This window comes from Pseudomonas sp. NFACC13-1, from assembly GCF_900104425.1.
Lineage (GTDB): Bacteria > Pseudomonadota > Gammaproteobacteria > Pseudomonadales > Pseudomonadaceae > Aquipseudomonas > Aquipseudomonas fluorescens_AA.
In genome coordinates this window covers 1-55,282 of the sequence record NZ_FMXV01000030.1, presented here as the reverse complement: position 1 = coordinate 55,282, position 55,282 = coordinate 1, and the positions used below count along the sequence as shown (strand labels likewise).

Sequence of the window (55,282 nt, the reverse complement as noted above, 5' to 3'; positions counted from 1 at the left end):
TGATGCCGCAGATGTCAGTCGGTCTTTTTCTTCAACTTGGGGTTGGGGAAAAACTGCACCGCCTGGACCTTGGCATCCGGCACCTTGGGCGCCGGGGTGTTCACACGGGTGCCCAATTCCTTGGGCACCGACAGGCCTTGCTCGTTGAGGGTGTCGGAATAGCCGCAGGCCACGCATTCGCGGTGCGGCACGCCGTCTTCGTTCCACATCATCAACTTGTCCGGCTCACTGCACGCCGGGCAGACCGCCCCGGCGATGAAGCGTCGTTTGGTAATCACAGGCCCCTCGCTCATGCTGCCGCGTCCTCGGTCAGGCCGCTATGGCGCAAGAGTGCGTCAATCGATGGCTCACGGCCACGGAAGTCGACGAACAGCACCATCGGTTCCTGGGAGCCGCCACGGGCCAGGATCGCCTCGCGGAAGGCACGTCCGGTGGCGGCGTTGAGCACGCCGTCCTCTTCGAACTTGGAGAACGCATCGGCCGACAGCACTTCCGCCCACTTGTAGCTGTAGTAGCCCGCCGCATAACCGCCGGCGAAGATGTGGGCGAAGCTGTTGGGGAAGCGGTTGTAGGCCGGCGGACGCATGACCGACACCTCGTCGCGTACGCCTTCGAGCACTTGCAGCACGCTGCGGCCATCGCCATGGGTGGCATGCAGCTCGAAGTCGAACAGCGAGAACTCCAACTGACGGACCATCATCAGGCCGGACTGGAAGTTTTTCGCCGCGAGCATTTTTTCCAGCAGGTCCTGGGGCAGCGGTTCGCCGGTTTCGTAATGGCCGGAAATCAGCGCCAGGCCTTCGGGTTCCCAGCACCAGTTCTCCATGAACTGGCTCGGCAGCTCCACCGCATCCCAGGCCACGCCGTTGATGCCGGATACCCCAGCGTGTTCGACGCGGGTCAGCAGGTGATGCAGGCCATGGCCGAACTCGTGGAACAGGGTGGTGACTTCATCGTGGGTCAGCAGCGCCGGCTTGCCGCTATCGGCCGGGGTGAAGTTGCACACCAGGTTGGCCACCGGGCTTTGCAGGACGCCTTCGAAGGTGCGACGACGGTCGCGGGCGCCGTCCATCCAGGCGCCGCCACGCTTGTTGGCGCGGGCATAGAGGTCGAAGAAGAAGCGGCCGACATGCTGGCCGTTTTCCTTGATTTCGAACAGGCGCACGTCCGGGTGCCAGCTGTCGAAGCCTTTCAGTTCGGCGATCTCGATGCCGTAGAGACGCTGGACGATGGCGAACAGGCCGCTCAGGACCTTGTCGATCGGGAAGTAGGCGCGCAGGGCTTCCTGGGCCACGCTGTACCGCTGCTGGCGCAGTTTTTCACCGTAGAAACCGCTGTCCCAGCTTTGCAGGTCGGGGCAGCCCTGTTCGGCGGCATAGGCCTTGAGCTGTTCCAGGTCCTGGGCCGCGAACGGCTTGCTGCGCTTGGCCAGGTCACGCAGGAAACTGAGGACCTGGTCGCTGGATTCGGCCATCTTGGTCGCCAGGCTCAACTCGGCGAAGTTGGCGAAACCGAGCAATTGGGCCAGTTCCTGGCGCAGGTCGAGGATCTGTTCCATCACCGGGCCGTTGTCGTTCTGGCCGGCATTCGGGCCTTGGTCCGAGGCGCGGGTGCAGTAGGCGGCGTAGACCTCTTCGCGCAGGGCGCGGTCTTCGGCGTAGGTCATCACCGCGTAATAGCTGGGGAATTCCAGGTTGATCAGCCAGCCGTCCAGCTCCTTGGCCTGGGCAGCGGCGGCCATTTGCGCCTTGGCCGAGTCGGTCAGGCCGGCGAGGGCGGCTTCGTCGGTGACGTGCTTGGTCCAGGCCTGGGTCGCGTCCAGCAGTTGATTGGAGAAGCGGCTGCCCAGCTCGGACAGTTTGCTCTGCACCTCGGCGTAGCGCTTCTGCTGCTCGGGCGGCAGGTCGATGCCCGACAGGCGGAAATCACGCAGGGAATGTTCCAGAATGGTTTTCTGCGCCACGTCGAAACCGGCGGCTTCCGGGCTGTTCGCCAGGGCTTCGAAGGCCTGGAACAGTTCGCGGTTCTGGCCCAGTTCGGTGGAGTAGGCACTCAGCGCCGGCAGGCAGGCCTCGTAGGCTTCGCGCAGTTCCGGGCTGTTGCGCACGGCGTTCAAATGACTGACCGGGCTCCAGGCGGCGCCCAGGCGATCATTGAGCTCGTCCATCGCCAAAACCAGGCCGGCCCAGGTAGGCTGCTGGACTTGGGTCTTGAGGATTTCGGCAATGGCCGCACGGTTATCAGCCAGGATCTGCTCGATGGCCGGTTGCACGTGTTCGGCACGGATCGCCGAGAATGGCGGCAGGTCATAGGGCTGCAAAAGAGGGTTGTTCACGCTCACGGTCGACACCTTGGCTGGAAGAAACATCGGCCCATCTTAATTACAATCGGCGCTCACCGCAGCTAGCAGCGCCTATCACCGGACAAGAGAGAGCCTATCGTGACCCTTCGCACGTACCAGAACCACAGCCCGCGGCTAGCCCGTGGCGCTTTTGTCGACAGCACCGCGGTGGTGATCGGCGACGTCGAAATCGGCGAAGACAGCTCCGTCTGGCCGCTGACGGTCATTCGCGGCGACATGCACCGCATCCGTATCGGTGCGCGTACCAGTGTCCAGGATGGTTGTGTGTTGCACATCACCCACGCCGGGCCCTTCAACCCGGATGGCTTCCCGTTGCTGGTCGGCGACGACGTGACCATCGCCCACAAGGTCATGCTCCATGGTTGCTCGGTGGGCAGCCGTGTGCTGATCGGCATGGGCAGCATCGTGATGGATGGCGCGGTGGTCGAAGACGACGTGATCATCGGTGCCGGCAGCCTGGTACCGCCGGGCAAGCGCCTGGAAAGCGGCTTTTTGTACGTGGGCAGCCCGGTGAAACAGGTCCGGCCGCTGACAGACAAGGAGCGCGCGTTTTTCACCTACAGCGCGGCGAACTACGTGAAGCTCAAGGACCTGCATCTGGCCGAAGGCTACGACCAGGCCTGAATCGTCCCGCCATTGCCCAGGAAATTTCATGCATTACCAAACCGTACTCTTCGACCTCGACGGCACCCTCACCGACCCGCGCGAGGGCATCACCCGTTCGATCCAGTTCGCCCTGAGCAAATTGGGCATCGACGAGCCCGACCTCACCCGCCTCGAGCACTTCATCGGCCCGCCGCTGTTGCAGGCCTTCATGCAGTTCTATGACTTCGACGAAGCGAAGGCCTGGGAGGCGGTGAATTTCTATCGTGAGCGCTTCAAGGTCACCGGCCTTTATGAGAACCGTGTCTTCGACGGTGTGATGCCGCTGCTGGAAACCTTGGGCGGCCAAGGGCGCCAGTTGTACATCGCCACGTCCAAACCCTGGCTCTTCGCCCGGGAAATCGCCCGCCACTTCGACTTCGCCCGGCATTTCAAGGTGATCTACGGCAGCGAACTGGACGGCACCCGTACCAACAAGGTCGAGCTGATCGCCCACCTGCTGGCCGAAGAAGGCCTCGATCCGGCCAGCACCCTGATGATCGGCGACCGCAAACACGACCTGATCGGCGCCCACAGCAATGGCCTGGATGCGGCAGCGGTCGGGTATGGGTTTGGCAGCCACGCAGAACTGAGCACCGAGCGCCCGGCGTATCACTTCCAGACGGTGGAGGCGTTGCATCAGGCGTTTTTGCGGCGCTGACTGGGTCGTCATCGCGAGCAAGCTCGCTCCCACAGGGGTGGGGCTGCTCGCAACATTTGTGAACAGTGGCAATCCTCAGTGGGAGCGAGCTTGCTCGCGATGGCGGCAGCCCAGACACCCCCCCGGCCTCAAGGTGTAGCGGTGATTCAGGCCCTGAACTGGCTGGGCGCCACGCCGCTCCAGCGCACGAAGGCATGGCGGAAGCTGGCGGTTTCGCTGAAGCCCAGTCGTTCGGCGATTCGATAGATCGGCAATTGGTCCTCGCAGAGCATCTGCTTGGCCCGCTCGAAGCGCAGTTCGTCCAGCAGCTCCTGGTAGCTGCAGCCCAGGTCCTTGAGGTGGCGGCGCAAGGTGCGCGCCGAGCAGTTCATCTGTTCGGCCAGGCCCTCCAGGCCGGGGGCGGCGTCCAGTTGGGTGTCGAGCAACTGGCGGATCCGTCCCAGCCAGGCTTGGCGTCCGGTGAATTCGGTGTTCTGCCGGCGACAGCGTTCGGCCATGGCGTGATGGGTGATGGGGTCGGCCAGGGGCAAGGGTTGGTCGAGCCAGTGACGGTCGAAGGCGAAAGCGTTATCGGTGCTGTCGAAGCGCACCGGGCAGTCGAAGAGTGCGGTGTAGCGCGCCTGGTAGTCGGGCGCCGGGTGTTCGAAGCGCGCGGCGTGCAACGGCAATGCATGGCCGAGGAGGTCGTTGCAGATCACCTTTAGCGAAACCATGCAGAACTCGGCGTTGAACACCGCCAGGGCCGGGCTCTCCCGATAATCGTTGGCGCTGAACCAGATGTGCTCGCCATCGTCGTCCAGATTCAGCTCGAAGAGTGTTCCCAACAGCGCCGGGTAGCGCAGTGCCAGGCGCAAAGCGTCACCTAAGGTGGCACTGGTGAGCAGGGCATAGCCGAGCATGCCGTAGGACGAAACGTGCATGCGCAGGCCCAATTCCAGGCCGATGTCGCGCTTGAGGGCCACGGCATTGGCGCAGACCTGCATCTCCTGGTTGGTGGTGATGCGCGTATCGGCCCGGCTCAGGTCCGCCGCGCTGATGCCGCTGCCGGCCAACAAGGCATCGCTGGGCAAGCCTTCGCTTTTGAAGGTGCTCAGTACCAGCGAGACGGCGTTGAGGGTGGTGAGGTGGGAATGAAGCATGTCCGTTTCCAGCCTGGGGAAGCTGGAAACGGAGCAAGTTATATGCCGGATGAAAATCGGAAGCTCGACACAACACCCAATGTGGGAGCGAGCTTGCTCGCGATGGCGGTGTGTCAGTCGCCGCTGAAGTTGACTGTCAGCCCGCGATCGCGAGCAAGCTCGCTCCCACAGGGATTGCCGGGTATCAGATAAGCTCGCCGCACAGATCCAGCTCTACCAGCCGCCGAACCTCTTCCACCGGCAGGCCAGCGCCGATCAATGCCTGCAACTTGCCGAGCGCGGCCTCGCGGGTCATGCCGCCGCCGGACAGCACGCCGACACCGCGCAAGCGGCTACCGGCTTCATACACGTCCAGCTCGACGCCACCTTCGTGGCATTGGGTCACCGCCACGACCACCACGCCGCTGTCCCGCGCCCGCTCGAGGCTGGCGAGGAAGGCCGGGTTGTCGCTCGGCCCGGTGCCGCTGCCGTAGCATTCCAGCACCAGACCTTGGATACCGCTGCCCAGCAAGCCATCGAGGATCTGCGCACTGATGCCGGGAAACAGCGGCAGCGCCGCGATGTTCGCCAGTCGCCTGGGCTGGTTGTAGTTCAACTGCGCTGGCAGGGTCGGCGCCGGGGTGCCGCCGCCCTGGCGTTCCAGGCGCTTGAACGGGTGGCGACCGAAGCTGCGCACCTTCGCGCAACGGGTCGGTGCCAGCAGCTCACCGTGGAAGTACAAGTGCACGCCCGGCGCCAGGCCCTGGCCGAGGGCGACCAGGGCGCCGCTGAGGTTTTCCCAGGCGTCGCTGTCGGCCACGCCGGCGGGCAGCATCGAGCCGGTGAAGCAGACCCGCGCATGCAGGCCCAGCAGTTGGAAGCTCATCGCCGCCGCGCTGTAGGCCAGGGTGTCGGTGCCGTGCAAAATCAGTACGCTGTCGCAGCCCTGCACGTCCACGGCATCGACCACCGCTTCGCGCAGTTGCTGCCAATAGGCCGGGGTCATGTTGGCGCTGTCGATCAATGGCGACATCTCCCGGAAGCGCCATTGCGGCACGACGAGTTCGGGTTGGCTGTGCAGGTAATCGCACATCCGCGCTTCGAAGCCGGATGCCGGGGCCAGGCCGTGGGCGCTGGCCTGCATGCCGATGGTGCCGCCGGTGTAGAGCACCATGACGTGCTGGGCGGCAGGGTAGGTCGAGGAATTCATGGTTGTTCTCCGAGGACGAAAACGGCAGCTTTACTTCGCTGCCACAACATAGGGCCGAGCATGACGCCGACCCTACGCTGTGTCACGCCGGGCGCAGGGGATGCGCCCGGTTTTTTACAATCGGCCTGCCGATCAGCGTTGCGCTGCGGCCACGCCAGCAGTCGCGGCGTCAGGCTTGGCAACCGGTGCCGACGGGGTGGCTGGCCACGCCTTGCGGTCCAGGTCCAGGTCCGGGAACTTGCTGGAGTCGAACACCGGAACCTTGATGCCGGCCGAACGCTGGTCATCGTAGTCACGCAGGATGCGCATGCCGACCTTGAACAGCAGGAACAGCGCGATCAGGTTCACGAACGCCAGCAGGGTCATGGTGATGTCGGCGAACGCGAACACGGTGCCGAGGTTTTCGATGGCGCCCCAGAAAATCAGGACCAGGACCAGCGCGCGGTAGCCCATCAGGACCTTGCGATTGTCACCGATCATGAAGCGCAGGTTGTTCTCGCCCAGGTAGTAGTTGTAGAGGATCGAGGTGAACACGAACAACGACAGGGCCACGGAGATGAATATCCGGCCCCAGTCACCCACGACGGCTGCCAGGGAGTTCTGGGTCAGGGCAATGCCGTCGCCTTCGAAACCCGGGGTGTAGAAGCCCGACAGCAGGATCAGCAGCGCGGTGCAGGTGCAGATCACGAAGGTGTCCAGGAACACGCTGAATGCCTGGACCACGCCCTGGGCGACCGGGTGCTCGACCGACGCGACGGCGGCGACGTTAGGCGCACTGCCCAGGCCGGCTTCGTTGGCGAACACGCCACGCTTGACGCCCATGACGATGGCGCTGCCGATCAGGCCGCCGAACGCCTGGTCCAGACCGAAGGCGCTCTTGACGATGGTCGCCAGCATGCCCGGTACATGTTCGAACTGCAGCACGATCACGTAGAGGGTCACGGCGATATACGCCAGGGTCTTGACCGGTACCAGCAGGTCGGCAACCTTGGCGATGCGCTTGATGCCGCCGATGAATACCAGGCCCAGCAGCACCGCCAGGCCGAGGCCGGTGTAGGTGGTGTCAAAGCCGAAAGCGTTGTTCAGGGAGTGGGTCACGGCGTGGGCTTGCAGGCCGTTGAAGGCGAAGCCGAAGGTGACCAGCAGCAGGAATGCCATGATCATGCCCAACCAGCGTTTCTGCAGGCCGTGCTGGATGTAATAGGACGGGCCGCCACGGTACTGGCCTTCGGAGTCGCAGCGCTTGTAGAGCTGGCCGAGTGAGCACTCGAAGAAGCTGCTGGACATACCGACCAGGGCGGTTACCCACATCCAGAACACCGCACCAGGGCCGCCGAGGGTCACGGCGATGCCGACACCGGCGATGTTGCCCGCGCCGACACGGCCGGCCAGGCTGAGCATCAGGGCCTGGAAGGAACTGAGCTGGTCAGTGCTGCTTTTCAGGCTTTCACGGAACACCGTGAACATGTGGAAGAAGTGACGGAACTGGACGAAACGCGAGCGGATCGTGAAGTAGCCACCGAGCCCGACAATGAGCACGATCAGCACTTTCCCTGATAGGAAGTCGTTGATGACTTCGAGCATGAGTATTCCTCGCTGTTTTTTGTTTAAGCAAATGCTGGCCCTTTGGAAATATCGCGTTACACCGGTCGGCGCGCGGCCCGACAGATGAGGCGAAGTTTCGTCCCGGTCCATTTTCGCGGGTTTGTTATTAGTTCGGTTTTCGCATGTTTAAGGGTCTCGTTGCGGACGACCGCTCATGCGAAGAGGGGCGGCACTATACCTATCAGTGCGATGCCCGTCTGCACAGTTGTGGTGCGTCCGACGAAACGGACCCTTTGGAACACCTGGCCTTACGGTCAGGTTCTTGTGGGGGCGAGCCTGCTCGCGTTGGCTGGCGACACGGTTTACAACGGGCAGCGTGTCGTCGTTTATCGCGAGCAGGTTCCTTCCCACAGGTTCGGTCATCCCTGGCTGCTATCAATTAAAAAAAGGGCTTGGGGAAGATCCCCAAGCCCTCAAAAGGTGAGAGGTGTCTAGTCCCTCGACCTGGTGAGCGGTGGCCGTGTCGATCACGCTTTGAGCGGGACCAGACGCGGAGCAATCATGTTTTCCGGGCGCAGGATGTCGTCGAGCATGGCGTCGTCGAGCAAGCCTTCTTCGCGCACCAGTTCCAGCACGCCGCGGCCACTTTCCAGGGCAACACGGGCGATGCGGGTGGCGTTTTCATAGCCGATGTACGGGTTCAGGGCGGTGACCAGGCCGATCGAGTGCTCGACCAGTTCGCGGCAGCGCGCTTCGTTGGCGGTGATGCCGACGATGCAGTGCTCGCGCAGCATGTCCATGGCCCGTTGCAGCAGGCGGATCGAGTCGAAGATCTTGAAGGCGATCAGCGGCTCCATCACGTTCAGTTGCAGTTGGCCGCCTTCGGCCGCGATGGTCAGGGCCAGGTCGTTGCCGATGATTTGGAATGCCACTTGGTTGACCGCTTCCGGGATCACCGGGTTGACCTTGCCGGGCATGATCGAGCTGCCTGGCTGGCGGGCCGGCAGGTTGATTTCGTTGATGCCGGTGCGTGGGCCGCTGGACAGCAGGCGCAGGTCGTTACAGATCTTCGACAGCTTGACCGCGGTGCGCTTGAGCATGCCGGAGAACAGCACGAAGGCGCCCATGTCGGAGGTGGCTTCGATCAGGTCGGCGGCTGGCACCAGCGGCTGGCCGCTGATGGTCGCCAGGCGCTGCACGGCCAGGGCCTGGTAGCGCGGATCGGCGTTGATGCCGGTGCCGATGGCGGTGCCGCCCAGGTTCACTTCGGTGAGCAGTTCAGGCGCCAGGGTTTTCAGGCGTGCCAGGTCTTCGCTCAGGGTGGTGGCGAAGGCGCGGAATTCCTGGCCGAGGGTCATCGGCACGGCATCCTGCAGCTGGGTGCGGCCCATTTTCAGGACGTGGCTGAATTCTTCGCCCTTGGCCGCGAACGCCTGGATCAGGCTGTCGAGGCTGGCCAGCAACGCGTCGTGACCCAGCAGCAGACCCAGGCGGATCGCGGTCGGGTAGGCGTCGTTGGTGGACTGCGCCATGTTCACGTCGTTGTTGGGGTGCAGGTACTGGTACTCGCCTTTCTGGTGGCCCATGGCCTCCAGCGCGATGTTGGCGATGACTTCGTTGGCATTCATGTTGGTCGACGTGCCGGCGCCGCCCTGGATCATGTCCACCACGAATTCTTCGTGGAAGTCGCCGCGGATCAATCGTGCACAGGCTTCGCTGATGGCGGCGTGCTTGGCTTCGCTGAGCTGCCCCAGTTCGCGGTTGGCGTCAGCGGCGGCCTGTTTGACCATTGCCAGACCGACCACCAGCTTGGGGTAATGCGAGATCGGGACGCCGGAGAGACGGAAGTTGTTTACCGCTCGTAGGGTCTGGATGCCGTAATACGCTTGCGCTGGTACTTCGAGTACGCCAAGCAGGTCTTTTTCTGTGCGGAATGATGCAGCGGAGGACATGACGGAAATCATCTCGATAAGGACCCGGTCTGAGCCGGAACGCTGTGGATCCTAGGCTCTGGGAAAAAATACGGCCAATGCTGTTAAACACTGGCCTATGCATATTCGGCATAATGTCGGTGTGACGCCGACGGTGCGGCGAACGTGTGACCTGTTTTGGTGCGTGTAGGGGAGGACGTGATGAATCTTGAAAGCAAGTGGCTCGAGGACTTCAGTGCCCTGGCCGCGACCCGCAGTTTCTCCCAGGCGGCCGAGCGGCGTTTCGTGACGCAACCGGCATTCAGCCGGCGAATTCGCAGCCTTGAGGCTGCGCTGGGGCTGACCCTGGTCAACCGTTCCCGTACGCCCGTCGAGCTGACGGCGGCGGGGCAGTTGTTCTTGGTGACGGCGCGCACGGTGGTGGAGCAATTGGGCGAAGTGCTGCGCCATTTGCATCACCTGGAAGGCGGGCAGGGCGAAGTCATCCAGGTGGCCGCCGCCCACTCCCTGGCGCTGGGCTTCTTCCCACGCTGGATCGCGCAACTGCGCAACGAAGGGATGAACATCGCCACTCGGCTGGTGGCGACCAACGTCGGCGACGCCGTCCACGCCCTGCGTGAAGGTGGCTGCGATTTGATGCTGGCCTTCTACGATCCGGATTCGGCCATGCAGATGGACCCGGAGATCTTCCCGTCGCTGCACCTGGGCCAGACCGAAATGCTCCCGGTATGCGCCGCCGATGGCAATGGCAACCCGCTGTTCGATCTTGAGGGCGAGTCCAGCGTGCCGCTGCTGGCCTACAGCGCCGGGGCGTTCCTGGGGCGTTCGGTCAACCAGTTGTTGCGCCAGCGGGCGCTGCGGTTCACCACGATCTACGAGACGGCCATGGCCGACAGCCTGAAAAGCATGGCCCTGGAAGGCCTGGGCATCGCCTGGGTGCCGCACCTGAGCGTACGCGCCGAACTGGCCCGGGGCGAACTGGTGATCTGCGGTGGCACACAATGGCACGTGCCCCTGGAGATCCGCCTGTACCGCTGCGCCCTGGTGCGCAAGGCCAATGTGCGGTTGCTGTGGCGCAAGCTCGAGGGCGGTGCGGCGCAGGGTGTGGCCGCTCCCTGAGCATGACGAAGACCCTGTGGGAGCGAGCCTGCTCGCGATAGCGGTGGGTCAGTCGCCACCTACACGACTGACACTCCGCATTCGCGAGCAGGCTCGCTCCCACAGGGATTTGCGTTGTTGGTTCGCTGACCTTCGAGTCAATAAAACCGCCACTTCACCCCAAATGACAGATGGTCGGCGAAAGTGCGTTTAACGCACCATTTTCGGTATACTGCCCGGCCTTCGGTCGGTTCGCCCGGCCATAATTCGTACAACAAGCCACGCCGGTTTCCTGCGTGGCTTGTTGTTTTTTGACGCGCCTGCGGGCGCCCAGAGAGAAGAGGCACGACGATGAGTGCACTGGTTGGCGTGATCATGGGCTCCAAGTCCGATTGGTCCACCCTTAGCCACACCGCCGATATGCTGGAAAAGCTCGGCATCCCTTACGAGGTAAAAGTGGTCTCCGCCCACCGTACCCCGGACCTGCTGTTCCAGTACGCCGAAGAGGCCGAGGCACGTGGCATCGAGGTGATCATCGCCGGTGCCGGTGGCGCGGCCCACTTGCCGGGCATGTGCGCGGCCAAGACCCACCTGCCGGTGCTGGGCGTGCCGGTCCAGTCGTCGATGCTCTCGGGCGTCGACTCGTTGCTGTCGATCGTGCAGATGCCGGCCGGTATCCCGGTCGCGACCCTGGCCATCGGCAAGGCCGGCGCGATCAACGCGGCCCTGCTGTCGGCGAGCATTCTGGGCGCCAAGCATCCACAGTTTCATACCGTGCTGAAAAAATTCCGCGCTGAGCAGACAGACAGCGTCCTGGACAATCCAGACCCACGCATTGCCTGAGGTTGTTGACGAATGAAGATCGGTGTAATCGGTGGCGGCCAGTTGGGCCGCATGTTGGCCCTGGCAGGTACGCCGCTGGGGATGAACTTCGCTTTCCTGGACCCGGCGCCGGACGCCTGTGCCGCGGCGCTGGGTGAACACCTGCGGGCCGACTACGGCGACCAGGATCACCTGCGCCAATTGGCCGATGAAGTCGATCTGGTGACCTTCGAATTCGAAAGCGTCCCGGCCGAAACCGTGGCCTTCCTGTCCCAGTTCGTTCCGGTCTACCCGAGCGCCGAAGCCCTGCGGATCGCCCGTGACCGCTGGTTCGAAAAGAACATGTTCAAGGACCTGGGCATCCCCACGCCGGCCTTCGCCGACATTCAGTCCCAGGCCGACCTGGACGCCGCTGTCGCCGCCATCGGCCTGCCCGCCGTGCTCAAGACCCGTACCCTGGGTTACGACGGCAAGGGCCAGAAAGTCCTGCGCAAGCCTGAAGACGTGGTCGGTACGTTTGCCGAGCTTGGCAGCGTGGCCTGCCTGCTGGAAGGTTTCGTGCCGTTCACCGGGGAAGTCTCGCTGATCGCCGTGCGCGCCCGCGATGGTGAAATCCGCTTCTATCCGCTGGTGCACAACACCCACAAGGACGGCATCCTCAAGCTGTCCGTCGCCAGCACCGATCATCCGTTGCAGGCCCTGGCCGAGGACTACTCCAGCCGGGTGCTCAAGCAACTGGACTATGTCGGCGTGATGGCGTTCGAGTTCTTCGAAGTGGACGGCGGCCTCAAGGCCAACGAAATCGCACCACGGGTACACAACTCCGGGCACTGGACCACCGAAGGCGCCGAGTGCAGCCAGTTCGAAAACCACCTGCGGGCGGTGGCCGGGCTGCCACTGGGGTCGACCGCCAAGGTCGGTGAAAGCGCGATGCTCAATTTCATCGGCAAGGTTCCGGACAGTGACAAGGTCCTGGCGATTGCCGACTGCCATTTGCACCACTATGGCAAGGCGTTCAAGGTCGGGCGCAAGGTCGGTCACGCCAACCTGCGCTGCGCTGACCGGGCCACACTGGCCCAGCAGATCATCAAGGTCGAGGCGCTGATCGCCGAACAATAATCTGGAACGGCGGTGGAACCATTCGTCGGCTAATCTTTCTCATGGCTAAGTGCCAAGGCCTGACCGGGCTTTGGCTTAGCGACTCAATGAGAGGGGAAATGCCATGGGAATCATCGGAACCATCTTTATCGGCTTGATCGTTGGCCTGCTGGCGCGCTTCCTGAAACCGGGCGATGACAGCATGGGCTGGATCATGACCATCCTGCTCGGTATCGGCGGTTCGTTGGCGGCCACTTACGGCGGCCAGGCCCTGGGCATCTACCAGGCCGGCCAAGGCGCAGGTTTCATCGGTGCCCTGGTGGGCGCGATCGTGTTGCTGGTGATCTACGGCCTGATCAAAAGAAACTGATCCAAATGCAGCAAGGCCCTCTCCGCGTGGCGAGCAGAGGGGGCTAGAATGCTCGGCGTTTCACTTTCCATTCATTGCCGAGCCCTTTCATGCGCCGTCTAGTATTGACCCTTCTTCTGCTGGGCAGTGGCCTGGCCCATGCTGCCGAGCTGCCGGAAACCGACTGGCTCGAATTGATGCCCAAGTCGGACCAGAAAGCCCTCGAGGCCATGCCCGAGATCGACCACAACTCCCCGGAAGCCAACGGCACCTTCACTGAAAAAGGCGGCCTGAAGCAAAGCAAGGGCTTGCCGGCGGTGATGTATTCGACCAAGACCGTGGCGGCGATGAACGACAAGCACATCCGCATCGGCGGTTACCCGGTGCCGCTGGAAACCGACGCCAGGGGCCGCAGCACGCTGTTTTTCCTGGTGCCCTACCCAGGCGCCTGCATCCACGTCCCGCCACCGCCGCCTAACCAACTGGTGCTGGTGCGCTATCCCAAGGGCCTGAAGCTGGACGACATCTACACGCCGCTCTGGGTGACGGGCACGCTGAAGATCGAAAAGGTCGACAACGACCTGGCGAGCGCGGCGTATGCGCTGGACGCGGACAAGGTGAGGGTGGTGCAGGAGGCGGATTTGTAGGTGCCAGTAAATTTGGCGTAGATCCACTGTGGGAGCGAGCCTGCTCGCGATAGCGGACTGACAGTCAACATCTGCATTGACTGATAGACCGCTATCGCGAGCAGGCTCGCTCCCACAAGGGGATTTTTGGTGGGGCTTAGAGCGGCTTGCTGCAGATGCTCACGCCAAGGGTATGGCTGGCCTTGGGCAACAACGTCACCACGTCGTCCATCACATTCGCCGTCTCGATGCACAACATGCGCTGCCAGCCATCGTCGGCCATGTCGCTGAAGGCTTTGGCGCGTTCGGTCCAGGGGTTCCAGATCACCGCCGAGCGCGAACCGCTGCTGGTCAGTTCGATCCGTCGTTCCCAGTGCGGGTCGATGATGCTCAGCGTCGGCGGGGTATCGAGGTAGATGCGGTCGGTCTCGCTGGCAAATGTCAGGTCGCCGGCCTGGGTGTGGGTATTCCAGTCGTCCAGGGTCTCGATGTAGCTCAAGCCATCCACCCCTTCGACCCGCACGTTGCGCACGTCGCTCACGGCGAAGTAGCTGTGCAGCGCCTGGCTGAGGCTGACGGTTTCGCTGCCACGGTTATGGCTGGTGAGGCGGATGTGCAGTTGCTCGTCCATCACGATAGTCAGCGTCAGGTCTACCTGATGAGGCCAGCCCGAGAGGCCGTTTTCAGGGTAGGGCAGCACGAATTCCACCTTGAGGCTCTCGCCTTCGGTTTCGATGCCCTTCAATTCCCAATCCATCGCCCGCACCAGGCCGTGGGCCGTGGCCGGGTCGTTGCTCACGCGCATGGCCTGTACGCTGTCGGGGTTGCGCGTCAGGTTGCCGAACCACGGCCAGCACACCGGCACGCCCGCGCGGATGCTCTTGCCGGCCTTGAACGTGGCCTGGTCGTTGAGCCAGATCAGTGGCGGCTGGCCGTCCACTTGATAACTGAGGATGTGCGCGCCTTGCTGGGCCACCAGCAGCTCGGCCTGACCGTGACGGATGCGCCAGGCGTTCAGTTCATCCAGTTTGACCGCTTCGACGTTGGGCGTAGGCATGTTGCAAATCTCGCTCGGGAACAGGGACTGCAATGGACCGCAAAACGGCCGCCGTGTTTAACGGGCGCGCGGCGGAACCGAGCGGGTACGACCGCTGCCGTCGATGGCGACAAAGACAAAGACCGCCTCGGTCACCTTGCGCCATTCACTGGACAGCGGGTCGTCGCTCCAGACTTCGACCATCATCTGGATCGAGCTGCGGCCGATTTCCAGCGCCTGGGTATAAAAGGAAAGCTGCGCACCCACCGCCACCGGCACCAGGAACGCCATGCGATCGATCGCCACGGTGGCCACGCGTCCGCCGGCCACCTTGCTGGCCATGGCGGTGCCGGCCAGGTCCATCTGGGACACCAGCCAGCCACCGAAAATATCGCCGAAGCCGTTGGTCTCGCGAGGGAGTGCGGTGATTTGCAGGGCCAGGTCGCCTTGCGGGATTGGATCTTCTTGTTCGAGCTCTATCATGCCGGGGGGCCTCTGACCCGTAACGCTGTCTGGTACTTCAGGTGAATAGCCGTCTTTGAAAAAAACGATTCAGCCCGAACATACTGCGTTCGTCACGTTTTTCGTAAAGGCGTGCCAAAGGGAAACTCTGCGAAACCGGCTGGTTCTGGTACTACGCCACCAACGACGTTTTCGCACAGCAACCCCTTACAGAGTACTGCAAGGTTGCGAGTATATCGGGCGATAGACGTCGAGACGACCACTCGGTTCTGATTTCGACTATCAAATACGCGCCTCTATGTGCTTTTTCGAACAATTTGCTATCGTGCCGGACCTGCCCAGGCCCCAACCCGTATTGCCAGGGTTGCAGAATCGACTATAAGAGAAGCCCTTGCCATGACCACTGCGCCTTCGAGCACGGCGACGCCCGCACAACCAGCGCGTCCACTGACCCGCAACGATTACAAGACCCTGTCGCTCTCAGCTTTGGGCGGTGCGCTGGAGTTCTACGATTTCATCATCTTCGTGTTCTTTGCCACCGTGGTCGGCAAATTGTTCTTCCCTGCCGAAATGCCTGAGTGGCTGCGCCTGATGCAGACCTTCGGCATTTTTGCCGCCGGTTACCTGGCCCGGCCGCTGGGCGGGATCATCATGGCCCACTTCGGCGACCTGCTGGGGCGCAAGAAAATGTTCACCCTGAGCATTTTCATGATGGCTGTGCCGACCCTGATCATGGGCCTGTTGCCCACCTATGCGCAGATCGGCATGTGGGCGCCCATCCTGCTGTTGCTGATGCGAGTGATCCAGGGCGCGGCCATCGGCGGGGAAGTGCCGGGGGCCTGGGTATTCGTTTCCGAACACGTTCCGGCGCGCCACATCGGCTATGCCTGCGGCACCCTGACCTGCGGCCTGACGGCGGGGATTCTGTTGGGTTCGCTGGTCGCCACGGCCATCAACAGCCTTTATACGCCGGTGGAAGTGGCGGATTACGCCTGGCGGATCCCGTTCCTGCTGGGCGGTGTGTTCGGTCTGTTTTCGGTGTACCTGCGCCGCTGGCTCCACGAAACCCCGGTGTTCGCCGAGCTGCAACTGCGCAAGGCCCTGGCCGAGGAAATACCGCTGCGGGCCGTGCTGCGCGATCATCGCGGCGCCATCGCGATTTCGATGCTGCTGACCTGGCTGCTGTCGGCCGGCATCATTGTGATCATCCTGATGACCCCGACGGTGTTGCAGACCGTTTACCACTTCAGCCCGACCACCGCGTTGCAGGCCAACAGCCTGGCGATCGTGTTCCTGAGCTTTGGTTGCATCGGCTCCGGCGTGCTGGCCGACCGCTTCGGCGCCGGGCGGGTATTTGTCTTTGGTAGCGGGTTGCTGCTGATCACCTCTTGGACCTTTTATCACAGCCTGTTCGACCATCCCGACTGGCTATTCCCGCTCTATGCGCTGAGCGGCCTGCTGGTGGGCACCATCGGCGCGGTGCCTTACGTCATGGTCAAGGCGTTCCCGGCCGTGGTGCGCTTCAGCGGCCTGTCGTTCTCCTACAACCTGGCCTACGCGATCTTCGGCGGGTTGACGCCGATGATCGTGACCTTGCTGTTGAAAGAGAGCCCGATGGGACCGGCGTATTACGTGGCGATCATTTGCGGGATAGGGATTGTGGTGGGCGGTTATCTCTGGAAGAAGGGGCGCTAGGTCCGAATCTTTCGCTGACTGCACGGGCTTCATCGCGAGCAAGCTCGCTTCCACAGAGGGCTGCGTTCAGCGCAAATCCCCTGTGGGAGCGAGCTTGCTCGCGATTGGGGCGGCATGAATCATCCTGTAAAACTCAATGCTGGCCTTTCATCCAATTGTCATATTTCAGCCATAGAGTGTTCACACGGCTTACCAATACTTGGCCGACTTAACACACCTATCTGCTAGGAGTAAGGCATGAAACTGAAGCGTTTGATGGCGGCAATGACTTTTGTCGCTGCTGGCGTCGCGACTGCCAATGCGGTTGCCGCTGTTGACCCTGCGATCCCGAGCTACACCAAGACCACTGGTGTGTCGGGTAACCTCTCCAGCGTCGGCTCCGATACCCTGGCCAACCTGATGACCTTGTGGGCCGAGAACTACAAGAAAGAATACCCGAACGTAAACATCCAGATTCAGGCCGCCGGTTCCTCCACCGCGCCGCCCGCGCTCACCGAAGGCACCGCCAACCTGGGCCCGATGAGCCGCAAGATGAAGGACAACGAACTGCAGGCCTTCGAACAGAAGTACGGCTACAAGCCAACCGCTATTCCGGTTGCCGTGGACGCCCTGGCCGTATTCGTGCACAAGGACAACCCGATCCAGCACCTGACCATGGAACAGGTCGACGCGATCTTCTCGTCCACTCGTCTGTGCGGCGCCAAAGCCGATGTGAAAACCTGGGGTGACTTGGGTGTGACCGGTGACCTGGCCAACAAACCAGTGCAGTTGTTCGGTCGTAACTCGGTATCCGGCACCTACGGCTACTTCAAGGAAGAAGCCCTGTGCAAAGGCGACTACAAGCCAAACGTCAACGAACAACCAGGCTCGGCTTCGGTCGTGCAGTCGATCAGCTCTTCGCTGAACGGCATCGGTTACTCGGGCATCGGCTACAAGACCGCCAGCGTGAAGACCGTGGCCCTGGCCAAGAAGGGCAGCACTGACTTCATCGAGGACACCGAAGAAAACGCCCTGAACGGCAAGTACCCGCTGTCGCGTTTCCTCTACGTCTACGTCAACAAGGCGCCGAACAAGCCTCTGGCCCCGCTGGAAGCCGAGTTCGTGAAGCTGGTCCTGTCCAAGCAAGGCCAGGAAGTCGTGGTCAAGGACGGCTACATCCCGGTACCTGCCAAAGTCGCCGCCAAGGCACTGGCTGACCTGGGTCTGCAGGAAGGCGGCAACGTCGCCAAGCAGTAATACCTGAGCCCGGGCCAACGCCCGGGCTCTCTGTGGGGGCGGGCTTGCTCGCGAATGCGGTGGATCAGTCGGCATCCATGTCGAATGGGCTGGCCCCTTCGCGAGCAAGCCCGCTCCCACAGACACGAATTTTCCGTCCGCTGCCGCTTCTAGCTGGCGGCGGATTTGTTGCGTCACTTCACTGTCATCTTTCTGTCATACAGGATCGCTAGGGTGTGCGCATGAATGATCTGGCCAACTCCACAATGACTACGACTTCCCCTCCCAAGCGCATTGATTTCAATACGCCTGAGTTGCAACGCAAGCGTCGCATCCGCGCGCTCAAGGATCGCCTGACCCGCTGGTACGTGCTGGTCGGCGGCCTCGCCGTCCTGGCGGCCATTACGCTGATTTTCTTCTTCCTGGCCTACGTGGTGCTGCCCCTGTTCCAGGGCGCGGACCTGACCGCCAAGGACTCCATCACCCCGGCCTGGATGCAAGACGCCGGCAAACCGCTGATGATCTCCATCGAAGAACAGAACCAGGTCGCCATGCGGGTTTCCGACAAGGGCCAGGCGCTGTTTTTCGACGTCAGCAGTGGCGCCGAACTGCGCCGCGTCGACCTGCCGATCCCGGCCGGCGCCAGCGTGACCGCCATTGGCGAGGACCAGCCCGGCAGCCCATTGGTGGCGATCGGTCTGTCCAACGGCCAGGCCCTGGTGTTCCGCCACACTTATAAGGTCACCTACCCGGACGGCAAGAAAACCATCTCGCCCGCCGTCGAATACCCTTACGGCGAGACGCCGATCGCCTTGAACGAACAGGGCGCGGCCCTGGAGCATGTGAGCCTCAACGCTACGGATTCGACCCTGCTGTTGGCCGGCTCCAGCGGCGCCCAGCTGCAAGTGCTGTCGCTCACCAGCGAAGAAAACATGATGACCGGTGAAATCACCAGCGAGCGGACGCGTATCGACCTGCCGCAGATGACCGAGCCGGTGAAAAACATCTTCGTCGACCCGCGCCAGCAGTGGCTGTATGTGGTCAACGGACGTGCCCAGGCCGATGTGTTCAGCCTGCGGGACAAGAGCCTCAACGGCCGTTACAAACTGCTGGAAAACGCCGACGCCCAAGTCACCGCCGCCACCCAGTTGGTGGGCGGGATCTCGCTGATCATCGGCGACTCCAAGGGCGGCCTGGCCCAATGGTTCATGGCCCGGGATCCGGACGGTGAGCTGCGCTTCAAACAGATTCGAACCTTCCAGATGGGCAGCGCGCCTATCGTCGAGATCAGCGCCGAAGAACGCCGCAAAGGTTTCGTGGCGCTCGACGCCGCCGGCAAGCTGGGCGTGTTCCACAGCACCGCCCACCGCACCCTGCTGGTGGACCAGGTGGTTGACGGCCAGGGCCTGTTCGGCATGTCGCCACGGGCCAACCGCCTGATCGTCGAACAGGGCGGCAAGTTGCAACCGTTGACGCTGGACAACCCGCACCCGGAAGTGTCGTGGAGCGCGTTGTGGAGCAAGGTCTGGTACGAAAACTACGACGAACCTAAATATGTCTGGCAATCGACCGCCGCCAACACCGACTTCGAACCCAAGCTGAGCCTCTCGCCGCTGACCTTCGGTACCCTGAAGGCGGCGTTCTACGCGATGCTGCTGGCCGCGCCGCTGGCGGTCGCTGCAGCGATCTACACCGCCTACTTCATGGCCCCGGGCATGCGCCGCAAGGTCAAGCCGGTGATCGAGTTGATGGAGGCGATGCCGACGGTGATCCTCGGTTTCTTCGCCGGCCTGTTCCTGGCGCCGTATGTCGAAGGGCACCTGCCGGGTATCTTCAGCCTGTTGATGTTGCTGCCGATCGGCATCCTGGTCGCCGGTTTCGCCTTCAGCCGCCTGCCGGAATCCATTCGCTTGAAAGTGCCGGACGGCTGGGAAAGCGCCATGCTGATCCCGGTCATCCTGTTCGTAGGCTGGCTCTCGCTGTACATGAGCCCGTACATGGAAGCCTGGTTCTTCGGCGGCGACATGCGCATGTGGATCTCCCATGACCTGGGCATCACCTACGACCAGCGCAACGCCCTGGTGGTTGGCCTGGCGATGGGCTTCGCGGTGATCCCGAACATCTATTCCATCGCCGAAGACGCCGTGTTCAGCGTGCCGCGCGGCCTGACCCTGGGTTCCCTGGCGCTCGGTGCCACGCCTTGGCAGACCATGACCCGCGTGGTGATCCTCACCGCCAGCCCGGGCATCTTCTCGGCGCTGATGATCGGCATGGGCCGTGCGGTGGGCGAGACCATGATCGTGCTGATGGCCACCGGTAACACGCCGGTCATGGAAATGAACCTGTTCGAAGGCCTGCGCACCCTGGCGGCCAACGTGGCGGTGGAGATGCCCGAGTCGGAGGTCGGCGGCAGCCATTACCGCGTGCTGTTCCTGTCGGCCCTGGTGTTGCTGTTGTTCACCTTCGTCATGAACACCCTCGCCGAGCTGATCCGTCAGCGTCTGCGCAAGAAATATTCGTCGCTTTAAGAAAGGTAGAAGTCTGTGAAACAGAACTCCCTGAAAGGATGGTTCAAGAGCGGCGCCCCCGGCGTCTGGATCAGCGGTGGCGCGGTGTCCATCGCGGTCATCATGACCATTGGCCTGCTGGCGGTGATCGCTGTGCGCGGCCTGGGCCACTTCTGGCCGGCGGACCTGATCCACGCCAACTACAACGTGCCGGGCATGCCTGCGCACCTGGTGGTCGGCGAAGTGGTGCAGAAAGAAGAAGTGCCCCGCGAGCGCCTGAAAAGCGCCGGCCTGCCGGTGCCGGACGAAGGCCCCGAGTTCATGACCCGCGAACTGATCAAGGTCGGCAACCGAGACCTGAACGGCACTGACTTCACCTGGATCGTCGGCGATTGGCTGACCAACCAGACCACGCCGCCGGAACTGATGGCCATCGAGCGTCGTGAGTGGGGCAACTTCTACGGTTACCTGGTCAACGTCAAGGAAGGCGGCAAGGTCATCGCCGAGGGCGAAGCGGCCTGGCCGCAACTGCAGGCTCGCGTACAGCGGGTCAACCAGTTGGCCGCCGAGCTCAAGACCCTGGAAAAAGTCGACATCGGCGCCATCAACGCCGGTCTGGAGCGTATCCGCCTGCACGGTCGCAAGCTGGAGCTGGACGGCAAGCTCGACGCTTCGGCCCAGGCCGACCTGGAAAGCGAGCGTGCCGAACTCAACGCTCGCTACAAGGACATCGAAGTGCGCCTGGCCGACCTGCACGCGCAGTTCAACCGTGACAGCCTGACCGCCCGCGATGCCAACGGCAAGGAAGTGGAGATCGAAATCGGCAAAGTGGTGCACGCCTACCAGCCAAACGGCATGGGCACGTTCACCAAGCTGGGTTTCTACTTCAGCAAGGTCTGGGAATTCCTCAGCGACGACCCCCGTGAAGCCAACACCGAAGGCGGTATCTTCCCGGCGATTTTCGGCACCGTGATGATGACCCTGATCATGGCGATGATCGTGACGCCGTTCGGCGTGCTGGCGGCGGTCTACCTGCGTGAATACGCCCGCCAGGGCCCGATGACCCGCCTGATCCGCATCGCGGTGAACAACCTCGCGGGCGTTCCGGCCATTGTTTACGGCGTGTTCGGCCTGGGCTTCTTCGTCTATGTGCTAGGTGGTTCGGTCGACCGCTTGTTCTTCCCCGAGGCCTTGCCGGCGCCGACCTTCGGCACCCCGGGCCTGCTCTGGGCATCCCTGACCCTGGCGCTGCTGGCGGTGCCGGTGGTGATCGTGGCCACCGAAGAAGGCCTGGCGCGGATCCCGCGTACCGTGCGCGAAGGCTCCCTGGCCCTCGGCGCGACCAAGGCCGAGACCCTGTGGAAAATCGTCCTGCCCATGGCCAGCCCGGCGATGATGACCGGGATGATCCTCGCCGTGGCTCGTGCCGCCGGTGAAGTGGCACCGTTGATGCTGGTGGGCGTGGTGAAACTGGCCCCGTCGCTGCCGCTGGACGGTAACTACCCGTACCTGCACCTGGACCAGAAGATCATGCACCTGGGCTTCCACATCTATGACGTCGGTTTCCAGAGCCCGAACGTCGAAGCCGCGCGACCGCTGGTCTATGCCACGGCGCTGCTGCTGGTGCTGGTGATCGCTACGCTCAACCTGTCGGCCGTGTGGATCCGTAACCACCTGCGCGAGAAGTACAAGGCACTGGATAGTTGATGGTCTGTGGGAGCGAGCTTGCTCGCGAAGCTTCTGGCGGCCTCGAGGGCCCCTTCGCGAGCAAGCTCGCTCCCACACTGATCGGCGTTCACTGGAATTTCATGGGGCCGCCACACAGGCGTTCCGAACCGAATTTGTTAGCACAGGGAGCCTCCCATGCAACACGAAGCACATACACACGGCATCAACATGTCGGCCCTGGGCCGCGACAAGCAGAGCCTGGATTTGGCGCAGGAAACCGTCGCCATCGAAGTGCCCGGCCTGAGCCTGTTCTACGGCGAGAAGCAGGCCCTGTATGACGTCAGCCTGAATATCCCGAAACAGCGCGTCACCGCGTTCATCGGTCCGTCGGGCTGCGGCAAGTCAACCTTGCTGCGCACCTTCAACCGCATGAACGACCTGGTGGACGGCTGCCGCGTCGAAGGTGAAATCAACCTCTACGGCAACAACATCTACCGCAAGGGCGAAGACGTGGCCGAGCTGCGCCGTCGCGTCGGCATGGTGTTCCAGAAGCCGAACCCGTTCCCGAAAACCATCTACGAGAACGTGGTCTACGGCTTGCGCATCCAGGGTATCAACAAGAAGCGCATCCTCGACGAAGCCGTGGAATGGGCCCTCAAGGGCGCAGCGCTGTGGGACGAGGTCAAGGACCGTCTGCATGAATCGGCCCTCGGTCTGTCCGGTGGCCAGCAGCAACGTCTGGTGATCGCCCGCACCATCGCCGTGGAACCGGAAGTGCTGCTGCTCGACGAACCCTGCTCGGCCCTCGACCCGATCTCGACGCTGAAAGTCGAAGAGCTGATCTACGAGCTCAAGTCCAAGTTCACCATCGTCATCGTGACCCACAACATGCAACAGGCGGCGCGGGTTTCCGACTACACCGCGTTCATGTACATGGGCAAACTGGTGGAATTCGGCGATACCGATACGCTGTTCACCAATCCGGCGAAGAAACAGACCGAAGACTACATCACCGGTCGTTACGGCTAGTCGAGGCAACTGCATAGCCGCACTGCGCTATCAGGATCAACATTTAACTGCTTGAAGCTTGCAGCTTGAAGCTTGCAACTTTCGCGGAGCGAACAAGATGATTTCGAAGGAAGGCCTTACTCACCACATTTCCGCACAGTTCAACGCCGAGCTGGAGGAAGTGCGCAGTCACTTGCTGGCCATGGGCGGGCTGGTGGAAAAGCAGGTCAACGACGCGGTGACCGCACTGATCGAGGCCGACTCCGGCCTGGCCCAGCAGGTGCGCGAAATCGATGACCAGATCAACCAGATGGAACGCAACATCGACGAGGAGTGCCTGCGCATCCTGGCCCGTCGTCAGCCGGCTGCGTCCGACCTGCGCCTGATCATCAGCATCTCCAAGTCGGTGATCGATCTTGAGCGGATCGGCGACGAAGCCACCAAGATCGCCCGTCGTGCCATTCAGTTGTGCGAAGAAGGCGAGGCACCCCGCGGCTACGTCGAGGTTCGCCACATCGGCGACCAGGTGCGCAACATGGTCCGCGACGCACTGGACGCCTTCGCCCGCTTCGACGCCGACCTGGCGTTATCGGTGGCCCAGTACGACAAGATCATCGACCGCGAATACAAGACCGCCCTGCGCGAGCTGGCGACCTACATGATGGAAGACCCGCGTTCCATTTCCCGGGTGTTGAGCATTATCTGGGTGCTGCGTTCCCTGGAGCGTATCGGCGATCATGCGCGCAACATCTCGGAACTTGTCATCTATCTGGTGCGCGGTACCGACGTGCGCCATCTGGGGCTCAAGCGGATGAAGGAAGAAGTTCAGGGCACCCCGTCCGAAACCGCTAATGTTCCGGGCGAAACTGACGATAAGTAAGATTGCCAAGAAAAGCGCCCGGCCTTTTGGTCGGGCTTTTTTTTGGATTTTTTTTAATCCAAAGCAGCACCCCGCGAACGAAAAGTCCCGGCGTGACTGACGGTTTTTTTGGCAATATGCCATCAGTAAAAGCGGTATGCTTGCCGGGATTTTTTAGAGGTGTATCTGGATGAGTAAGGTCAGTGTGTTGGTCGTGGACGATGCTTCGTTCATTCGTGACCTGGTGAAGAAGTGCCTGCGCAACTACTTCCCGGGCGTGCGTATCGAAGACGCGGTGAACGGCAAGAAAGCCCAGGCCCTGCTGGCTCGCGAGGCATTCGATCTGGTGCTGTGCGATTGGGAAATGCCGGAAATGTCCGGCCTCGAACTGCTGACCTGGTGCCGCCAGCAGGACACCCTCAAGGGCATGCCGTTCGTGATGGTCACCAGCCGCGGCGACAAGGAAAACGTGGTCCAGGCGATCCAGGCCGGCGTTTCCGGCTACGTCAGCAAGCCGTTCACCAACGAACAGTTGCTGACCAAGGTCAAGCAGGCCCTGCACAAGGTCGGCAAGCTCGACACGCTGATGAACAGTGCCCCGACCAAGATGAACTCGGCATTCGGTAATGATTCCCTCAACGCCCTGACGGGCAATAAGGCGCCGGTAGCGGCTGTTGCTTCGGCGCCTGCGGCGAATCCGTTGGCCAAGCCGGCCGTCGCTCCCGCAGCCGCTGCTGCCCCGGCCCGTGGACTGCTCAACAGCCCACCGGTCAAGGCGCCGGTAGCCGCCGCTTCGACGACCAACCGTGGCCAAGGCCAGTTGCGCTTGTCCAGCGGCACCCAGCAATGCGTGATCAAGGCCCTGAGCCTCAAGGAAGCGCTGTTGGTGGTCAAGCGCACCGACACCCTGCCACAAGTGCTCGAAAGCGCAGTGCTGGACATGGAACAGGGCGACAACGCCGAAACTGCCCGTCTCAACGGCTATCTGCACGCCATCGTCGCCCATGAGCAGACCCCCGACAGCGAATGGCTGCAACTGACGTTCCGCTTCGTCGACAAAGACCCGCAGAAACTCGACTACATCTCCCGCCTGATCGCCCGCGGCACGGCGCAGAAACACTTCGTGCCGGGCGCCTGATTCGGCGGCGCCTTCGAGTCCGCTATCGCGAGCAAGCTCGCTCCCACAGGGGATCTTCAGTGTTCACTGGATCGAGTGTGGGAGCGGGCTTGCTCGCGATGGGGCCATAAGATCCAACACCGATCGCTGATCCAATTTTGAAACATCCGTCGACTACGCTGGTCCATCCCAGCTGCTAGGCTGCTGTGCAGGCCTTCATTTTCGACAGAACCTTTGCCCATGCTCGTGCCCCTGCTGTTTGCCTGTGGTCTTGTCCTGGCCTCCACCTCGGCCGTGGCCATGACGATCTACAAATCCACCGATGCCAATGGCGTGGTGTCCTATAGCGACCGCCCCAGCAAGGGCGCCCAGGTGTTCGTGTTCCGCGACCGCATGGTCGAACGCCTGGAGCGGCAGGTGTTTCTCGATATCAAGAAACAGAACGGCGCGGATGCGGTGTTCGTGCGCAACGACTTGTACGCGCCGGTGGAGATCGAGTTGAGTTTCGCCGGGCTGCGCAACGTCAGCGGGGCGCCGAGCCGGCCGATTCGTCGGGTGCTGCCGGCGCGCAGCAACCTGCGCCTGGCACTGCTCACGGCCACCCGGCCCGGCAGGCCGCTGGTGTATACCCCAAGGTTCGAATATTCCCTGGGCGACCCTGCAGGCGCCGCCGAGGCCTATCGGTACCCGTTGCCTTGGCGCGGCGGGCCGTTCCGGCTGAGCCAGGGGGTCAACGGCCAATACAGCCATTACGGCCCGAAGAACCGCTACGCCATGGACATCGCCATGCCTGTGGGCACGCCGATCATCGCCGCGCGGGGCGGCGTGGTCATCAAGACCGAAAACGAGCAGACCGGCCGCGGGGACGACCCCGCGGGCAACTTCGTGCGAGTGCTGCATGATGACGGCACCATGGGTGTCTACCTGCACCTGCAGAAGGGCTCGGTGAGTGTACGGGAAGGGCAGCGGGTCGGGGTGGGCACGCCGCTGGCGTTGTCGGGCAATACCGGCAACAGCTCAGGCCCGCACCTGCATTTCGTGGTGCAGCGCAATACCGGGTTGGGGCTGGTGTCGATTCCCTACCAGTTCAATCAACCGGTGGGCGACTTGCCCAATTTTGCGTTGGGCAAGCAGTAGCCTCTGCACAAGCGAAGGGGCTTTTGTGGCGAGGGAGCTTGCTCCCGCTCGGCTTTGTAGGAGCTGGCGAAGCCTGCGATCTTTTGATCTTTCGCTCCAGACTCAACGGGCAGTGGAAAGATCGCAGCCTCGCTTCGCTCGTCAACTCCTACAGACCCAGCGGGAGCAAGCTCCCTCGCCACAGAGGCTGGCTGCTCCAGGCCGAAATGCGATCCCCTGTGGGAGCGAGCTTGCTCGCGAAGGCAGCACCGCCGACCTTCAGTCAACGACTCAATCGAGCATCAACACCTTCGCCAGGATGATCTTCGGCCCTTTCATCTTCTTGATGATGATCCGCAGGCCTTCGACTTCCAGCACTTCTTCCTCTTCCGGCACGCGCTTGAGGGTTTCATAGACCAGGCCGGCCAGGGTTTCGGCTTCGATGTGGTCCAGGTCGATCCCCAGCAGGCGCTCGACCTTGAACAGCGGTGTGTCGCCGCGTACCAGCAGCTTGCCCGGCTGGTAGGCCAGGATGCCGCGTTCGGCCTTGCGGTGTTCGTCCTGGATGTCGCCCACCAGCACTTCCAGCACGTCTTCCATGGTCAGGTAGCCGATGATGTTGCCGTCGGCCTCCTCGACCAAGGCGAAGTGCGAGCCGCCCTTGCGGAACTGCTCCAGCAACTGCGACAGCGGCATGTGCCGCGACACCCGCTCCAGCGGCCGGGTCAGTTCGGCCAGGTTGAACGACTCGGGAATGTGATCCAGGGCCGCCAGTTCCAGCAGCAGGTCCTTGATGTGCAACAGGCCGACGAACTCCTGGCGCTCGCTGTCGTACACCGGGTAACGGCTGAACTTGTGGCGACGGAACATCGCCAGGATTTCCTTGAGCGGCGCGTTGAACTCCAGCGTCACCAGGTCTTCCCGGGAGTTGGCCCAGTCCACCACTTCCAGCTCGCCCATCTCCACGGCCGAGGCCAGCACGCGCATGCCCTGGTCGCTGGGGTCCTGGCCACGGCTGGAGTGCAGGATCAGTTTCAGCTCTTCGCGGCTGTAATGGTGTTCATGGTGCGGGCCGGGCTCGCCTTGGCCGGCGATGCGCAAGATGGCGTTGGCACTGGCGTTGAGCAGGTAGATCGCCGGGTACATGGCCCAGTAGAACAGGTACAGCGGCACCGCGGTCCACAGCGACAGCAGCTCGGGTTTGCGAATGGCCCAGGATTTGGGCGCCAGTTCACCGACCACGATGTGCAGGTACGAAATGATGAAGAATGCGGTGAAGAACGACACGCCCTTGATCACTTCCGGCGACTGTACGCCGACCGCGCCCAGCAACGGCTCGAGGATGTGGGCGAACGCCGGCTCGCCGACCCAGCCCAGGCCCAGGGACGCCAGGGTGATACCCAGTTGGCACGCAGACAGGTAAGCGTCGAGCTGGCTGTGGACGGTGCGCAGGATGTGCCCGCGCCAGCCGTTCTGCTCGGCAATGGCTTCGACCCGGGTCGAGCGCAGCTTGACCATGGCGAATTCGGCCGCAACGAAAAAGCCGTTGAGCAAAACCAGGATCAGAGCGAAAAGAATCATGCCGAATTCGGCGAAGAGTGTGACGAGGGACAAGCCAGGGGAAGGGTCCATGATGGGGTTTTGCGGGTTCCGAATAGTCGTGGGAATTGGAAATGGGCGCCCGAAAAGGCAGGCGCAAGTCAGTCAATGTAGCGGCTGACTCGGCGATTGCCTAGGGGGCGTGCTCAATCAGCGGGGCGGTCGAGGCGTGCGCGAACCACCTGGGCCGGGGCGAAATGGCAGGTAAAGGTGCTGCCATGGCCGGGCACGCTGCTGATTTCCATGCGGGCGCGATGGCGCAGCAGGACGTGTTTGACGATGGCCAGGCCCAGCCCGGTGCCTCCCGTGTTGGAGTTGCGGCTGGAGTCGACGCGGTAGAAGCGTTCGGTCAGGCGCGGCAGGTGCTTGCTGTCGATACCGATGCCCGAATCGCGCACGCTCAGGTGCGCGCCTTGCTCATCGCCCCACCAGCGCACATGGATCCGACCTTGCTCCGGTGTGTACTTGACCGCGTTGAACACCAGGTTGGAAAACGCACTGCGCAGTTCCGCCTCGCTGCCTTTGAGCTGCACGGCCGGGTCGGCTTCCAGAGTAATGGTCTGCTGCTTGGGGCCGGACAGTTCCTGCGCATCTTCGGCAATGGTTTGCAGCAGGTCGTCGATGGGCACTGGCTGGTTGTCCGACGGGTAGTCGGTGGCTTCCAGCTTCGCCAGCAGCAACAAGTCGTTGAGCAGGGTCTGCATGCGCCCGCTTTGCTGGTGCATCTGCTGCAAGGCCCGGGTCCAGCGCGGGTTCACCTCCTCGACGTTGTCGAGCAGGGTTTCCAGGTAACCGCAGATCACCGTCAACGGCGTGCGCAGCTCGTGGGAAACGTTGGCGATGAAATCCTTGCGCATCTGTTCCAGCTGATGGATCCGCGTGACATCGCGTACCAGCATCAAGTGCTCGTTGTTGCCGTAGCGGGTGATGTACAACTGGATGCGCAACCGATCGTTGGTGGGCGAAGGGATTTCCAGCGGCTCGGCGTAGTTGGCTTGCTCGAAATATTCCTTGAAGCGCGGATGACGCACCAGGTTGGTCACTGGCTGGCCGCTGTCCTGGGGCGTCTTGAGGCCCAGCAGGGTCTCGGCGGCGCGGTTCCACCACTCCAGGTTGCCGTCGCTGTCGAGCATGATCACCGCGTCTTTCAGCGCGGCGGTGGACTCCTGGACCCGGTCGATCACCGCCTGCAGGCGACCGCGAACGCGCTGGTCGCGCCGTTGCAGGTGGTAGATGCTGTCGAACACCTCACCCCACAGGCCATAGCCGTCGGGCGGGGCTTCGTCGGGTTGGTGCAGGCGCAGCCATTCGTGCAGGCGCAGCAATTGCTTGAGGGTCCAGGCCAGGTAAAGCCCCAGCCCGGCGGCCAGGCTCCAGCCGTAATAACCGCTGATCAGGCCGATCAGCAAACAACCGGTCACCAGCAACAACATGTGGCGAATCAGGGTGCCATGCCAGTTTTGATTCACGTGACGCGCGTCCTTGTCAGCTTGTCGGGCGGTAAGGGCTCGGATCAGGCCTTGGTCGAAAAACGATAACCGGTGCCGCGCACGGTTTGTACCAGATTTTCATAAGCATCGCCGAGGGCCTTGCGCAGGCGCCGGATGTGCACGTCCACGGTGCGTTCCTCGACGTAGACGTTGCCGCCCCAGACCTGGTCCAACAATTGGCCGCGGGTGTAGGCACGTTCCTGGTGAGTCATGAAGAATTGCAGCAGGCGGTATTCGGTCGGCCCCATCTCGGCGGGTTTGCCGTCGATGGTCACGCGGTGACTGATCGGGTCGAGCAGCAGGCCACCGACTTCAATCGGCGCTTCGCCATCGGTCGGCCCGGCGCGGCGCAGCACGGCTTTCAGGCGCGCCACCAGTTCCCGTGGGGAAAACGGCTTGGTGATGTAGTCGTCGGCGCCGACTTCCAGGCCCTGGATCTTGTTGTCCTCTTCGCCCTTGGCGGTGAGCATGATGATCGGGATATCCCCGGTCAGCTCGTCGCGCTTGAGGCGTCGCGCCAGTTCGATGCCTGACGTGCCGGGAAGCATCCAGTCCAGCAGGATCAGGTCGGGCTTGCGGTCGACGATGATGGCATGGGCCTGTTGAGAGTTTTCTGCTTCCATGCAGTCATAGCCGGCCATCTCCAACGCAACGGCGATCATCTCGCGGATGGGTGCCTCGTCGTCGACGATCAGAATGCTCCTGCCAACCATGGGGTAATCCTCTTGTCATTTAACTGTCTTGCGCCGCATTAGATAACGGAATTATTGCAGTCGTGTGACAGTTATTTCCTGGTCCTGCAGCAAGGAGGATCCTGGACTAAGCTTTTCAGTCCGAATCCTGACAACCACAAAAGAAGGTTTCCATGACTTACTTCACCCAATCCATCAAGGTTCTGGCAGTCACGGTTGCCCTGGCGCTGCCGACCTGGGCGTTCGCGGCTGAACCGGCGATGGAAAAAGACGGCATGTTCACCGATCACAAAGGCATGACGCTGTATACGTTTGCCAAAGACTCGGGCGGCAAGTCGATGTGCAACGACAAATGCGCCGCCAACTGGCCGCCGCTCAAGGCTGAAAGCGACGACAAATCCATGGGCGAATGGACGGTGATCAACCGTGACGACGGTACGAAGCAGTGGGCCTACGATGGCAAGCCGTTGTACACCTTCGTCATGGACAAGAAGGCGGGGGACATGACCGGTGACGGTAAAATGGACGGCGCCTGGAAGGTCGCCAAGCCCGACTGACCACCCCGAACGCTTTTGTGGCGAGGGAGCTTGCTTCCGCTGGGCTTTGTAGGAGCTGGCGAAGCCTGCGATCTTTTGATCTTTCGCTCCAGACTCAATTGGCAGTGGAAAGATCGCAGCCTCGCTTCGCTCGTCAGCTCCTACAAGCCCCGGCGCCACAAAGGCTTTCGGTTCACCGCTGGGTCAGCGGCCTCAGCGCAACGCGTAATCCAGCACAATCCCCACGAAAATCGCCAGCCCGGCCCAGTGGTTGTGCAGGAACGCCTGGAAGCAACGCATCCGGTCCCTGCCTCGGGTGTACCAGAACTCCCAGGCGAAGCACGCGGCAGCGGCCACCAGCCCCAGGTGGAACCAGCCACCCAGCTGGAATTTCGATCCGGCCAGCAGCAGGCAGCCCAAGGCCAGGCCTTGCAGCGTCAGGATGATCACCCGGTCGGCATCGCCAAACAGGATCGCCGTGGATTTCACGCCGATGCGCAGGTCATCGTCCCGGTCGGTCATTGCGTAATAGGTGTCGTAGCCCACCGTCCACAGCAGGTTGGCGATGTACAGCAACCACGCGGCCGCCGGCAGATGCCCGGTTTCGGCAGTGAACGCCATCGGCATGCCCCAGGAGAACGCCGCGCCCAGCACCACTTGCGGGTAGTAGGTATAGCGCTTCATGAACGGGTAGCTGAACGCCAGCGCCAGACCGCCGAGGGACAACAGGATGGTCGGTGCATTGGTACACAGCACCAGCAGGAAGCTCACGCTCATCAGCACGGCGAAGAACACCAGCGCTTCTTTCGAACTGATCTTGCCGCTCACCAGCGGGCGCTGCTCGGTGCGTTTGACGTGGCCGTCGACCTTGCGGTCGGCCCAGTCATTGATCACACAGCCGCCAGCGCGGGTCAGCACCACGCCGAGGACGAAAATCACCACGTTGGCGATGGACGGCGAACCTTCGCCGGCAATCCACAACGCCCACAGCGTCGGCCACAACAGCAGGTAGATGCCGATGGGCTTGTCCATACGGGTCAGTTGCACGAAGTCCCACGCCCGTGGATTCAGGCGATTCAAGGATTTGAGCAGTTGCACGTACATCAAGCATTCTCCGAATAGGCGCGGGCGACGGTCCACAGGCGTGGCAGGAAGATTTCCGCCACCAGGACGCTCAATGCACCGCGATCGAAACGTGAACGGCGGCCCCACAGCCCGCTGGCGCGGACGTCTTGCGGCAACCCGGCCTCGGGGTAATGGCAAACCTCGATGGCCCGGCGCTGGAACGCCTGGTCGCAAAACAGCAATTCGCCCAGGGAGCGGCTGCCCAGTTCGTCCATCTGCAAGCCGTCACCCTGCAAGGCGCTGCGCGCCGCCACACTGCGGGCGAACACCCAAGGCTGGTCACGGCCGCGCAGATACACTTCGCGTACCCAGCCCTCGCTGCCCTCGGCCAGGTCCAGGGCGGCACATTCGTCGGCGCGCAACGGCTGCCAGCCTTCGAACAGCGGCGTCACGCTGAAATGGCCGTCCGACAGGCGCGTGAGGCGCCGGGTCAGGGAGCCTTCGTCGAACAGCCAATCGAGTACACCCGCATCGGGGCGGGGCGACAGCAGGTGCTGAGGCAGCCATTGGAGTGTAGGAAATATCGAATTTGTATGCGGCACAGAGGTCTTGAATGGCAGCAAATGAGGCCGCGAGCTTACCATGTCGGTCGCCGGTTTTGACGGGCCCGGCCGGCTGCCCTGCCGATCGTGCTTGCATCTGTCGCAACCGATCAGTACAAAACGGCCCTGAGCCGGAAAATACCGGCCAAGGCCTGACATCTTGAGGAAGTATTGGAATGAAGAAGTGGCAATGTATTGTCTGCGGCCTGATCTACAACGAAGCTGACGGCTGGCCTGACGATGGCATCGCGCCCGGCACCCGCTGGGAGGACGTACCGGCAGACTGGCTGTGCCCGGACTGCGGCGTCGGCAAAATGGATTTCGAAATGATCGAAATCAACTGATCGTTTCATCAAATGGAGAGCAACATGAGCGCACCTGTCGTCATCGTCGGTACAGGCCTGGCCGGTTATAACCTGGCCCGGGAGTTTCGCAAGCTCGACAGCGAAACCCCGTTGCTGCTGATCACTGCGGACGACGGTCGCTCGTATTCCAAGCCGATGCTCTCCACAGGCTTTGGCAAGAACAAAGACGCCGACGGCCTGAGCATGGCCGAGCCGGGGGCCATGGCCGAGCAACTCAAGGCCGAAGTGCGCACCCATACCCGCATCAGCGGCATCGATCCGGGTCATAAACGGCTGTGGATCGGCGAAGAGGCGGTGAACTACCGCGACCTGATCCTGGCCTGGGGCGCCGAAACCGTGCGCGTGCCGGTACAGGGCGACGGGGCGGACCTGATCTTCCCCATCAACGACCTGGAAGACTACGCACGCTTCAGGGCCGCGGCGGCCGGCAAGCGCCGGGTGTTGCTGCTGGGTGCCGGCCTGATTGGCTGCGAGTTCGCCAACGACCTGAGCCTGGGTGGCTACGAAGTACAACTGGTGGCGCCGTGCGAGCAAGTCATGCCGACGCTGTTGCACCCGGCCGCCGCGGCAGCGGTCCAGGCCGGGCTGGAAAGCCTCGGTGCACGCTTCCACTTGGGTCCTGTGCTCAACCGCTTGCAGAAGGTCGCCGACGGTCTGGAGGCGCATCTGTCCGACGGCCAGGTGATCGCCTGCGACCTGGTGGTCTCGGCCATCGGCCTGCGTCCCCGTATCGACCTGGCAGCCGCGGCCGGCCTGGTGGTCAATCGCGGCGTCGTGGTCGACCGTCACTTGAAAACCTCTCACGCCAATATCTACGCCCTGGGCGACTGCGCCGAGGTCGACGGCTTGAACCTACTGTATGTCATGCCGCTGATGAGCTGCGCCCGGGCCCTGGCCCAAACCCTGGCCGGCAACCCGACTGCCGTCAGCTACGGCCCCATGCCGATTACCGTGAAGACCCCGGTGTGCCCCTTGGTGGTGTCGCCGCCGCCGCGAGGCCGCGAGGGCGTGTGGAGCATCGAAGGGCAGGGGGCGGATATCAAGGCGCTGTGCCGCGACGCTCAAGGCAACCTGTTGGGCTATGCCCTGACAGGCACGGCGGTGATGGAGAAACTGGCGCTGAACAAGGAGCTTCCAGCCCTGCTGGCGTAAATACTGGTCGTTCTGTCGCAAAAACCCTACTTTTGGTCCCACAAAGGTCGCCCGGACACTGGCGCCGTTTTCGGCACCGTGCCATCCTCACTCCCGTCTGCCGCAGAGTAGAGCCTGCGGCGCCTTAGGGGCTGTTCCAAAGAGAGCAGCACGGACATAACAACAAAAAAACCGTCAAAGGGGCTTCATTCATGCGTAAACCAGAACTCGCCGCCGCTATTGCGGAAAAAGCAGACCTCACCAAAGAACAAGCCAACCGCGTCCTCAACGCCGTCCTGGAAGAAATCACCGGCGCCCTGCACCGCAAGGACAGCGTTACCCTGGTGGGCTTCGGCACTTTCCTGCAACGCCACCGCGGCGCCCGCACTGGCAAAAACCCACAGACCGGTGAACCGGTGAAGATCAAGGCCAGCAACACCGTTGCCTTCAAACCAGGCAAGTCCTTGAAAGAAAGCGTCAACCCATAATTGCTACGAGTACCTCGGCCGGGGGAAAGAAAGCGGCAATCAAAAGGGCATATCGATGAGTCGGTATGCCCTTTTTTGTGCGGGGTTGCTGGCTGTGGCCAGGCATCCAATGTATGGAGCTTGCTCGCGATAGCGGTGGGTCAGCTTGCTTCAATGGTGTCGGTACTGTCGTCATCGCGAGCAAGCTCGCTCCCACACGTGTTCGTCGCTATGCATGCCATCAGGCTTGACGCAGATCCAATGTGGGAGCGAGCTTGCTCGCGATGACGTCCGCCTAGTCAGCGGAAGTCTTCGGCTGCGCCAAGCCCTTCAAGGCCGCCTTGCGCGCTTCGATCGGCAATTCGCCCAGCTTTTCCACCGCCGCATAAAAGGCAACCCAATCACCGCCCTCGCGCCTGAATAGCGCCGCAAACGCCGGCACCCACTGGTCGTACAGCCCGAACGGCAATAGTCGCGCATTGTTCAGGGGCGCGTAGACCCAGGCGTCGTAGCGTTTGTCGCCCGCCCACTGGGTGTCGCGCATTTGCACATAGTCGGCACGCAGGCGCTCGAATTCCGCCGCTTTGCGTTGGCGCATCTGTTCGACTGTCAGGGGCTGGGCGTAGAGGGTTTCCAGGCGCTGGCGGGTGTCGAGGATCAGTTGGATGAACTGGTCGCGCTGGCGCACCTGCTTGCCATTGCCCGGCGCCAGCCCACGACTGGCACGCCATTGCCGGGTGCCTTCCTGTTCAACGAAGGTGGCGAAGGATTCATTGAATTCGGTGTCGTCCTTTACATAAAACCGCTGGTGCGCCAGTTCATGAAAGATCAGCGTCGCCAGGCGTTCGTCGCCCCAGTGCATCATCGAGCTCAGGATCGGATCGTTGAACCAGCCCAGCGTCGAATAGGCCTCTACACCGCCAATCGCCACGTCCATGCCCTGCAAGCGCTGCAACGCGGCCTCGCCACGGGCGGCGCCCTGGCTGTAATAACCGCGATAAGCCACGCAACCGGCTATGGGGAAACAATGATTCTGCGGCGCCAGGGAAAATTCTGGCGTGGCAAAGACATTCCAGACTACGAATGGCCGGCCTATATCCGCATACAGGCGATAGCTTCGATTGTCCGGTAAATGCAGGTGGTCGCTGGCAAACGTCCGTGCCTCGCGCGCCTTGGCCAGGTGTGCCTTGAGTTGGGTATCACGAGCGGGGTCGGCGATGACTTGGTCGATAGGCTCTCGGGCCTGTAACAACCGCAGCTGTCCGCCGACGAGCTGGCTGTAGTAACCGACGCTACTGCAACCGTTCAGTAACAAAAGCAGGAGGCCTGGAAACAAAATCTGGAAAACACGGTCGAGTAACCGATGGCTTGAACGCGGCCTGATCAATTGGAATCACCCTGGGAAGTCTGCCCACAGACTATCTCGCTTGCCTGGAGCTTCGCTATGCGCGTGTTGATGCTGACGAGTGGCCTGTTGCTGCTGACCGGTTGCGCCGGTTTGCCTGATCCTGATCCCTCCCAAGCGTGGATCGACCTGGGAAACCAGCAGGACACCGCGCTACAAGCGCTGGAAGTCGATGACAAGATGTCCATTGACCGGCGTTATTTCGAAGTTCAACCCGGCAGCCACGAGCTGACGGTGCGTTATCAATTTGCCGTCGAGCCCGGCAACATCGGCCCCGATGCCGAGCCGCTGTGGCGCGATTGCCGGTTGAACCTGACATTCAAGGACTTCAATGCCGGCCAACGTTACCAGCTACAGGCCGGCAGCATTGGTTTCCGACCGTGGGCCAAGCTTTACGATCAGCAGCGCAAAGTAGTGGGGCAGGGTACACCGGCGGGCTGCCAGCAAAGTTGATCGGCGTTATGCTCAAGACCTGATTATTCAGGAAACTCACCATGCGCCTTCACATGTTGTTAATGGTCTCCGTTGCCATGGGCGGTTGCACAGCGACCCCGTTGCCATCGGTCGATCCGAACATGGCCTGGGTCGATTTCGCGACGCCTACGCCGGGAGGCAAGGTTCTGATGGCTGAAAAGCTGGATGGCCAGAGGCTGCGAGACGGACGCTTCTTCCAGGTTTCGCCGGGTAGCCATGAATTGGAAGTACGCTTCGACTTCGAGGTATTTGGTGGCGGTGGGCTGGGTTTGATGAGCGAGCCGCAAGAACGACTGTGTTATCTGACCGTGCGATACGATCATTTCATGGCCGGCCAGCGCTATCGCCTGGAGGCGCGTAACCTGGCATACACCCCAAGCGCCCGACTTTATGACGCCAAGCGAGAAGTCGTTGCCGAAGACCGACAAGCCCGCTGCATGCCATAGGACCTCTTAGCGGTCGTTCTTCTGGTAGATGATTTTCTTCGTGCCGTTTTCGCAAGTGCCCACCACCATGTTCTGGTCGTGGACTTCATCATTTGTGACGATTTCCAGCGTGTAGGACGATACGTTATTGGCCTGGATCTTCGCTTCGATTTCCGCTTTCAGCTCTTCACAGGATTTGGGTGCGGCAAGGGCTGATGTCGCGAATGCACAGCCGATGACCACCAGGGCTGATCGTTTCATGTTCGAATTCCTCATGGCAGCGCGCACTGCCTGTGCGCTGAAACTGCGGGCTTCATTCGACCATAATTGCGCCGGGGTAAACAGCTCGACCGCATTCAATAAATCGCAGCCTTCGCCAGCGTCGGCAAAGGCTGCGATCCTTTCATGCGTCAGCTCACCAGCGTCGCATCCAGGGTGATGTTGGCGTTCAGCACCTTGGAAACCGGGCACCCTTCCTTGGCCTTCTTGCTCAGTTCATCGAATTGCGCCTGGCTGGCACCGGGGATTTTCGCCTTGAGCACCAGCTTGACCGCTGTGATCGCAAAACCGCCCTCGACCTGGTCCAGGGTCACTTCGGCGTTGGTGTCGATGCTGTCGGCCTTGAGCCCGGCATCGCCGAGGATCATCGAAAAGGCCATGGAAAAGCAGCCGGCATGGGCCGCGCCGATCAACTCCTCGGGGTTGGTACCCTTGCCGCCTTCGAATCGTGCCTTGAAGCCATAGGGCGCTTCGCGCAACACACCGGTTTCCGTGGAGATGGAGCCGATGCCGGTTTTCAGGTCACCTTCCCAATGAGCCGATGCTTTCTTGATGATAGCCATGTCTGCCTCCTGAAGATTCGGCGCGAAAGCCGCGCCTGGGTGTTTTTTAACTGTCTGGGTTGTGAGGATAGACCGCCCGTAAAAGTTCACCCTGTCGATTAGCCGACGAATTTAGTAGGAAATTTCGTCTCTGCTATTGAAACTCGGGTATATGCCCACATTGCATGGAACACACCTATAGAAACGGCAGGCTTTTGCCCATAGGAAAAGCCCGGAACGCCGTTGGAGATCCCGGCCCATGAAACAGCTGTCCGACGTGAAATTCTCAACCCTCGACCTGGTGCCTGTCCGCGCCGATGGCAATGCCGCCCAGTCCCTGCGCAACTCGCTGGACCTGGCGCAGCACGTGGAAAAATACGGCTACACCCGCTTCTGGGTGGCCGAACACCACAACATGGACGGTATCGCCAGTTCGGCGACGGCAGTGCTGCTGGGCTATCTGGCGGGGGGCACTTCGACCATTCGCGTCGGCTCCGGCGGCGTCATGCTGCCCAATCACGCGCCGTTGATCATTGCCGAACAGTTCGGCACGCTGGAAAGTCTCTACCCGGGTCGTATCGATTTGGGCCTGGGACGTGCGCCAGGTTCCGACCAGATGACCGCGCGGGCGTTGCGTCGCGAGCGTTCCGGCAGTGCGGACGATTTCCCCGAGGACGTGGCCGAACTGATGCGCTATCTCGGCCCGCGTACCCCGGATCAACGCATCATCGCCATGCCCGGCACCGGGACCAACGTGCCGGTATGGCTGCTGGGTTCGAGCCTGTTCAGTGCGCAATTGGCCGGTGAGCGCGGTTTGCCCTACGCATTCGCCTCCCATTTCGCACCACGCTTCATGCACGAGGCGATTCGCATCTACCGTAACCACTTCAAACCGTCGGCGGTGCTCGACAAGCCTTATGTGATGCTCGGTGTACCGCTGGTCGCGGCGGATACCGATGAACAGGCCGATTACCTGGCAACGTCGGTGTACCAGCGGATCCTGGCGCTGATGCGTGGCCAGAGCCTGGTGCAGCGTCCGCCGGTGGAAACCATGAACGGTCTGTGGTTGCCCCATGAGAAAGAGGCGGTTGGCGATTTCCTGGGCCTGGCCATGGTCGGCGGTCCGCAGAAGATTCGCGCCAAGCTGCAAGTATTGATCGAGCAAACCCAGGCCGATGAGCTGATTTTCACCAGTGACCTGTATGAACATGCCGATCGCTTGCACTCCTACAAGTTGCTGGCGCAGGTCATGAAAGGCTGAATGACGCCCATGAAAAAGCCGACGCAATGCGTCGGCTTTGATGTTCGAAAAGAATCATTTTTTATAGATGATTTCTTTCGCGCCGCCCTCACATTTGCCGACGACTTTTCCGTCAGTCGCTGTGCCTTTATCGACGATTTCCAGCGAATAACCTGACACGCCCTTGGCGTCCAGCTTCGCTGCGATCTCGCTTTTCAGCTCTTCGCAGGGCTTACCGGCCGCAAACGCACCACCGGTAAGGCTCAGCAAACCCAGGGCCACCATCAACTTTTTCATCGCTCGCACTCCTTGGTCGGATCAAATAGGGCAGGTATTGGAAAAACGTAATGCGCAAACCATAGCGCATCGCCACTCCCTATGGCACTCCGCCAGCGTGCAAGTTCAAAAGAACCTCAGCTATTGGCTATCCGGAACCCGACTTTGATGGTCACTTGAAAGTGCGCGGCCCGGCCATTTTCGATGTGGCCGCGGGTTTCCGTGACTTCGAACCATTCCAGGTGCTTGAGGCTTTTGCTGGCCTCGGCCAGGGCATTGTTGATGGCGTCTTCAATGCTGGTGGGAGAGGAGCCGACCAGCTCGACTTTCTTGTAAGTGTGATGATCACTCATGGGGATTCTCCTTGGTTGTGTTTAACAGCCTAGCAGCGATTTTTCGCCTTACGTGTGTCGTCGTTCGCGCGCTGAAGTTCAGATTTACTGCACTTTCAGAAACGACTGGAGTCCCAATTCACACACGCCACTCAACCACTGCAGGAGAGAGCCACCATGGCCAGCAATTCGTTACGCAAAGCCTCGTTGCAAAGCATGGAAGCGGAGATCGAGAGTCTGCTCAAGTCGTTGGAAAGCCTGAAGGACGACGCTTCGGACGAGTCGCGTAAGACCCTCAAGTCGCTCAAGGCCAATGCCGAGAACGCGCTGAAACATTCTCGTCATCTGCTCAGCGATGCCTATGAAGAGGTCAAGGTGAAAACCCGTGAAACCGGGATCGCCACACGCGACTACGCGCAGGAACATCCATGGACCACGGCCGGTGTCGCAGTCGGTGCGCTGGGTCTGCTGGCCGCTTACCTGCTGTGCAAGCGCGGTGACTGAGTCGGTAGGCTCAGCTCATGCCTGAGCCACTGGGCCAATTGCCTGGCGCGCCCGTCTGCGGCGCGCTTGGGCAGCCACAACGCCAGTCGCGCAGCGGTTTCATCGAAGCCCCATGGCGCGACCAGGCGACCGGCGCGTACGTCCTCGGCCACCAGCGGCTGGGGCGCGATCGCCACGCCTAACCCCGCTACGGCGGCCTCCAGCAAATAATACAAATGCTCGAATCCTTGCCCGAACTTCAGTGCCTGGGGTTCGAGGGCGTTTTGTCGTGCCCAGGTCGGCCAGGCCTGGGGGCGGGACGTGGTGTGCAGTAACGGCTCGTTCAGCAGCGCGCTGGCCGGTGCGGCTTGCAGGCGCGCGAATCCGGCGTAGTGGGGGCTCATCACCGGGCCGATCCGCTCGCTCACCAGTTCGTACACCTGCATGTCGGCCGGCCATGGCGGCTCGGCGAATATCAGCAAGGCATCCAGCCCCGGTCGCCTGGGGTCCAGATCGCCTTCGCCGGCGGACAGGTGCAGGCGCAAATCCGGCAGGTCGGCGTTGAGCCTGCCCAGGCGGGGAATGAACCAGCGCGCCAGCAGGCTTCCCGAGCAGCCCAGGACAAACGGGGCATCTGCCGTGCTTTGCATGAGCTCCGCGCAAACACCGCGCAACCGCTCGAACGCATCGGCGCTGACGTCCCGCAGGCGCAAGCCGGCATCTGTGAGTTTCAGGCCGCGCCCGTCCTTGATGAACAAGCTGACGCCCAAATGCTCTTCCAGCACCTTCAGCTGTCGACTCACGGCCCCATGGGTGACATGCAGCTGTTCGGCCGCCTGGCTTACGCTGTTCAGGCGGGCGGTAGCCTCGAAGGCGCGCAAGGCGTTGAGAGGAGGAAGATCGTGGCTCATCTTATCTGTGAGTTTTCCTGACAGGTTGTGGCGATCTTATCGGTTTTCACTGGGGGATGTCAGGGGTAGAGTGAACCTCATCGTCTTTCAACGCATTTGCCTGGAGCGCCCGATGACCCAGCCTACGACCCCTTTCAACCTGCGCAGCGGCCCCGACGCCAACGGCCTGTTCGGTGCATTCGGCGGCCGCTATGTGGCCGAGACCTTGATGCCGCTGATCCTTGATCTGGCCCGTGAATACGAAGTGGCGAAGGAAGATCCGGCCTTCATTGAGGAGTTGGCCTACTTCCAGCGCGACTACGTCGGTCGCCCAAGCCCGCTCTACTTCGCCGAGCGCCTGACCGAATACTGCGGCGGCGCCAAGATCTATCTCAAGCGTGAAGAGCTGAACCACACCGGCGCGCACAAGATCAACAACTGCATCGGCCAGATCCTGCTGGCGCGGCGCATGGGCAAAAAACGCATCATCGCCGAGACCGGCGCCGGCATGCACGGCGTGGCCACTGCCACCGTGGCCGCGCGTTTCGGTCTGGATTGCGTGATCTACATGGGCACCACCGACATCGAACGCCAGCAGGCCAACGTGTTCCGCATGAAGCTGCTGGGTGCCGAAGTGATCCCGGTGGTCGCCGGTACCGGCACGCTGAAGGACGCGATGAACGAGGCCCTGCGCGACTGGGTCACCAACGTCGACAGCACGTTCTACCTGATCGGCACCGTGGCTGGCCCGCATCCGTATCCGGCCATGGTGCGCGACTTCCAGGCCGTGATCGGCAAGGAAACCCGCGATCAACTGCAAGCCCAGGAAGGTCGCCTGCCGGATAGCCTGGTGGCGTGCATCGGCGGCGGCTCCAACGCCATGGGCCTGTTCCACCCGTTCCTGGACGACAAGAGTGTCGAGATCATCGGCGTCGAAGCCGCCGGTTATGGCATCGAGACCGGTAAGCATGCGGCGAGCCTGAACGGTGGCGTTCCGGGTGTACTGCACGGCAACCGCACCTTCCTGTTGCAGGACGACGACGGCCAGATCATCGATGCCCATTCGATTTCCGCAGGTCTCGACTACCCCGGTATCGGCCCGGAACATGCCTGGTTGCACGACATCGGTCGCGTCCAGTACACCTCGGTGACCGACGCCGAAGCCCTGGAAGCCTTTCACAAATGCTGTCGCCTGGAAGGGATCATTCCTGCACTGGAGAGCGCCCATGCCCTGGCGGAAGTGTTCAAGCGCGCACCCAACCTGCCGAAAGATCACCTGATGGTGGTCAACCTGTCCGGCCGTGGCGACAAAGACATGCAAACCGTGATGCACCACATGGAACAGTCCCAGCAGGAGAAACACTGATGAGCCGCCTGCAAATCCGTTTTGCCGAACTCAAGGAACAGAACCGCGCCGCCCTGGTCACTTTCGTCACGGCCGGCGACCCGAACTACGACACGTCGCTGGCGATTCTCAAGGGGCTGCCGGCGGCCGGTGCCGACGTGATCGAGTTGGGCATGCCGTTCACCGACCCGATGGCCGACGGCCCGGCGATCCAGTTGGCGAATATTCGTGCCTTGGGCGCCCAGCAGAACCTGGCGAAAACCCTGCAGATGGTTCGCGAGTTCCGTAAGGACAATACCGATACGCCGCTGGTGCTGATGGGCTACTTCAACCCGATCCACCGTTATGGCGTGCAACGTTTCATCGGCGAAGCGCTGGATTGCGGTGTCGATGGCCTGATCGTTGTGGACATGCCGCCCGAGCACAACAGCGAACTGTGCGAACCGGCCCAGGCGGCTGGCCTGGACTTCATCCGCCTGACGACGCCGACCACCGACGATGTGCGTTTGCCGACGGTGCTCAATGGCAGTTCGGGTTTTGTGTACTACGTGTCGGTGGCGGGCGTGACCGGTGCCGGTGCCGCGACGCTGGAGCATGTGGAAGAAGCCGTGGCGCGACTGCGTCGCCATACCGATCTGCCCATCAGCATTGGTTTTGGCATTCGCACGCCAGAGCAGGCTGCCGCCATCGCACGATTGGCCGATGGGGTAGTGGTGGGCTCGGCGCTGATCGACCATATCGCCAGCGCCGAAACATCGGAGCAGGCAATTGATGGGGTGTTGAGCTTGTGTGCCGCCCTGGCCGATGGTGTGCGCAAGGCGCGTCTCGGTTGATTTGATTCAACTGACAGCCACAAAAAAGGGTTCAGAACGGGGTTCTGAGCCCTTTTTTATTCCACCAGGAGCAGTCTTGACGCTGCTTTTTGCAGGGTCAAGGCAACTCCAACCCGCCCCCGGCCTTGTGCAGCTTGCGCAAATGCTCGCCAATTTCTTTCACATTGGCCTCGCTCGCCGCAATTTCAGCTGCGCGGCTCGGCTCGAGCAGCGCCCGGACTTCCTTGTCCAGGTCGCCTGTCAGCGTTTGCAGTTGTTTCTGCCGTAAGCTGCTTTCCGATTCCAGGCGTTGCCACTCGCTGGGTTGCGGCAAGCCGTAGCCGCTGCTGCCCAACAGTTCGGCCGGACGGCTCAGGAAACCGCTGTTGGCGAGGATCTGCTGCAGCGTCGCATTGGCCCGTTCCATACCGCCGTTCTGCAATTCACGGGCGCCGAGGTAGCGCTGTTTGACTTCATCCTGCGCCAACAACAATTGCCGGCGATAACTGGCCTGTTCCAGCAGCAACAACGCCGCGCTGGTGCGCAGGTCGGCCTGTTCGAACCAGACGCGGCGTTCGGCGGCGTCGAGTGCCAACCAGTCTTCCACCGTTTGCTGCTTGATCGGCAGATACTTCTTCAGCACCTCGAACATCGCCTGGTATCGCTCGCGGAATGAGTCGAAGCGGTAGCCCATCCGCAGGGCTTCCTTGGGATCATCCAGCACGCTGGTATCCGCCAGGCCCCGGCCCTTGAGTACCTCCAGCAGGCCGTTGGGCATGATGCTGTCCAGGCCCTTGAGTTGCTCGTTATTGCTGCCGCTGCGCAACAGCTTCAAGCTCTCCACGGCGCAGTTATTGGACAGGAAGTAATAGTTGCCGTCGTAGCTCCAGTGCATTTCGGCGGCGTGCTCGACCGTTTCCTCGATCTCGGTGCGCGACAGGTTCAGCGGCACCGATGCCAGGCTGCGCAGTTCGGTCTTGGTGTATTCGTCGATCACCTGGGCCAATGGCAATACGAACAGGCGCGATGGGTATTTGCCGACCAGCCCGTCCCAGCTCGACAGCTGCACATCGCCCACGAATGCGCGGTATGACAACACCAGGTGTTGGTCCAGATCCAGTCGGCAGTCCGGGCCACGTGGGCGGCCCGGCGCGCAGATCACCAGCCGGAGCATGCTGTGGCCCCAGCGACTCACCCAGTTCTGATTGGCCTCGGCCAGCAGGTAATCGATGGCATAGACCCGTTCCGGATCGACCTTGCCCAGCGGTGTCTTGGCGAAATCGTTTCCGGCGTTGAGGAAGGCGAACGATTGGGCGCAGGTGTCCTTGGCGGCGGGTGCCCAACCGAAGTGTTCCTGGTAATAGCGATACAGGGCGGGGCGTCGGCAGGCATAGCTGGAGTCCAGGAGAAAGTACTCCATGTTGACCGCGACGAACTCCTTGGGGCTGCTCGTTTCATAGAGATCCGGGCTGCGGGCGACCTGGCGGTTGTGCTGTTCCCGTTCACCGCGACGGCCGACGTATTGTGGCCAGCCGGCGAGGTCCAGCAAGCGAGGATCATCGCTGAGGGTGAAACGGCGGTCGTTCTGGCCCCGGCATTCATCGGGAAGACCGATCAACCCGGCGCTGCTGTTGCGTCGGGTGCAACGCTGGATCAGTGCGCGTTCGGTCTCTGGCCATAGACGCGAGCGGTCATAGATGTGGGTCAGTTCATGCAGGACCGTGGCGAGCATTTCCCGGCGCACGGTGCCGTGGGGGCGATGGGTCTTTTGTGTCGCGGCGCTGCCGTCGACAAGGCTGTCGAGCAGGTTGCTATTGAGGTCCAGTTGCGACACCAGCGAGGCCTGGCCGTAGGCATTGGCGGGCATCTGGTTGGTCCAGCCGACATCGATGCGCCGGTCCAGCCGCTCGATGAAGCGCGGCGGCAGGGCCTGCATGGCTTCGTCGAGCAGCGCCTGGCTGGCCTGCTGTTGCGCCGGGCTCAGGCCTTCGACGTTGAGGTGCAATTGCAGGCCGGCCTGGGCCATGCTGCCCGTGAGCAGCAAGACCCCGGCCGCCAGCCAGGCGGCGAACCGCCTCACAATGCGAGGATGGCTTCGGCGAGAACCTGGTCACTGGCGTCGCGGGCTTCCGGCACGCGGGTGCGCAAGGTGTCGAAGGCGGCCTCGAGATGAGCGCCACGAATTTCACCATTGCTGGCGACAAAACTGGCTGCATCGTCATGGGCTTCGCGGACGATTTTCGAATCACGGATGGACGTGGTGGTGTCGGAAGTGAAATCGATCGTGCGCTGGGAAGCGCGAACGATGATGTTACTGGTGGCTACCAGGGTATGTGCCTGGGCCACATCGGCCAACACCAGCAGGCCTAGGGCGGCAGCAATCAGCGGGCTACGCATGGAACGACTCCGGAAAAATAAGGATAGCTATTGGACGAGAATTGCCTGTGCCAGTTCAAGGTCGCTGACGTGAAGTTTTGGCTGGGTCCGGCGCAGGTAATCCAGGGCCGATTCCAGTTGTGCACCTCGCAGTTGCCCGTCGCTGGCGACGAATGCCGCAGCGTCATCGTGAGCGGCGACGATCAGTTTATGGTCGAAGGGCGCAGAGGTCACCATGCTCGTGGCATAGCCGCTGACCACCACTTGCTGGGTGGACACATCGAAGGCATGGGCCGGAACAGACCAGCAAGAAACGATGAAGAACGACGCGATGAACAGATCTGAGTAGAAACGCATGGGACTCGACGGTTGATGGCGAGTTTGAAGGCTAGCGCAAACCCGCGGGCCAGAGCCAGCACTGAAACATCGGAACACCATTTGGTGCCCGATGTTTCATGTTGCATCAGATCACCAGGATGGCCTGGGCCAATTGCGCATCTGTGGCGTTGAGCTGTGGGGCCTGCTGGCGGATGTAATCCAGGGCGCTTTCCAGTTTCACACCACGGATGGCGCCTTCGCTGGCGACGAAGCTGGCGGCGTCATCACGGGCGGCTTGAACGATCTTGTTGTCACGCAGGGATGAGGTTGCATCGGAGGTCGCGTCGGAAGTGGCCTTGAGTGCTCCGACGATGGAGTCGGTGGTGACGATGAAGCTGCTGGCGTTGGAGTGGGCGGCTACGGCCAGCAGGGCAGCTGCGCTGAGCAGGCGAAGACGGATCATGATGAAACTCCTTGAATGATGAGGTGATGCCGGTGCGTGTAGCTGGAAGAGGAGACGCATGTTCGACTCGCTTCGCCACGTTCGGCTCGATATTAGGACAGGAACGCGTTGGCTGACAGCCCTTGCGACAGTCATTGACGGCAGGGGAGCGGCTTACTGTACTGGTGTGTTTTATACATTTCTAAAAGTGTTATGTCTCCAGCGCTTTCGTCAAATCGGGCCCGGAAACGACAAGACCCGTCGCGGTTACCCGCGACGGGTCTTGTTTGTTCAATTCGGTGCTGGCGGTGGACCCGGTGGGTCAGGGCCAGCGACGCTGAGTTAGCGCCAGAACGGCTTGCTCAGCTCTTCGTAGCGTTGTGCTTCGCTGATACCGGCATCAGCCAGCAGGCGCGAATCCAGACGAGCCAGTTGGTGACGGCTGGCGATGCGGCGCTGCCACAACATCAGGTTGGCGATAACGCGAAGAGGCAGGGAAGCCTGGTTTTTTTCAGCTTTGTCTTCGAAAAACAGCTCGGAACTGAGTGTACGTTCCATGGTTGACATCCTTCCGCTTGTGGCGGGATTAGGTAGTGGTTTGACTGGTGCCCATGATCCTCTCGTTTGGCCAGTCTCTCTAGATACAGTTCACCTGTATTGTGAGAGACCAGTTAACTGTTAAAGAGTGGTGTACTGGTCGATATTGAGGCAACTGTACCTGTCTGCACGATATTGGTGCAATTTAGTGCGTTCGTCGTTGTTTCATGGGAAAAGACTGTAAGAAAACACCGGTACAGCAGTACAGTTTTTGTCGGTCCTGGCTCGAATGACGGGCTTCAACCAAAACTGTATTTGCGATAACGGTGATCCAGCTGTATCAGACGGCCAACATGCGTCCGGTTTCTTCGAGGTTCAGGTGCCAACTCAGTGCATCGCGCAGGATATGCGGGGTATGCCCGCCCAAGGCGCACGCGGCGTCGAAATACTCGTTCAAGGCCTTGTGGTAATTGGGGTGTACGCAATTGTCGATGATCACTCGCGCGCGCTCCCTGGGTGCCAGGCCCCGCAGGTCGGCCAGGCCGATCTCGGTCACCAGGATGTCGACGTCATGTTCGGTATGGTCCACATGGCTGACCATCGGCACGACGCTGGAAATGGCCCCACCCTTGGCAATCGATTTCGTGACGAAAATCGCCAGGTGGGCATTGCGGGCGAAATCCCCTGAGCCGCCGATGCCATTCATCATCCGCGTGCCGCAGACATGGGTGGAATTGACGTTGCCGTACAAGTCGAACTCCAGCGCGGTGTTGATAGCGATGATGCCCAGGCGACGTACGACCTCGGGATGGTTGGAGATCTCTTGTGGGCGCAGGACCAGCTTGTCCTTGTACCTTTCCAGGTTTCCAAACACATCGGCATTACGTCGACCCGACAGCGTGATCGAACTGCCGGAGGCGAAACTCAGCTTGCCGGCGTCGATCAGGTCAAATGTCGAGTCCTGCAAAACCTCGGAATACATGGTCAGGTCTTCGAACGGGGAATCGATCAGCCCGCACATCACGGCATTGGCGATGTTGCCGATCCCGGCCTGCAACGGCCCGAGCTTGTTGGTCATGCGTCCGGCCGAAACCTCCTGCTTGAAGAAATCGATCAGGTGATCGGCAATGGCCTGGGTGTCGCTGTCCGGTGACGCGACGGTCGAAGGCGAGTCGCCTTGGTTGGTAATAACAATGGCGGCGATTTTTTCCGGCGGGATCACAATGGCGGGGCTGCCAATACGGTCGTCGACTTTCACCAGGGGGATGGGTGTACGGGTGGGGCGATAGGTCGGGATATAGATGTCGTGCAGCCCTTCCAGATTCGGATTGTGAGCCAGGTTGATCTCGACGATCACTTGGCGGGCGAAAATGGCGAAGCTGGCTGAATTACCCACCGATGTGGTGGGTACGATATGTCCTTGCTCGGTAATGGCCACGGCTTCGATCACGGCAATATCGGGCAGCTTGAGCTGGCCGTTGCGCAGTTGCTCGACAGTTTCCGAGAGATGCTGATCGATGAACATCACCTCGCCCGCGTTGATCGCCTTGCGCAGCGTGCTGTCGACCTGGAACGGCATGCGGCGCGCCAGTACACCGGCTTCGGTGAGCTCCTTGTCGAGGTCATTGCCCAGGCTCGCACCGGTCATCAGGCTGATTTTCAGCGGGGTGACCTTGGCGCGTTCAGCCAGGGCGTGGGGCACCGCTTTCGCTTCTCCGGCGCGGGTAAAGCCGCTCATGCCGACGGTCATGCCGTCCTGAATCAACAAGGCTGCTTCGGCAGCGCTCATCACTTTATTCAATAACGAAGGCAAGCGGATGCGATCACGGTACATAGGTGGTTATCTCGGGCTGGAAAGCAAGATGCGCAGTCTAGTGAATTAGCGCTGTGCCCGACCCGCTACAAAGGTCGCATTTCAGGCGTCTATTACGGACGTTTCGGACAAAACATCATTACCGGATCGGTAATATTTTGCCTTGATACAAATCAAAACGCCCCGACAGGTCGGGGCGTCTTGGGTAAAGCGGCGAGGGTTATTCCACCGCTTTGACCATGTCTTCGATGACCTTCTTGGCGTCACCGAACACCATCATGGTCTTGTCGAGATAGAACAGCTCGTTGTCCAGGCCCGCATAGCCGCTGGCCATTGAGCGTTTGTTGACAATGATGGTCTTGGCCTTGAACGCTTCGAGGATCGGCATGCCGGCAATCGGCGACTTCGGATCGTTCTTCGCCGCCGGGTTGACTACGTCGTTGGCGCCCAGCACCAGCACCACGTCGGCCTGGCCAAACTCGGAGTTGATGTCTTCCATTTCGAACACCTGGTCGTAAGGCACTTCGGCTTCGGCCAGCAGGACGTTCATGTGCCCGGGCATGCGACCGGCCACCGGGTGGATCGCATATTTGACGGTCACGCCGTGGTGGGTCAGCTTCTCGGTCAGTTCTTTCAGCGCGTGCTGCGCCCGGGCCACCGCCAGGCCATAGCCCGGCACGATGATCACGGTATCGGCGTTGGTCAGCAGGAAGGTGGCGTCGTCAGCCGAGCCGGATTTCACCGGGCGGGCTTCTTTCGAACCGGCCGGGCCAGCCGCATCCGCGCTGTTGCCGAAACCGCCGAGCAGCACGTTGAAAAACGAACGGTTCATCGCCTTGCACATGATGTACGAGAGGATCGCACCGCTCGAGCCCACCAGAGAACCGGCAATGATCAGCATCGAGTTGTTCAGCGAGAAGCCGATGCCCGCTGCGGCCCAACCGGAATAACTGTTGAGCATCGACACCACCACCGGCATGTCCGCGCCGCCGATCGGGATGATGATCAGCACGCCCAGGACAAAGGCCAGGGCCAGCATCAAGGCGAACGCGCCGAGGTTGCCGGTGAACATGAAGGTCAGGCCCAGGCCCAGCGTCGCCAGACCCAGGATCAGGTTGAGCTTGTGCTGGCCACCAAACTGTACCGGTGCGCCTTGGAACAGGCGGAACTTGTACTTGCCCGAAAGCTTGCCGAACGCGATCACCGAACCGGAGAAGGTGATTGCACCAATGGCTGCGCCGAGGAACAGCTCCAGACGGTTGCCGGTCGGAATCGAATCCCCCAGTTGCTTGACGATGCCCAGGGATTGCGGCTCGACGACAGCCGCGATGGCAATGAACACCGCCGCCAGGCCGATCATGCTGTGCATGAACGCCACCAGCTCCGGCATCTTGGTCATTTCGACGCGCTTGGCCATGATCGAGCCGGCGGTACCGCCAACCAGCAGGCCGACGATGACGTAGCCGATACCGGCGGTAGCCAGCTCAGCGCCGAGCTTATAAATGAGGCCTACGGTAGTGAGCACCGCCAATGCCATGCCGAGCATGCCGAACAGGTTGCCTCGGCGGGAGGTGGTGGGGTGCGACAGGCCTTTGAGGGCCTGGATGAAGCAGATCGACGCGATCAGGTAAAGCGTCGTTACCAGGTTCATGCTCATTACTTGGGCGCCTCTTCTTTTACGGCTTTCGGGGCTTTTTTCTTGAACATCTCGAGCATGCGGCGCGTCACGAGGAAGCCACCGAAGACGTTCACCGCGGCCAGGGCCACGGCGAGGGTGCCCATGGTCTTGCCCAAAGGAGTCACGGTCAGCGCGGCGGCGAGCATGGCGCCGACGATCACGATCGCCGAAATGGCGTTGGTCACCGCCATCAACGGTGTGTGCAGCGCGGGCGTTACGTTCCAGACCACGTGGTAACCGACATAAATCGCCAGCACGAAGATGATCAGGTTGTAGATACCGGGGGAGATAAGCTCTTCCATTGTCTGAATCCCTGCTTAGGCGTTTTTGCGGATGACTTGGCCGTCGCGGCACATCAGGCACGCGGCGACGATGTCGTCTTCCAGGTTCACGTCGAACTGACCTTCCTTGGTGAAGACCAGCTTCAGGAAGTCCAGCAGGTTACGGGCATACAGCGCCGAAGCGTCCGCCGCGACTTCACCGGCCAGGTTGGTCGGGCCGCAAATGGTCACACCATTCTCGATCACGACCTGATCGGCCACGGTCAGCGGGCAGTTACCACCCTGGGCTGCCGCGAGGTCGATGACCACCGAGCCGGGTTTCATCTGCGCGACGGTTTCGGCACTCAGCAACGTCGGTGCCTTGCGGCCCGGAATCAATGCGGTGGTGATGACGATGTCAGCCTGTTTGGCGCGCTCGTGCACGGCTTGGGCCTGGCGCTGCATCCAGCTGGCCGGCATCGGCCGGGCATAACCGCCGACGCCGACGGCGCACTCACGCTCTTCGTCGGTCTCGTAAGGCACATCGACGAACTTCGCGCCGAGGGACTCGATTTGCTCCTTGACCGCCGGGCGCACATCCGAAGCCTCGATCACCGCGCCCAGGCGCTTGGCCGTGGCGATCGCCTGCAATCCGGCGACGCCCGCGCCGAGAATCAGCACGCGCGCCGCTTTCACGGTGCCCGCGGCAGTCATCAGCATCGGCATGAAGCGCGGATAGTAATGGGCGGCCAGCAACACGGCTTTGTAACCGGCGATGTTCGCTTGAGACGACAGCACATCCAGGCTCTGGGCTCGGGAAGTACGTGGCGCGGCCTCAAGGGCGAAAGCGGTAATGCCGCACTCGGCCAGCTTGGCGATGGTTTCGTTGTTGAACGGATTGAGCATGCCCACCAGAACGGTGCCGCTCTTGATCAGCGTCAGTTCGCTGTCGCTGGGCGCCACCACCTTGAGGATCAGCTCGGCCCCGAATGCATCACTGGCGCTGCCAATGGTTGCGCCCGCTGCCTCATAGGCACTGTCGATAACGCTGGCCTTGATACCGGCGCCGCTTTGAACAGTGACTTTATGGCCTTGGCCGATCAACTTCTTGATGGTTTCCGGGGTAGCAGCAACCCGTGTTTCACCCGTTTGGGTTTCGAGGGGAACACCAATGTGCACGTCAAATCTCCTGCGTGATCTTATTGAGTAAACCCAGGCACTTCGGATGGTGCGGCTGGGGCGGCCGATCAGCACGGTCCCGCCAAACCAGGCGGGGCGCGGCATTTTGCAGGCGAAAATTCAGCCCTTCAAGAGATTATGACAGGTGACGGAAAATTAACTACAAGTCACCCTGTGACCGAATGTCGCGATTATCGATCGGCAGCCCTTGTGGGCCGTGCTTTCCAAGGATTCAGGTTCAAATTGACAATTTTCCCCATCGGCCAGATGAATAAGCGCTGATGTGTTGGGTGATATGGCTCGAAGCCATGTATTTAGACGCTTTGGAGACTACTGCACGGGCTGGATAACAGATTGACTGAATGCGACATAAACTTATATCTGTAGCGACTTCTGTTGGTTTACTACCTGAGTCTATTTTTGATTTTTCCTTATTAATCAATAAGATAATTATTTGCTTGTTTCACGAGCCAGTCACGAAAAGCTCGAAGGGAGGCGGATTCGACTTTTCGCTCCGGAATCATCAGGTAGTAGGCCTTGATGCTTAACAGCGCGTTACGGTTGGCCACGACCAGTCGTTTCTCTGCCAGTTCGCGTTGAATCAAAAAGGGCGGAATCAGCGCGATACCCATGTCGTGCATAGCCGCTTGGGCGAGCATGGAGAATAGTTCATAACGCGGTCCTGTCAGGTCTCGTGCGATATTCAGGTTCTGGGCGTTGAACCACTGGCGCCACGCATATGGACGAGTGGTCTGCTGCAGCAAGGGCAGATCGGCAATCTCCTCTGCGGTCAAGCCCTTGCGACCGTCTAGCAAGGCGGGGCTGCATACCGGCATCGGGTTTTCGCCCATCAGCTTGTGGGATTCGGTACCGGACCAGTCTGCATCGCCAAAATAGATGGCGGCGTCAAACTCCGTATCGGCAAAGAGAAAGGGACGCGTGCGGTTGGTCAGGTTGACGGTGACTTCCGGATGCTGCTGCTGGAAGTCCTTGAGGCGTGGCAGCAACCATTGGGTGCCGAAGGTCGGCACCACGGCCAGCTCGATCACGTTCGCGCCGGTGTGCCCCATCACTGAAAGTGTGTCGCGCTCGACGGCATCCAGTTGGGTGGCAACGCGTCGGCTGTAGGAAAGACCGGCTTCGGTCAGTTTGACGCCGCGGCGCGAGCGTCGGAAAAGCTCCACGCTGAGGAAGTCCTCCAGGCTGGCGATCTGTCGGCAGATAGCGCCTTGGGTGAGAGAAAGCTCCTGCGCTGCCTTGGTGAAGCTTTCATGGCGCGCGGCAGCCTCGAAACTGACCAGGGCGGCGGTACTGGGGATTTTACGGCGCATGTACGTAAGCCTCACTCAAGACCTATATAAACGGGGTTCTTAGCGTTTACGGAGTGAGAAATTAGCACAGGTTAGTGCGTAATCCTCGTTTGCCCTTGTAGGAAACCGCGCCTAGGATCAATCCACGATTTTCATTCAATTGGCGAGGACTCTTTCATGGCCGGTAAAGCGAGCTTCAACTGGATCGATCCGTTGTTGCTGGATCAGCAGCTCACCGAAGAAGAACGCATGATCCGCGACACTGCCGAGCAGTTCGCCCAGCAGAAGCTCGCACCACGAGTGCTGGAAGCGTTCCGTCATGAAAAAACCGACCCGGCGATTTTCCGCGAGATGGGTGAAGTCGGCCTGCTGGGGGCTACCATTCCTGAACAGTACGGCGGCAGTGGGTTGAACTACGTCAGCTATGGCCTGATCGCTCGTGAAGTAGAGCGGGTCGATTCCGGTTACCGCTCGATGATGAGCGTGCAATCCTCGCTGGTCATGGTGCCGATCAACGAATTCGGGACTGAGGCGCAGAAACAGAAGTATTTGCCGAAGCTGGCGTCGGGTGAGTGGATCGGCTGCTTTGGTCTGACTGAGCCGAACCATGGTTCCGACCCGGGTGCGATGATCACTCGTGCGCGCAAAGTGGAAGGCGGCTACAGCCTGACGGGCAGCAAGATGTGGATCACCAACAGCCCGATCGCTGACGTATTTGTCGTCTGGGGCAAGGACGACGCCGGTGACATCCGCGGCTTCGTTCTCGAAAAAGGCTGGAAGGGGCTGAGTGCGCCGGCCATCCATGGCAAGGTCGGGCTGCGCGCCTCGATCACTGGCGAAATCGTCATGGATAACGTATTCGTTCCGGAAGAGAACATCTTCCCGGATGTCCGTGGCCTGAAGGGCCCCTTTACTTGCCTGAACTCGGCGCGCTACGGCATCTCCTGGGGCGCCTTGGGGGCGGCTGAGTTCTGCTGGCATACCGCTCGCCAGTACACGCTGGACCGACAGCAGTTTGGTCGCCCGCTCGCTGCGAATCAGTTGATCCAGAAGAAACTGGCCGATATGCAGACTGAAATCACGCTGGCCCTGCAGGGATGTCTGCGTCTGGGGCGTATGAAAGACGAGGGCACGGCGGCGGTCGAGATTACCTCGATCATGAAGCGCAACTCCTGCGGCAAGTCTCTGGATATCGCCCGCATGGCGCGGGACATGCTGGGCGGCAACGGTATTTCCGATGAGTTCGGCATCGCGCGTCATCTGGTGAACCTGGAAGTCGTAAACACCTATGAAGGCACGCACGATGTGCATGCGCTGATTTTGGGGCGTGCGCAAACCGGTATCCAGGCGTTCTACTAATAGGAGAACGGTCATGGGCGCGCTTTCGCATCTGCGGGTATTGGATTTATCGAGGGTATTGGCCGGGCCGTGGGCCGGACAGATCCTGGCGGACCTGGGGGCTGATGTCATCAAGGTCGAGCGTCCCGGCAATGGTGACGATACGCGTGCCTGGGGGCCGCCCTTCCTGAAGGATGCCCGAGGCGAGAACACGACCGAAGCCGCTTATTATCTTTCAGCCAATCGCAACAAACAGTCGGTGACCATCGACTTCACGCGACCAGAGGGGCAGCGGCTGGTGCGAGAGCTGGCGGCCAAGTCCGACATCCTGATCGAGAACTTCAAGGTGGGCGGCCTGGCGGCGTATGGCTTGGATTATGACTCGCTAAAGGCGATCAATCCGCAATTGATCTATTGCTCGATAACCGGGTTTGGCCAGACCGGCCCTTACGCCAAGCGCGCCGGGTATGACTTCATGATCCAGGGATTGGGGGGCTTGATGAGCCTGACCGGTCGCCCTGAAGGCGATGAGGGTGCGGGGCCGGTGAAGGTAGGGGTCGCGTTGACGGATATCCTCACGGGGCTGTATTCGACCGCTGCCATTCTGGCGGCGTTGGCCCATCGTGATCATGCCGGCGGCGGGCAGCACATCGATATGGCCCTGCTGGATGTTCAAGTGGCTTGCCTGGCCAACCAGGCGATGAACTACCTGACCACGGGCAGCGCGCCGAAGCGGCTGGGTAATGCTCATCCGAACATCGTGCCTTATCAGGATTTTCCTACGGCTGATGGCGATTTTATCCTGACGGTGGGTAATGACGGCCAGTTCCGAAAGTTCGCTGAGGTTGCCGGTCAACCGCAGTGGGCTGATGATCCGCGTTTTGCCACTAACAAGGTGCGGGTGGCGAACCGGGCGGTGTTGATTCCGTTGATTCGCCAGGCGACGGTGTTCAAGACCACCGCCGAATGGGTGACTCAGTTGGAGCAGGCCGGTGTGCCGTGTGGGCCTATCAACGACTTGGCCCAGGTGTTTGCCGATCCTCAGGTACAGGCACGTGGGTTGGCGATGGAGCTGCCTCACCTGCTGGCCGGTAAAGTGCCGCAGGTGGCCAGTCCGATTCGACTGTCCGAGACGCCGGTGGAATATCGCCATGCGCCTCCTTTATTAGGGGAGCATACGTTGGAGGTGCTGCAGCGAGTGTTGGGGTTGGACGAAGCTGAGGTCATGGCGTTCAGAGAGGCTGGGGTGCTGTGAGTCTTCTCTTCTATATAAAGGAGCGTGTAAAAGGGCAAAAGCGACAGGGTTTACCGGTGCTGCGCAACTTATTGATAGAAAAGCGAAATTAAGGGTTGACGGCAGATTCTGGAAGTCTATAATTCGCCCCACTTCCGGCGCAGTCGAAACGGAAAACTCCTTGAGATTCAATGAGTTAAGT

At 61.3% G+C, this 55,282-nt stretch carries 56 protein-coding genes; 27 read left to right on the top strand and 29 right to left on the bottom strand.

Going from position 1 to position 55,282, the window contains the following annotated elements; genetic code table 11:
- Positions 1-14 precede the first annotated feature (14 nt).
- Positions 15-293, bottom strand: coding sequence for a YheV family putative zinc ribbon protein (locus BLQ55_RS26755; protein WP_092204877.1), 279 nt, complete (start codon positions 291-293; stop codon positions 15-17).
- The gene (gene prlC, locus BLQ55_RS26750) at positions 290-2,368 is read right to left on the bottom strand and encodes an oligopeptidase A (protein ID WP_170866276.1); all 2,079 of its coding nucleotides are present in this window, start codon (positions 2,366-2,368) and stop codon (positions 290-292) included. Before prlC ends, BLQ55_RS26755 begins: the two co-directional genes overlap by 4 nt.
- 72 nt (positions 2,369-2,440) lie before the next feature.
- Here prlC and BLQ55_RS26745 point away from each other — a divergent pair, with 72 nt between their 5' ends.
- Both BLQ55_RS26745 and BLQ55_RS26740 read left to right on the top strand, forming a co-directional pair.
- Positions 2,441-2,986: a gamma carbonic anhydrase family protein gene (locus tag BLQ55_RS26745; RefSeq protein ID WP_092204878.1), complete on the top strand. Its 546-nt coding sequence runs from the start codon at positions 2,441-2,443 to the stop codon at positions 2,984-2,986.
- 28 nt (positions 2,987-3,014) lie between these two features.
- Positions 3,015-3,665, top strand: coding sequence for an HAD family hydrolase (locus tag BLQ55_RS26740; protein WP_092204879.1), 651 nt, complete (start codon positions 3,015-3,017; stop codon positions 3,663-3,665).
- Positions 3,666-3,811: 146 nt separating this feature from the next.
- Here the strand turns inward: BLQ55_RS26740 and BLQ55_RS26735 are convergent, their stop codons facing one another.
- The 4 genes from BLQ55_RS26735 to aspA form a co-directional block, all read right to left on the bottom strand.
- A complete protein-coding gene (locus BLQ55_RS26735) occupies positions 3,812-4,804 on the bottom strand; it encodes an AraC family transcriptional regulator (RefSeq protein ID WP_092204880.1) in 993 nt (330 codons plus the stop codon).
- 184 nt (positions 4,805-4,988) lie between these two features.
- Positions 4,989-5,993, bottom strand: a complete 1,005-nt coding sequence (locus tag BLQ55_RS26730; RefSeq protein ID WP_092258325.1) for an asparaginase — start codon at positions 5,991-5,993, stop codon at positions 4,989-4,991.
- A 132-nt stretch (positions 5,994-6,125) separates the two neighbouring features.
- Complete coding sequence (locus tag BLQ55_RS26725; protein ID WP_092204882.1) at positions 6,126-7,577, bottom strand: alanine/glycine:cation symporter family protein; 1,452 nt, start codon at positions 7,575-7,577, stop codon at positions 6,126-6,128.
- 488 nt (positions 7,578-8,065) lie between these two features.
- Positions 8,066-9,490 carry an aspartate ammonia-lyase gene (aspA, locus tag BLQ55_RS26720; RefSeq protein ID WP_003196363.1) on the bottom strand — a complete coding sequence of 475 codons (1,425 nt, stop codon included), beginning with the start codon at positions 9,488-9,490 and terminating at the stop codon, positions 8,066-8,068.
- Positions 9,491-9,670: 180 nt separating this feature from the next.
- Here aspA and BLQ55_RS26715 point away from each other — a divergent pair, with 180 nt between their 5' ends.
- The 5 genes from BLQ55_RS26715 to BLQ55_RS26695 all read left to right on the top strand — a co-directional run bounded on the left by BLQ55_RS26715 (position 9,671) and on the right by BLQ55_RS26695 (position 13,483).
- Positions 9,671-10,588 (top strand): LysR substrate-binding domain-containing protein, encoded by a 918-nt coding sequence (locus tag BLQ55_RS26715; RefSeq protein ID WP_092258321.1) that lies wholly within the window; start codon positions 9,671-9,673, stop codon positions 10,586-10,588.
- Between the two features lie 330 nt (positions 10,589-10,918).
- Entirely contained in the window at positions 10,919-11,410 is a 492-nt protein-coding gene (gene purE, locus BLQ55_RS26710) for a 5-(carboxyamino)imidazole ribonucleotide mutase (RefSeq protein ID WP_003196369.1), read from the top strand.
- Positions 11,411-11,422: 12 nt separating this feature from the next.
- On the top strand, positions 11,423-12,508 hold the full coding sequence (locus BLQ55_RS26705; protein WP_092167679.1) for a 5-(carboxyamino)imidazole ribonucleotide synthase: 1,086 nt from the start codon (positions 11,423-11,425) through the stop codon (positions 12,506-12,508).
- Between the two features lie 103 nt (positions 12,509-12,611).
- On the top strand, positions 12,612-12,857 hold the full coding sequence (locus tag BLQ55_RS26700; protein WP_003187057.1) for a GlsB/YeaQ/YmgE family stress response membrane protein: 246 nt from the start codon (positions 12,612-12,614) through the stop codon (positions 12,855-12,857).
- A gap of 89 nt (positions 12,858-12,946) precedes the next feature.
- Entirely contained in the window at positions 12,947-13,483 is a 537-nt protein-coding gene (locus BLQ55_RS26695; RefSeq protein WP_092258318.1) for a DUF3299 domain-containing protein, read from the top strand.
- A 136-nt stretch (positions 13,484-13,619) separates the two neighbouring features.
- On the opposite strand, the gene BLQ55_RS26690 is transcribed toward BLQ55_RS26695, so the two are convergent.
- Together BLQ55_RS26690 and BLQ55_RS26685 are read right to left on the bottom strand one after the other, a co-directional pair.
- A complete protein-coding gene (locus BLQ55_RS26690; RefSeq protein ID WP_092258315.1) occupies positions 13,620-14,519 on the bottom strand; it encodes a D-hexose-6-phosphate mutarotase in 900 nt (299 codons plus the stop codon).
- A gap of 57 nt (positions 14,520-14,576) precedes the next feature.
- On the bottom strand, positions 14,577-14,981 hold the full coding sequence (locus BLQ55_RS26685; RefSeq protein ID WP_003177184.1) for an acyl-CoA thioesterase: 405 nt from the start codon (positions 14,979-14,981) through the stop codon (positions 14,577-14,579).
- A 375-nt stretch (positions 14,982-15,356) separates the two neighbouring features.
- Here BLQ55_RS26685 and BLQ55_RS26680 point away from each other — a divergent pair, with 375 nt between their 5' ends.
- The 8 genes from BLQ55_RS26680 to BLQ55_RS26645 all read left to right on the top strand — a co-directional run bounded on the left by BLQ55_RS26680 (position 15,357) and on the right by BLQ55_RS26645 (position 26,166).
- Complete coding sequence (locus BLQ55_RS26680; protein WP_092204886.1) at positions 15,357-16,655, top strand: MFS transporter; 1,299 nt, start codon at positions 15,357-15,359, stop codon at positions 16,653-16,655.
- 237 nt (positions 16,656-16,892) lie between these two features.
- Positions 16,893-17,891: a phosphate ABC transporter substrate-binding protein PstS gene (locus tag BLQ55_RS26675; protein WP_092204887.1), complete on the top strand. Its 999-nt coding sequence runs from the start codon at positions 16,893-16,895 to the stop codon at positions 17,889-17,891.
- Between the two features lie 473 nt (positions 17,892-18,364).
- Positions 18,365-20,398 carry an ABC transporter permease subunit gene (locus tag BLQ55_RS26670; RefSeq protein WP_170847660.1) on the top strand — a complete coding sequence of 678 codons (2,034 nt, stop codon included), beginning with the start codon at positions 18,365-18,367 and terminating at the stop codon, positions 20,396-20,398.
- Between the two features lie 15 nt (positions 20,399-20,413).
- Positions 20,414-22,084 (top strand): phosphate ABC transporter permease PstA, encoded by a 1,671-nt coding sequence (gene pstA, locus BLQ55_RS26665; protein ID WP_092204889.1) that lies wholly within the window; start codon positions 20,414-20,416, stop codon positions 22,082-22,084.
- 156 nt (positions 22,085-22,240) lie between these two features.
- Positions 22,241-23,074 carry a phosphate ABC transporter ATP-binding protein PstB gene (gene pstB / locus BLQ55_RS26660; RefSeq protein WP_058544183.1) on the top strand — a complete coding sequence of 278 codons (834 nt, stop codon included), beginning with the start codon at positions 22,241-22,243 and terminating at the stop codon, positions 23,072-23,074.
- A 97-nt stretch (positions 23,075-23,171) separates the two neighbouring features.
- The gene (phoU, locus tag BLQ55_RS26655; protein WP_060739809.1) at positions 23,172-23,933 is read left to right on the top strand and encodes a phosphate signaling complex protein PhoU; all 762 of its coding nucleotides are present in this window, start codon (positions 23,172-23,174) and stop codon (positions 23,931-23,933) included.
- Positions 23,934-24,102: 169 nt separating this feature from the next.
- Complete coding sequence (locus BLQ55_RS26650; protein WP_092204890.1) at positions 24,103-25,050, top strand: response regulator; 948 nt, start codon at positions 24,103-24,105, stop codon at positions 25,048-25,050.
- 219 nt (positions 25,051-25,269) lie between these two features.
- Positions 25,270-26,166 (top strand): peptidoglycan DD-metalloendopeptidase family protein, encoded by an 897-nt coding sequence (locus tag BLQ55_RS26645; protein WP_092258312.1) that lies wholly within the window; start codon positions 25,270-25,272, stop codon positions 26,164-26,166.
- 270 nt (positions 26,167-26,436) lie between these two features.
- Here the strand turns inward: BLQ55_RS26645 and BLQ55_RS26640 are convergent, their stop codons facing one another.
- The 3 genes from BLQ55_RS26640 to phoB all read right to left on the bottom strand — a co-directional run bounded on the left by BLQ55_RS26640 (position 26,437) and on the right by phoB (position 29,947).
- The gene (locus tag BLQ55_RS26640; RefSeq protein WP_014335895.1) at positions 26,437-27,777 is read right to left on the bottom strand and encodes a hemolysin family protein; all 1,341 of its coding nucleotides are present in this window, start codon (positions 27,775-27,777) and stop codon (positions 26,437-26,439) included.
- Between the two features lie 113 nt (positions 27,778-27,890).
- Positions 27,891-29,177, bottom strand: coding sequence for a phosphate regulon sensor histidine kinase PhoR (gene phoR, locus BLQ55_RS26635; protein ID WP_256326652.1), 1,287 nt, complete (start codon positions 29,175-29,177; stop codon positions 27,891-27,893).
- A gap of 80 nt (positions 29,178-29,257) precedes the next feature.
- Entirely contained in the window at positions 29,258-29,947 is a 690-nt protein-coding gene (gene phoB / locus BLQ55_RS26630) for a phosphate regulon transcriptional regulator PhoB (RefSeq protein WP_003177195.1), read from the bottom strand.
- Positions 29,948-30,099: 152 nt separating this feature from the next.
- Here phoB and BLQ55_RS26625 point away from each other — a divergent pair, with 152 nt between their 5' ends.
- On the top strand, positions 30,100-30,483 hold the full coding sequence (locus tag BLQ55_RS26625; RefSeq protein WP_092258309.1) for a COG4315 family predicted lipoprotein: 384 nt from the start codon (positions 30,100-30,102) through the stop codon (positions 30,481-30,483).
- Between the two features lie 192 nt (positions 30,484-30,675).
- Here BLQ55_RS26625 and ubiA read toward each other — a convergent pair whose 3' ends face one another.
- Together ubiA and BLQ55_RS26615 are read right to left on the bottom strand one after the other, a co-directional pair.
- Positions 30,676-31,566, bottom strand: coding sequence for a 4-hydroxybenzoate octaprenyltransferase (gene ubiA, locus BLQ55_RS26620; RefSeq protein WP_014335898.1), 891 nt, complete (start codon positions 31,564-31,566; stop codon positions 30,676-30,678).
- On the bottom strand, positions 31,566-32,129 hold the full coding sequence (locus tag BLQ55_RS26615; RefSeq protein ID WP_092204910.1) for a chorismate--pyruvate lyase family protein: 564 nt from the start codon (positions 32,127-32,129) through the stop codon (positions 31,566-31,568). Before BLQ55_RS26615 ends, ubiA begins: the two co-directional genes overlap by 1 nt.
- 176 nt (positions 32,130-32,305) lie before the next feature.
- Between BLQ55_RS26615 and BLQ55_RS26610 the strand changes: the two genes are divergently transcribed.
- The 3 genes from BLQ55_RS26610 (at position 32,306) to BLQ55_RS26600 (ending at position 34,113) form a co-directional block, all read left to right on the top strand.
- The gene (locus BLQ55_RS26610; RefSeq protein ID WP_003177199.1) at positions 32,306-32,473 is read left to right on the top strand and encodes a rubredoxin; all 168 of its coding nucleotides are present in this window, start codon (positions 32,306-32,308) and stop codon (positions 32,471-32,473) included.
- A gap of 24 nt (positions 32,474-32,497) precedes the next feature.
- A complete protein-coding gene (locus tag BLQ55_RS26605) occupies positions 32,498-33,646 on the top strand; it encodes an NAD(P)/FAD-dependent oxidoreductase (protein ID WP_092258306.1) in 1,149 nt (382 codons plus the stop codon).
- A gap of 191 nt (positions 33,647-33,837) precedes the next feature.
- Entirely contained in the window at positions 33,838-34,113 is a 276-nt protein-coding gene (locus tag BLQ55_RS26600) for an HU family DNA-binding protein (RefSeq protein ID WP_060739802.1), read from the top strand.
- 274 nt (positions 34,114-34,387) lie between these two features.
- Here the strand turns inward: BLQ55_RS26600 and BLQ55_RS26595 are convergent, their stop codons facing one another.
- Positions 34,388-35,479 carry an aminopeptidase gene (locus BLQ55_RS26595; protein WP_092204894.1) on the bottom strand — a complete coding sequence of 364 codons (1,092 nt, stop codon included), beginning with the start codon at positions 35,477-35,479 and terminating at the stop codon, positions 34,388-34,390.
- A 57-nt stretch (positions 35,480-35,536) separates the two neighbouring features.
- Here BLQ55_RS26595 and BLQ55_RS26590 point away from each other — a divergent pair, with 57 nt between their 5' ends.
- Both BLQ55_RS26590 and BLQ55_RS26585 read left to right on the top strand, forming a co-directional pair.
- Positions 35,537-35,950 carry a PA0061/PA0062 family lipoprotein gene (locus BLQ55_RS26590; RefSeq protein WP_092204895.1) on the top strand — a complete coding sequence of 138 codons (414 nt, stop codon included), beginning with the start codon at positions 35,537-35,539 and terminating at the stop codon, positions 35,948-35,950.
- Positions 35,951-35,991: 41 nt separating this feature from the next.
- Positions 35,992-36,417 (top strand): PA0061/PA0062 family lipoprotein, encoded by a 426-nt coding sequence (locus BLQ55_RS26585; RefSeq protein ID WP_092258304.1) that lies wholly within the window; start codon positions 35,992-35,994, stop codon positions 36,415-36,417.
- A 6-nt stretch (positions 36,418-36,423) separates the two neighbouring features.
- Here the strand turns inward: BLQ55_RS26585 and BLQ55_RS26580 are convergent, their stop codons facing one another.
- Both BLQ55_RS26580 and BLQ55_RS26575 read right to left on the bottom strand, forming a co-directional pair.
- The gene (locus tag BLQ55_RS26580; protein WP_060739798.1) at positions 36,424-36,657 is read right to left on the bottom strand and encodes a DUF1161 domain-containing protein; all 234 of its coding nucleotides are present in this window, start codon (positions 36,655-36,657) and stop codon (positions 36,424-36,426) included.
- 149 nt (positions 36,658-36,806) lie between these two features.
- Positions 36,807-37,238: an OsmC family protein gene (locus BLQ55_RS26575; protein WP_060739797.1), complete on the bottom strand. Its 432-nt coding sequence runs from the start codon at positions 37,236-37,238 to the stop codon at positions 36,807-36,809.
- Between the two features lie 238 nt (positions 37,239-37,476).
- Here BLQ55_RS26575 and BLQ55_RS26570 point away from each other — a divergent pair, with 238 nt between their 5' ends.
- Complete coding sequence (locus BLQ55_RS26570; RefSeq protein ID WP_092258301.1) at positions 37,477-38,478, top strand: LLM class flavin-dependent oxidoreductase; 1,002 nt, start codon at positions 37,477-37,479, stop codon at positions 38,476-38,478.
- A 54-nt stretch (positions 38,479-38,532) separates the two neighbouring features.
- Here the strand turns inward: BLQ55_RS26570 and BLQ55_RS26565 are convergent, their stop codons facing one another.
- On the bottom strand, positions 38,533-38,754 hold the full coding sequence (locus BLQ55_RS26565; protein WP_092258298.1) for a DUF1161 domain-containing protein: 222 nt from the start codon (positions 38,752-38,754) through the stop codon (positions 38,533-38,535).
- A 116-nt stretch (positions 38,755-38,870) separates the two neighbouring features.
- Complete coding sequence (locus BLQ55_RS26560) at positions 38,871-39,086, bottom strand: dodecin (RefSeq protein WP_003177209.1); 216 nt, start codon at positions 39,084-39,086, stop codon at positions 38,871-38,873.
- Between the two features lie 156 nt (positions 39,087-39,242).
- Between BLQ55_RS26560 and BLQ55_RS26555 the strand changes: the two genes are divergently transcribed.
- Complete coding sequence (locus BLQ55_RS26555; RefSeq protein WP_003196426.1) at positions 39,243-39,569, top strand: ElaB/YgaM/YqjD family protein; 327 nt, start codon at positions 39,243-39,245, stop codon at positions 39,567-39,569.
- Here BLQ55_RS26555 and BLQ55_RS26550 read toward each other — a convergent pair.
- On the bottom strand, positions 39,542-40,459 hold the full coding sequence (locus BLQ55_RS26550; RefSeq protein WP_092258295.1) for a LysR family transcriptional regulator: 918 nt from the start codon (positions 40,457-40,459) through the stop codon (positions 39,542-39,544). The genes BLQ55_RS26555 and BLQ55_RS26550 overlap by 28 nt on opposite strands.
- A 112-nt stretch (positions 40,460-40,571) precedes the next feature.
- On the opposite strand from BLQ55_RS26550, the gene trpB reads away from it, so the two are divergent.
- The gene (gene trpB, locus BLQ55_RS26545; protein WP_053127073.1) at positions 40,572-41,804 is read left to right on the top strand and encodes a tryptophan synthase subunit beta; all 1,233 of its coding nucleotides are present in this window, start codon (positions 40,572-40,574) and stop codon (positions 41,802-41,804) included.
- A complete protein-coding gene (gene trpA / locus BLQ55_RS26540) occupies positions 41,804-42,616 on the top strand; it encodes a tryptophan synthase subunit alpha (RefSeq protein WP_092258292.1) in 813 nt (270 codons plus the stop codon). Before trpB ends, trpA begins: the two co-directional genes overlap by 1 nt.
- Positions 42,617-42,713: 97 nt before the next feature.
- On the opposite strand, the gene BLQ55_RS26535 is transcribed toward trpA, so the two are convergent.
- From BLQ55_RS26535 to BLQ55_RS26490, 10 genes are all read right to left on the bottom strand, one after another.
- Positions 42,714-44,675 carry a DUF7844 domain-containing protein gene (locus tag BLQ55_RS26535; protein WP_092258290.1) on the bottom strand — a complete coding sequence of 654 codons (1,962 nt, stop codon included), beginning with the start codon at positions 44,673-44,675 and terminating at the stop codon, positions 42,714-42,716.
- Positions 44,672-44,992 (bottom strand): DUF2388 domain-containing protein, encoded by a 321-nt coding sequence (locus tag BLQ55_RS26530; protein ID WP_003187020.1) that lies wholly within the window; start codon positions 44,990-44,992, stop codon positions 44,672-44,674. Before BLQ55_RS26530 ends, BLQ55_RS26535 begins: the two co-directional genes overlap by 4 nt.
- Positions 44,993-45,019: 27 nt before the next feature.
- Positions 45,020-45,328, bottom strand: coding sequence for a DUF2388 domain-containing protein (locus BLQ55_RS26525; RefSeq protein WP_092204901.1), 309 nt, complete (start codon positions 45,326-45,328; stop codon positions 45,020-45,022).
- A 106-nt stretch (positions 45,329-45,434) separates the two neighbouring features.
- Positions 45,435-45,752, bottom strand: a complete 318-nt coding sequence (locus tag BLQ55_RS26520) for a DUF2388 domain-containing protein (RefSeq protein WP_092204902.1) — start codon at positions 45,750-45,752, stop codon at positions 45,435-45,437.
- Between the two features lie 321 nt (positions 45,753-46,073).
- Positions 46,074-46,289: a DUF1127 domain-containing protein gene (locus tag BLQ55_RS26515; RefSeq protein WP_003187014.1), complete on the bottom strand. Its 216-nt coding sequence runs from the start codon at positions 46,287-46,289 to the stop codon at positions 46,074-46,076.
- Positions 46,290-46,608: 319 nt separating this feature from the next.
- On the bottom strand, positions 46,609-48,102 hold the full coding sequence (locus BLQ55_RS26510; RefSeq protein ID WP_092258287.1) for an acetyl-CoA hydrolase/transferase family protein: 1,494 nt from the start codon (positions 48,100-48,102) through the stop codon (positions 46,609-46,611).
- Between the two features lie 199 nt (positions 48,103-48,301).
- On the bottom strand, positions 48,302-49,738 hold the full coding sequence (locus BLQ55_RS26505; RefSeq protein WP_092204904.1) for an NAD(P)(+) transhydrogenase (Re/Si-specific) subunit beta: 1,437 nt from the start codon (positions 49,736-49,738) through the stop codon (positions 48,302-48,304).
- Entirely contained in the window at positions 49,738-50,061 is a 324-nt protein-coding gene (locus tag BLQ55_RS26500; protein WP_003187010.1) for an NAD(P) transhydrogenase subunit alpha part 2, read from the bottom strand. The genes BLQ55_RS26505 and BLQ55_RS26500 overlap by 1 nt, the downstream gene beginning before the upstream one ends.
- Before the next feature lie 15 nt (positions 50,062-50,076).
- Entirely contained in the window at positions 50,077-51,198 is a 1,122-nt protein-coding gene (locus tag BLQ55_RS26495; protein WP_060739788.1) for a Re/Si-specific NAD(P)(+) transhydrogenase subunit alpha, read from the bottom strand.
- Positions 51,199-51,632: 434 nt separating this feature from the next.
- Positions 51,633-52,529, bottom strand: coding sequence for a LysR family transcriptional regulator (locus tag BLQ55_RS26490; RefSeq protein ID WP_092258284.1), 897 nt, complete (start codon positions 52,527-52,529; stop codon positions 51,633-51,635).
- Positions 52,530-52,685: 156 nt separating this feature from the next.
- Here BLQ55_RS26490 and BLQ55_RS26485 point away from each other — a divergent pair, with 156 nt between their 5' ends.
- Positions 52,686-53,867 (top strand): acyl-CoA dehydrogenase, encoded by a 1,182-nt coding sequence (locus BLQ55_RS26485; protein ID WP_014335919.1) that lies wholly within the window; start codon positions 52,686-52,688, stop codon positions 53,865-53,867.
- A gap of 13 nt (positions 53,868-53,880) precedes the next feature.
- On the top strand, positions 53,881-55,101 hold the full coding sequence (locus BLQ55_RS26480) for a CaiB/BaiF CoA transferase family protein (protein ID WP_092204907.1): 1,221 nt from the start codon (positions 53,881-53,883) through the stop codon (positions 55,099-55,101).
- Positions 55,102-55,282: the final 181 nt, after the last annotated feature.

Bases quoted from the DNA above. Each gene is read 5' to 3' on its own strand.
- BLQ55_RS26670 (WP_170847660.1), top strand. From the start codon at position 18,365: ATGCAAGACGCCGGCAAACCGCTGATGATCTCCATCGAAGAACAGAAC.
- BLQ55_RS26585 (WP_092258304.1), top strand. From the start codon at position 35,992: ATGCGCCTTCACATGTTGTTAATGGTCTCCGTTGCCATGGGCGGTTGC.
- BLQ55_RS26560 (WP_003177209.1), bottom strand. From the start codon at position 39,086: ATGAGTGATCATCACACTTACAAGAAAGTCGAGCTGGTCGGCTCCTCT.
- aspA (WP_003196363.1), bottom strand. From the start codon at position 9,490: ATGTCCTCCGCTGCATCATTCCGCACAGAAAAAGACCTGCTTGGCGTA.
- BLQ55_RS26695 (WP_092258318.1), top strand. From the start codon at position 12,947: ATGCGCCGTCTAGTATTGACCCTTCTTCTGCTGGGCAGTGGCCTGGCC.
- trpB (WP_053127073.1), top strand. From the start codon at position 40,572: ATGACCCAGCCTACGACCCCTTTCAACCTGCGCAGCGGCCCCGACGCC.
- BLQ55_RS26740 (WP_092204879.1), top strand. From the start codon at position 3,015: ATGCATTACCAAACCGTACTCTTCGACCTCGACGGCACCCTCACCGAC.
- BLQ55_RS26575 (WP_060739797.1), bottom strand. From the start codon at position 37,238: ATGGCTATCATCAAGAAAGCATCGGCTCATTGGGAAGGTGACCTGAAA.
- BLQ55_RS26685 (WP_003177184.1), bottom strand. From the start codon at position 14,981: ATGATAGAGCTCGAACAAGAAGATCCAATCCCGCAAGGCGACCTGGCC.
- BLQ55_RS26490 (WP_092258284.1), bottom strand. From the start codon at position 52,529: ATGCGCCGTAAAATCCCCAGTACCGCCGCCCTGGTCAGTTTCGAGGCT.
- BLQ55_RS26520 (WP_092204902.1), bottom strand. From the start codon at position 45,752: ATGATCCGTCTTCGCCTGCTCAGCGCAGCTGCCCTGCTGGCCGTAGCC.
- BLQ55_RS26525 (WP_092204901.1), bottom strand. From the start codon at position 45,328: ATGCGTTTCTACTCAGATCTGTTCATCGCGTCGTTCTTCATCGTTTCT.
- BLQ55_RS26600 (WP_060739802.1), top strand. From the start codon at position 33,838: ATGCGTAAACCAGAACTCGCCGCCGCTATTGCGGAAAAAGCAGACCTC.
- BLQ55_RS26700 (WP_003187057.1), top strand. From the start codon at position 12,612: ATGGGAATCATCGGAACCATCTTTATCGGCTTGATCGTTGGCCTGCTG.
- BLQ55_RS26510 (WP_092258287.1), bottom strand. From the start codon at position 48,102: ATGTACCGTGATCGCATCCGCTTGCCTTCGTTATTGAATAAAGTGATG.
- trpA (WP_092258292.1), top strand. From the start codon at position 41,804: ATGAGCCGCCTGCAAATCCGTTTTGCCGAACTCAAGGAACAGAACCGC.
- BLQ55_RS26645 (WP_092258312.1), top strand. From the start codon at position 25,270: ATGCTCGTGCCCCTGCTGTTTGCCTGTGGTCTTGTCCTGGCCTCCACC.
- BLQ55_RS26690 (WP_092258315.1), bottom strand. From the start codon at position 14,519: ATGCCTACGCCCAACGTCGAAGCGGTCAAACTGGATGAACTGAACGCC.
- BLQ55_RS26555 (WP_003196426.1), top strand. From the start codon at position 39,243: ATGGCCAGCAATTCGTTACGCAAAGCCTCGTTGCAAAGCATGGAAGCG.
- BLQ55_RS26505 (WP_092204904.1), bottom strand. From the start codon at position 49,738: ATGAGCATGAACCTGGTAACGACGCTTTACCTGATCGCGTCGATCTGC.
- BLQ55_RS26735 (WP_092204880.1), bottom strand. From the start codon at position 4,804: ATGCTTCATTCCCACCTCACCACCCTCAACGCCGTCTCGCTGGTACTG.
- BLQ55_RS26480 (WP_092204907.1), top strand. From the start codon at position 53,881: ATGGGCGCGCTTTCGCATCTGCGGGTATTGGATTTATCGAGGGTATTG.
- BLQ55_RS26610 (WP_003177199.1), top strand. From the start codon at position 32,306: ATGAAGAAGTGGCAATGTATTGTCTGCGGCCTGATCTACAACGAAGCT.
- BLQ55_RS26730 (WP_092258325.1), bottom strand. From the start codon at position 5,993: ATGAATTCCTCGACCTACCCTGCCGCCCAGCACGTCATGGTGCTCTAC.
- BLQ55_RS26530 (WP_003187020.1), bottom strand. From the start codon at position 44,992: ATGCGTAGCCCGCTGATTGCTGCCGCCCTAGGCCTGCTGGTGTTGGCC.
- BLQ55_RS26565 (WP_092258298.1), bottom strand. From the start codon at position 38,754: ATGAAAAAGTTGATGGTGGCCCTGGGTTTGCTGAGCCTTACCGGTGGT.
- BLQ55_RS26755 (WP_092204877.1), bottom strand. From the start codon at position 293: ATGAGCGAGGGGCCTGTGATTACCAAACGACGCTTCATCGCCGGGGCG.
- BLQ55_RS26650 (WP_092204890.1), top strand. From the start codon at position 24,103: ATGAGTAAGGTCAGTGTGTTGGTCGTGGACGATGCTTCGTTCATTCGT.
- BLQ55_RS26625 (WP_092258309.1), top strand. From the start codon at position 30,100: ATGACTTACTTCACCCAATCCATCAAGGTTCTGGCAGTCACGGTTGCC.
- phoR (WP_256326652.1), bottom strand. From the start codon at position 29,177: ATGTTGTTGCTGGTGACCGGTTGTTTGCTGATCGGCCTGATCAGCGGT.
- BLQ55_RS26515 (WP_003187014.1), bottom strand. From the start codon at position 46,289: ATGGAACGTACACTCAGTTCCGAGCTGTTTTTCGAAGACAAAGCTGAA.
- BLQ55_RS26725 (WP_092204882.1), bottom strand. From the start codon at position 7,577: ATGCTCGAAGTCATCAACGACTTCCTATCAGGGAAAGTGCTGATCGTG.
- ubiA (WP_014335898.1), bottom strand. From the start codon at position 31,566: ATGTACGTGCAACTGCTCAAATCCTTGAATCGCCTGAATCCACGGGCG.
- BLQ55_RS26580 (WP_060739798.1), bottom strand. From the start codon at position 36,657: ATGAAACGATCAGCCCTGGTGGTCATCGGCTGTGCATTCGCGACATCA.
- BLQ55_RS26605 (WP_092258306.1), top strand. From the start codon at position 32,498: ATGAGCGCACCTGTCGTCATCGTCGGTACAGGCCTGGCCGGTTATAAC.
- phoU (WP_060739809.1), top strand. From the start codon at position 23,172: ATGATTTCGAAGGAAGGCCTTACTCACCACATTTCCGCACAGTTCAAC.
- BLQ55_RS26485 (WP_014335919.1), top strand. From the start codon at position 52,686: ATGGCCGGTAAAGCGAGCTTCAACTGGATCGATCCGTTGTTGCTGGAT.
- BLQ55_RS26705 (WP_092167679.1), top strand. From the start codon at position 11,423: ATGAAGATCGGTGTAATCGGTGGCGGCCAGTTGGGCCGCATGTTGGCC.
- prlC (WP_170866276.1), bottom strand. From the start codon at position 2,368: ATGTTTCTTCCAGCCAAGGTGTCGACCGTGAGCGTGAACAACCCTCTT.
- BLQ55_RS26590 (WP_092204895.1), top strand. From the start codon at position 35,537: ATGCGCGTGTTGATGCTGACGAGTGGCCTGTTGCTGCTGACCGGTTGC.
- BLQ55_RS26640 (WP_014335895.1), bottom strand. From the start codon at position 27,777: ATGGACCCTTCCCCTGGCTTGTCCCTCGTCACACTCTTCGCCGAATTC.
- BLQ55_RS26675 (WP_092204887.1), top strand. From the start codon at position 16,893: ATGAAACTGAAGCGTTTGATGGCGGCAATGACTTTTGTCGCTGCTGGC.
- BLQ55_RS26570 (WP_092258301.1), top strand. From the start codon at position 37,477: ATGAAACAGCTGTCCGACGTGAAATTCTCAACCCTCGACCTGGTGCCT.
- purE (WP_003196369.1), top strand. From the start codon at position 10,919: ATGAGTGCACTGGTTGGCGTGATCATGGGCTCCAAGTCCGATTGGTCC.
- BLQ55_RS26680 (WP_092204886.1), top strand. From the start codon at position 15,357: ATGACCACTGCGCCTTCGAGCACGGCGACGCCCGCACAACCAGCGCGT.
- BLQ55_RS26715 (WP_092258321.1), top strand. From the start codon at position 9,671: ATGAATCTTGAAAGCAAGTGGCTCGAGGACTTCAGTGCCCTGGCCGCG.
- BLQ55_RS26550 (WP_092258295.1), bottom strand. From the start codon at position 40,459: ATGAGCCACGATCTTCCTCCTCTCAACGCCTTGCGCGCCTTCGAGGCT.
- pstB (WP_058544183.1), top strand. From the start codon at position 22,241: ATGCAACACGAAGCACATACACACGGCATCAACATGTCGGCCCTGGGC.
- BLQ55_RS26500 (WP_003187010.1), bottom strand. From the start codon at position 50,061: ATGGAAGAGCTTATCTCCCCCGGTATCTACAACCTGATCATCTTCGTG.
- phoB (WP_003177195.1), bottom strand. From the start codon at position 29,947: ATGGTTGGCAGGAGCATTCTGATCGTCGACGACGAGGCACCCATCCGC.